Here is a 54,450-nt window from a genome sequence, read left to right on the forward strand (position 1 = left end):
GCGCATCACGACGCTGGTGGTGGGTGGTGGCCTGCTGGGCTGCGCCGTCGGCTACCTGCTGGCGTCGGCGGGTACCGAGGTGCTGCTGGTCGAGAGGAAGCAGCTCAACGCCCAGGCCTCGGGCCAGAACGCCGGCAGCCTGCATTTCCAGCTCGAGTACCGGATGATCGAAAACGGCGAGGCGGCCGCGCGCAAGGCGGCCGAGGCCATTCCGCTGCACCTCGATGCGCAGCGCGCCTGGAGCCGGCTCGAGTCCGAGCTCGGCGCCGAGCTCGGCGTGGTGCAGCACGGCGGCTTCATGGTCGCCGAAACGGCGGAGCAGGTCGAGCGGCTGGGCCGCAAGATCGCGCTGGAACAGGCCGCTGGCCTTTCGACCGAGCTGCTGGACCGCGCCGCATTGCAGGCCCGCGCGCCCTATCTGGGCGAGAACGTCATCGCGGCGGCCTTCTGCGCCGCCGAGGGCAAGGCCGATCCGCGGCGCTGCGCGCTGGCCTACGCCCGCGCCGCGATGCGCCTGGGTGCCCACGTGCATTCGCGGACCGGCGTGCAATCGATGCGCCGCAATGGGCGCGGATGGCACGTGAGCTTCGACGATGGCGGCGTCTGCCAGGCCGAGCACGTGGTCATCGCCGCCGGTGCATGGTCGGGCCGGCTGGCGCAGATGGCGGGCGTCGTGCTGCCGGTCAGTCCCGTGGGCTTGACCATGACGGCCGCCGCGCGCACGGCGCCCTTGATCAAGCACCTGGTCCAGCATGCCGGGCGGCGGCTGTCGATGAAGCAAACGCCCGAAGGCAATATCCTGATCGGCGGCGGCTGGCCGGCCGCCCTGAGGCAATCCGGCGGCATGGTCGACCTCGATCGCCGGCCCGAGCTGCTGCTGCCCTCGCTGGCCGGCAACATGGCCGCGGCGGCTGCGGTCGTGCCCGCCGTCGCTCATCTTCCGGTGCTGCGCGTATGGACCGGCACCACGGCCCTGGTGGCCGACCAGTTGCCCTTGATCGGCGAAGTGCCCAAGGCCGCAGGCCTGTTCATCGCCACGGGCGGGTCGGCCTTCACGCTGGGCCCGACCTACGCGCGCATCCTCGCCGACAAGATCCTCGGCCGGCCCGAGACCTTCGACGTCCGTGCCTACGACCCTCAACGTTTCGGGAGCCTGACCCTTGCCTGATCGCATCCGCATCGATGCCGGCGTGAGCCGGCCCGCGCCGATCCTCATCCACGTCAACGGCGTCGCCACCGCCTGCCATCCGGGCGAGACGGTCGCGACGGCCCTGCTGGCGGCGGGCATCGTCGTCTTCCGCCGCACCGCGAGCGGCGCCGCGCGCGCGCCGGTCTGCAACATGGGCGTGTGCTTCGATTGCCTGGTGACCATCGACGGCCGCCCGGCCGTGCGCAGCTGCATGACGCGCGTGGCCGAGCACATGCACGTCGAGGTGCCGCGCCATGACTGAGACATCCCCATTCGACCTCGTCGTCGTTGGCGCCGGTCCCGCCGGCCTGTCGGCCGCGCTGACGGCGGCCGAGCATGGCTTGCGCGTGGTGGTCGTCGACGAACAGCATGACCTCGGCGGGCAGATCTTCCGCCAGCCGCCGCGCAGCTTCGGCGCGCCGCCTTCGAGCGCGTTCAAGAGCTATGCCTTCGGCGAGCCCCTGATCGCGCGCGCGCGCCGTTCGACGGCGATCGAATGGCGGCTCGGGGCGACGGCCTGGGGCGTGTTCCGCACGCCCGACGGCGTCCACGTGCGCCTGGCGATCTCGCAGGCCGACGAGACCGAAGTGCTCGAAGGCCGCTCCCTGCTGATCGCCACCGGGGCCTACGACCTGTCGGTGGCCTTTCCGGGCTGGACCCTGCCCGGCGTGATGTCGGCAGGCGGCATCCAGACGCTGGCCAAGAGCCAGTTCCTGCGCGCCGGCAAGCGCTTCGTGCTCGCGGGTTCGCATCCGCTGCTGCTGCTGGTGGCCGATCTGCTGGTGCAGGCCGGCGGCGAGGTGCTCGAGGTCGCCATCGCACGCCCCAAGCCTGCCGCGAGCGAACTGTTGGCCGGCTGGCCGGCCGTCCCTGGCCACGTCCGCCTGCTGGCCCAGACCGCGGCCGCACTGCGCAACCTGCAGCGGCATGGCGTCCCGGTCCGCTTCGGCACCCTGGTGCTGCGCGCCGAGGGCGAGGAGGCCGTGCAGCGGGTGACCCTGTGCGATGCAGACTCCGAGTGGCAGGCACGCCCCGGCACCAAGCGCGTGCTCGAGGCCGATACCCTGGTCGTCGGCTACGGCTTGCTCGCTTCGAGCGAGCTGGCGCGCCAGGCCGGTTGCGCGGTCCGGTGGCGTCCGGCCGACGGCGGCTGGATCGTCGAGCACAACGAAGCCATGCGAACCAGCGTGGATTCGATCTATGTCGCCGGCGAGCCGGCCGGCGTCAACGGTGCCGAGCTGGCTTTTCTCGAAGGGCGGTTGGCGGCGCTGAACATCGTTGTCGCCATCCGCGGTGAGGCGCCCTCGGAGCCACTTGAGAAGGCTCTGCGTGCCACGACCCGCGCCATCGCCCGGGCGCGCCGCTTCACCGAGGTGGTGCTGCGCTTCTTCGAGCCGCGGCTCGATGCGCTGGCGCGACTGGCCACCGACGACACGCTGGTCTGCCGCTGTGAGGAAGTCTCGGCCGGCACCGTGCGCGACTTCCTTGCCGAGAACCCGCACGTGAGCGACGTGAACAGCGTGAAGCTGGCCTGCCGCACCGGCATGGGGTATTGCCAGGGGCGCTACTGCCAGCACACCGTGGCCCATCTGCTGGCGCAGACGCGCCAGACCGAGGTCGCGCAGCTGGGCGTCTTCTCGGCGCAGGCGCCAATCAAGCCGGTCTCGGTGATCGCGCTGGCCCATCTCAAGACATGAGCGCGAGGGCTGCCCCCTGCATGCCCTGGCCCTGGCGGAACAGGCAGGGGGGCGGATCGGCGGCCTAGCGCGGCGAGTTGGCGTCGGCCACGGCCAGCGCGGTCATGTTGACCACGCGGCGCACCGTCGAAGACGCCGTCAGGATGTGGGCCGAGCCCTGCGCACCCATCAGGATCGGGCCCACCGTCACGCCGTTGCCGCCGGTCATCTTGAGCACGTTGAACAGGATGTTGGCGGCGTCGAGGTTGGGGCAGATCAGCAGGTTGGCCTCGCCGGTGAGCGAGGTCTCGGGCAGCGCCTTCAGGCGCACGTCCTCCGACAGCGCGGCGTCGCCGTGCATCTCGCCGTCGCATTCGATGTCGGGCGCCATCTTGGAGAACAGGTCGCGCGCCAGGCGCATCTTGCGCGCCGAGACGCGCTCGGACGAGCCGAAGTTGGAGTGCGACAGGAAAGCCACCTTGGGCGGCAGCCCGAAGCGCCGCACCTCGTCGGCCGCCATCACCGCGATGTTGGCCAGCGTCTCGGCGCTCGGGTCTTCGTGCACGTTGGTGTCGGCGATGAAGAGCGTGTACTTCTCGAGCGTCAGCGCGTTCAGCGTCGCGAAGCCCGGCGCGCCGCGCTTGAGGCCCAGCACCTGGTTCAGGATCTTGAGGTGGCTGTCGAAGCGGCCGACCAGGCCGCACAGCATCGCGTCGGCGTCGCCGAGGTGCAGCATCAGCGAGGCGATGGTGGTGTTGGAGCGCCGCACCATGGCCTTCGAGGCCTCGGGCGTGATGCCGCGCCGGCCCATGATCTGGTGGTAAGCCTCCCAGTAGGTGCGGAAGCGCGGATCGTCCTCGGGGTCGACGCACTCGACCTCCTTGCCCAGGCTGATGTGCAGTCCGGCCTTCTTGATGCGGGCCTCGATCACGGCCGGGCGACCAATCAGGATCGGCTTGGCCAGGCCCTCGTCGACCGCCAGCTGGGCGGCGCGCAGCACGCGGTCGTCCTCGCCCTCGGCGTAGGCCACGCGCTTGGCGGTGGCCAGCTTGGCGGCGCTGAACACCGGGCGCATGAACATGCCGGTCTGGTAGACGAAGCGCGTCAGGTGCTGGCGGTAGGCGTCGAGGTCCTCGATCGGCCGCGCGGCCACGCCCGAGGCCTGCGCCGCCTTGGCGACCGCGGGCGCGATGCGCAGGATCAGCCGCGAGTCGAAGGGCTTGGGGATGATGTAGTCGGGCCCGAAGGCCAGTTCCTGGCCGGCGTAGGCGGTGGCGACCTCCTCGCTGATGTCGGCCTTGGTGAGGCTGGCGATCTCGTGCACGCAGGCCAACTTCATTTCTTCCGTGATCTTGCTCGCGCCGCAGTCGAGGGCGCCGCGGAAGATGTAGGGGAAGCACAGCACGTTGTTGACCTGGTTCGGGTAGTCCGAACGGCCGGTGGCGATGATGCAGTCGGGGCGTACTTCCTTCGCCAGCTCGGGCCGGATCTCGGGCTCGGGGTTGGCCAGCGCCAGGATGATCGGCTGGCGCGCCATGCTCTTGACCATGTCCTGCGTGACCACGCCGGGCGCCGAGCAGCCGAGGAAGACGTCGGCGTTCTTCATGACGTCGGCAAGCGTGCGGTCGCCGCTGTCCTTCTGCGCGTAGCGGGTCTTGGAGTCGTCGAAGCCGCCCGGCCGGCCGATGTAGATCAGGCCCTTGGAGTCGACCGCGTGGATGTTGGCCGGCTTGGCGCCCAGGCCCACCATGACGTCGAGGCAGGCGATCGCCGCGGCGCCAGCGCCCGAGACCGCGATCTTGACCTCCTCGATCTTCTTGCCGACCAGTTCCAGGCCGTTGATCAGCGCCGCCGTCGAGATGATCGCGGTGCCGTGCTGGTCGTCGTGGAAGACCGGGATGTTCATGCGCTCGCGCAGCTTCTTCTCGATATAGAAGCATTCGGGCGCCTTGATGTCCTCGAGGTTGATGCCACCCAGCGTGGGCTCGAGCGCGGCGATGATGTCGACCAGCTTGTCGGGGTCGTTCTCGGCCAGTTCGATGTCGAAGACGTCGATGCCGGCGAACTTCTTGAACAGGCAGCCCTTGCCTTCCATCACCGGCTTGCTGGCCAGCGGGCCGATGTTGCCCAGGCCCAGCACCGCGGTGCCATTGGTGACCACGCCCACCAGGTTGCCGCGCGAGGTGTACTCGGCCGCCAGCGAGGGGTCGGCCTGGATGTCGAGGCAGGGATAGGCCACGCCCGGCGAGTAGGCCAGCGACAGGTCGCGCTGGTTCAGCAGCGGCTTGGTCGGCGAGATCGAGATCTTGCCCTTGACGGGCGAGCGGTGGTATTCCCGTGCGGCATCTCGCAATGCGTCTTCGGCGGGGGAAAGGGTGTTGGCCATCGTTGTCTCCTTGCTGTCTTGGCTCAGGCTAGAGGCTACCCCAAAGTGGCCTGGGCAGGGGCCAGCGCCTCCCCCACCCGCTCGGCCGACCCGAAGGCCAGCGTGAACCCGAGCGCACCGTGCCCGGTATTGAAGATCATGTTGGACGGCGCCCCGTCGAGCCGGCCGATGATCGGCACGCCGGTCGGCGTGGCCGGGCGCATGCCGGTCCAGGGGTGCAGCGCCTCCAGCCGGCCGGCCTGCGGAAACACGGCGCGCGTGGCCTCGGTCAAGGTCTCGATGCGGGCTGCGGGGATGCTGGCGTCATGCCCGACCAGCTCGGCCATGCCGGCGACGCGCAGGCGCGATCCGATGCGCGCGAACACCACCTTGCGGGTGCTGTCGGTCACGCTCACCCGGGGCGCCGCGCCGGCCGCCGGATCGACGTCGACCGTGATGCTGTAGCCCTTGAGCGGGTAGACCGGCAGGTAGGCGCCGAGCTGCCGACCCAGCCGGTGCGAGGCGGTGCCCAGCGCCATCACGAAGGCATCGGCCTCGATGTCGCCGGCGGCGGTCTGCACCGCGGCCACCCGGCCGCCGCGCGCGTCGAAACCGGAGATCTCGCTGTCGAGCACGAAGCGCACGCCGCGAGCGCTCAGCGCCCGCACGAGTTCCGTGCAGACCTTGAGGCAGTCGGCCGCGCATTCGCTGGGCGTGTGGATCGCGCCGGCGATCTGCGTGCGATAGCCGGCCAGCGCGGGCTCGATGGCGATGCACTCGTCGGCCGTGACCAGGCGCTGCCGGCTGCCCATCGCGCGCTGCAGTTCGAGCTGCCGCTGGGCGCCCGCCAGCGATGCCGCGCCGGGATAGAGCACCAGCTTGCCGGTGGCCGAGAAATCGCAATCGGGCGCGACGTCGGCGCGCATGGCCTCGAAGGCCGCTCGGCTCTGCGCCGCCAGCGCCAGCAGGCGGGCGGTGCTCTCGTGCGAGGTGCGGGCATTGCAGGCCGCCAGGAAGGCCAGGGCCCAGCGCCATTGCAGCGGGTCGAGCTGCGGGCGCAGCTTGAGCGGCGAAGAAGGCGAGAGCAGCAGCTTGGGCAGTTGCTTCCAGATCGACGGGTCGGCCAGCGGCTGCACGTAGGAGTAGCTCAGCTGTGCGCCATTGCCGCCGCTCGCCCCGGCGCCGGGCGTGGCGCGGTCGATCACGCTGACCTGGAAACCCTGGCGATTCAGTTGCCAGGCGGTCGCCAGGCCGACGATGCCGGCCCCCAGCACGCAGACGTGCATGACGATTTCCTCTCGCAGTTCCTTGGAGGGCTCGACTCTAGGCCTGCGGCGCCGTGCCGGGAAATGCCAAAAGCGCCGTAGCCCATAGCCAAAGCGCATGGCATGGCCGCCCCATAACTTTTGGTCATGGGCGGCGGCGCAAAAGGAATTGTGATCGGCGGCCGATTGATTCCTACACTCGCTGACCTTCAACCCGCCGAAAGGGCTCGCATGAAATTCTCCGCATCGTTGGCAGCGGTTCTGCTCGCCGCCGCCACCACGGGCGCCCAAGCCGCCGACACCCTGGCCAAGATCGCCGAGAGCGGCAAGATCACGCTGGCCTACCGCGAATCGTCCGTGCCCTTCAGCTACCTCGACGGTCCGAACAAGCCGATCGGCTTCTCGGTCGAACTGTCCAATGCGGTGGTCGATGCGGTCAGGAAGAAGCTCAACAAGCCCAAGCTCGAAGTGGCGCTGATGCCGGTGACTTCGCAGAACCGGATCCCGCTGATCGCCAACGGCACCATCGACCTGGAATGCGGCTCGACCACCAACAACACGGCCCGCGCCAAGGATGTCAGCTTCGCGGTCAACCACTTCTACACCGGCACCCGGCTGCTGGTGAAGAAGTCCTCGAAGATCAAGAATTACGCGGACCTGGCGAAGAAGACCGTGGCCAGCACCACCGGCACCACCAATGCGCTGGTCATGCGCAAGTACAACGCCGAGAAGAACCTCGACATGGACCTGGTGCTCGGCAAGGACCACGCCGATGCCTTCCTGCTGGTCGAGAGCGACCGCGCGGTGGCCTTCGCGATGGACGACATCCTGCTGTTCGGCCTGATCGCCAATGCCAAGAACCCGGCCGACTTCGAGGTCGTCGGCGACGCCCTGCAGGTCGAGCCCTATGCCTGCATGCTGGCCAAGGACGACCCGGCCTTCAAGAAGCTGGTGGACGACACCTTCACCGGCCTCATGAAGAGCGGCGAATTCGAGAAGATGTACACGAAGTGGTTCCTGCAGCCGATTCCGCCCCGCGGCGTGCCGCTCAACCTGCCGATGAGCCCGCAGCTGCGCGAGAACATCCAGGCGCCGAACGACAAGCCGGCGACCTGAACGCGAAAAGGCGGCACCCCATGCGCACGCCGCAGACAGTCGGCATCCTCGGCGGCATGGGCCCGGCGGCGGGGGCCGACTTCGTGCGCCTGTTCGTCGAGGCCTGCGCGGTGCTGCTGCGGGCGCGCGGCCAGGCGGTGGACGACCAGGCGTTCCCCGAGCACTGGCTGGCCCAGGTGCCGGTGCCCGACCGCAGCGGCGCGCTCGAATCGGCGGCGCTGGGCGCGCACCAGCCGCTCGAGCCGATGCTGCAGGCACTGGGCCGGCTGGCGGCGCTGGGCAGCCGCGCCGTGGCCATCGCCTGCAACACGGCGCATGCCTGGCACGGGACGCTGCAGGCGCGATTTCCGCAGATCGAGGTGCTGCACGTGGCGCGTGAAGTGTCGGCCAGCCTGGCGGCCCGAGGCGTGCGCAGCGCCGCGCTGATGGCCACCGAAGGCACCTACCGGGTCGGTCTCTACGAGCAGGCGATGGCGAGTGCCGGCATCGCCTGCCACCTGCCGCTGGACGACGAGCGGCGGCTGCTCATGCGCGGTATCTATGACGGCGTCAAGGCCGGCAACCTGGCGCTGGCCCGGTCCTGTTTCAGCCAGGTGGCGTTGCGGTTGGCGCAACGCCACGGGCCGGTCGCCATCGTCATGGGCTGCACCGAGATTCCGCTCGGGCTCCAAGGCGCGGCGGAGCTCCAGGGCTTGGACTTGCTGGATCCGGCCCAGGTGCTGGCGTCGGCGCTGGCATCGCGTGCATACCTGGATTCAAAAGGTGCCGGGCCTTTCTGGCGGCAGGGACCAGGGCATTCCCCTTGACACGGTTGATAAGATGAAAGCTGCCCTGGCCCTAGGCCGACGGAGTGGCCTGGCCGCTTCCGTCAGCCGCGTTCCGCCGAAAGCCGTCCGATGGACGGCTTTCGTTTTTCCTTATTGCGCGAAGCCGTCATGAATTTGTTTGCCATCATCGCCGCGACCCTGGTCGCCGGCATCGGAAGTGTCTGGATCGCCGCGCTGCTGCTGCGCGTGGGCGTGCGCAGCGATGCCGGCGGCGTCAATCCACAGCATCTGCTGAGCCTCGCTGCCGGCGCCTTGCTGGCGACTGCCTTCATGCACCTGCTGCCCGAGGCCTTCGAGAGCCGGATCGAACCGGGCGTGCTGTTCGGCGTGCTGCTGTTCGGACTGGTCTTCTTCTTCCTGCTCGACAAGGCGGAGTTGTGGCACCACGGGCATGAGCACCACCACGGGCACGAGGAAGGCCATGACCACCCGCACGCGCACGACGATGCGCACGATCATTCGCACGGCCACGCCCATTCCCCGCGAGGCGGCGGCGGCTGGGCAGTGCTGACCGGCGACAGCGTGCACTGCTTCGGCGACGGCATCCTGATCGCCTCGGCCTTCGTGGCCGACCTGCGCCTGGGGATGGTGGCCGCGATCGCGGTGCTGGCGCACGAAGTGCCGCACCACATCGGCGACCTGGTGGTGCTGCGGCAGAGCTCATCCAACCAGCGCGCGGCACTGGTCAAGGTGTCGCTGGCCGGCACCATGACCGCCCTTGGCGGCCTGGCCGGCTGGTGGCTGGTCGACCAGTTGCACGGCTGGCTGCCGTACTTCCTGGTGCTGGCGGCCAGCAGCTTCGTCTACGTCGCACTGGCCGACCTGATTCCCCAATTGCAGAAGCGCCTGCCCGCACGCCAGACCGCGCTGCAGATCGTCTGGCTGGTGGCCGGCATCCTGCTGGTCACGCTGGTGAGCCGATTGGCCCACGGCGACCACGACCATGCGCACGAGGACGCCGACCATGAGGCTGCGGGCCACACGCATTGAATGGACACCTGGCACGCTTTCTGACAAGCTTTCTTGCCCCTTCGCCGAAAAGGCTGATTCGGCCGAAGGCGCATACTGGGGTGCATCATGCGAAGCAGCATTCAAGGAGCCCGATCATGACCAGCGCCGACCTTCCTCCGCGGTCCGGAGAGGCCCCGGACGAACCCGAGATCGACGAAGCCGATGACGCCTTGCCCGAAGAGGAAGACGAATTCGAAGCGTCCGAGGCAGAGGCCACGGACGAGCTCTCCGACGAGACCGGCATCGACCTCACGGACGCCAGCGAACTCGACGCCGACAACGTGCCGGCCGACGAGGAATTCGACCGGGTGATCCAGGCACCGGACTAGTTGCTCGCCCCCAGGTTGTCCCGCACTTCGTGTCGGGACGCCCACCCCCTGCCGGGGGCAACACCAGCGGCCCGGCGAAGCCGGTTCCGCGGTGGGATTGTTGCTCGCCCCCAGGTTGGGCTCACTGCGTGTAGCCCGCCCACCCCCTACCGGGGGCAACACCAGCGGCCCGGCGAAGCCGGTTCCGCGGTGTTTCACCAACGGGGCCGGGCTGCGCCGGCCCTTTCGGTCGGGGTCAGTCTTCCAGGGTGAAGCCGACCTTCAGCGTGACTTGCCAGTGGCCGACCTTGCCGTCGACCACGTGGCCGCGGGTCTCGGTGACCTGGAACCACTGGATGTTGCGCACCGACTCGCTGGCCTTGGCGATGGCACGGCGCACGGCATCGTCGCTGCTGGTCGGCGAGGAGCCGGTGAGTTCGAGAAGCTTGTAGACGTGATCCGACATGGGAGTCTCCTTTTTTGAGGAATGCCATGGTGGCACGTCTGGGGCGGTCTGTGGGGGCTCCCTATACTTCCCGCGCATGCGCAACCTTGAACTCGGGACAGTCGGCATTGCCAGGGCCTTCTCGGTATTTTCCACGCTGCTGGCAGCCGCCCTGCTGGCCGGCTGCTATGCACCGGTGCGGCTGATGCCCACGCCGGTGAGCTTCAGCAACGGCGACATCGATCCCTTCGAGAAGATCGGCGAGAAGCTGAAGACCACCGACGTGCCCGTGTTCTACGCCACCAACCGGCTGGCGCTGATCGAGCATCCCGAGCCGGTTCACACCATCGTGCCCACCGACGACCTGCGCATGGGCGTGGCGCACGTCCGCGTCGGCGACGAGACCCTCGACTGGGAAACCCTGCACCGGCTGTCCACCAGCGCCGATCCCGACGAGCGCCCGATCGTCCAGATGGAGCGGCTCGAACAGAAGGCCATGCTGCGGTCGAACGAGGAAGTGAAGAACTCGCCCGATGCCAAGGCCTTCTTCGCGATGGTGAACAAGGCGCTGGCCGCGAGCCCCAACAGCGAGCTGCTGATCTACGTGCACGGCTCCAACAACACGGTGCCGCGCGCCGCGGCCCAGGCGGCGCAGTTCCGGCATTTCACCGGGCGGCGCATGGTGGTGCTGGTCTTCATGTGGCCCTCGGCGGGATCGATCCTGCGCTATCTGACGGACGTCAACAACGCGGCCAGCACGGTCGAGCCCTTCGCACGGATGGTCGAGCTGCTGGCCGAGAACACCACGGCGACGAAGATCGACGTGCTCGCCTACAGCGCCGGCGCACAGGTGCTGAGCCCGGCACTGGCGCACCTGGGCACGCCGCGTCCCGGCGAATCGCGCGCCCAACTGCAGCAGCGGCTTCGGCTGGGTCAGATCTACTTCGCGGCGCCCGACATCGACACCCGCCGCTTCGTGAACGAGCTGGGCGGCTACATCGACATCATCGAACGCGTGAGCATCGCGGCCAACCTCAATGATTCGGTGCTTCGCTTCGCGGCCATCGTCGGCCGCGCCTCGCGGGCGGGCCGCCCCGACATGACCGAACTGGACGAGGCGCAGACCCGCTTCCTGGTCGAGGCCTCGCGCAAGCTGCGCTTCGACCTGATCCGGGTCGACCCGAAGGACATACCGAACCTGCCGGAGAGTTCGCACGCCTTCTGGTACGACGACCCATGGGTCAGCGGGGATATCGTGGCGCAGTTCCTGCTGAACGCGGCACCGCCCCGACGCGGACTCGACGAGCAGCTGACGCCGGGCGGTGCGCGCTACTGGCGCTTCCCGGCCGACTTCTACGACCGGATCTATCGCCTCTTCAGCCGCTAGTCAGGCCGGCGCCGGGCCGCCCCAAGGCGGCCTGCAGCCCCCTCGGGGGGCAGCGAGCACACGAAGTGAGGGAGCGTGGGGGCCCAGGCCGGCGCCGGGCCGCCCCAAGGCGGCCTGCAGCCCCCTCGGGGGGCAGCGAGCACACGAAGTGAGGGAGCGTGGGGGCCAGCCTACGGCTTCGGGCTGCCGCTGTACTTCGTGACGCTGTCGGCTGTGACCTGGTAGCCGCTGACGCCCATCATCGAGTCGTTGCGCACGGTCTGCAGCTTGCCCGTGACCCACACGGTGTCCATGGCGCGGAATTTCGCGCCCTGCTTCGGCCGCACGTGCAGGATCTGGTTGGCGGGCGGCGGCGGCGTGTGGATGCAGGCGCCGAAGTAGGGCACCAGCAGAAACTCGGTGACCTCGCCCTTGCTCTCCTCGAGCGGCACGATGAAGCCGGGGATCTTCACCTCGACGCCATTGAGCGCCGGGTTGGTCGGCGCGTTGTTCGAGACTTCCTGCAGCTTCATGAGCATCTCGTTGGCGCGCGGGTCGCTGTCGTCGAGCTTGCTCAGGTCCATGCCCTTGAGCTCCTTCATCGGATCCCAGTCCTTGGGCACCAGTTCTTCCCAGCTGATGAGCCTGGGCTGGCCCGGCACCGCCTTGGCTTCCGCGGCCTTGCCGCCGAGCGGCTGGGTCGGCGAGGTCGCCTGCGGCGCGGGGCCGGCGGCGAGCGCGCTGCCGGCGACGACCAGCGCGAGCAGCGCGAAGAGAAGAGGATGCGTCATGTTTTCAGTCGGTTGGGACAGGGCAAAAACTGCTGCGTAGTTTCTTGATCTGTCCCGCAATCTCAGTCAGTTGGGTACAGAGCAAAAACTGCTGCGCAGCTTCTTGATCTGTCCCGCAATCTCAGTCAGTTGAGGACAGAGCAAAAACTGCTGCGCAGTTTCTTGATCTGTCCCGCAATGTAATCAGATTCTCGGGGAAAGTCCGTCGGCGAGCGAGAGCCGGTAGGCCCGGATGCCCGGCAGCAGGCCGGCCAGCCAGCCCGCCGCGACCAGGCTCGCGAGCAGCAGCCATTCGTTGAGTGTAGGTTCGGACAGCCGTAACGCCAGTCCGAAATGCGTTTGCAGCCAGGGCGACAGGAAGGCGATGCCGAGCGCCGTCGCCACGATGCCGAGCGCCACGCCCAGCAGCGTCACGAGGGCGCCCTCGAGTGCCAGCAGTGCGAGCACATGGCGCAAGCTGGCGCCCACTGCCCGCAGCACCGCCAGTTCGCGGCGCCGCTCGTTGAGGCCCGCCATCACCACCGACACCAGCCCGGCCAGGCTCACCAGCGCGACCAGCGCCGACATCAGCAGCAGCGCGTTCTCGCCGATGCCGACCACGCTCCACAATTCGTCGAGCGCTACGCCCGGCAGGATCGCCATCAGCGGCTCGCCGGCATAGGTCGAGACCCCGCGCTGGACCGCGAACACCGCGGCCCGGTTCTTCAGGCCGACCAGCACCGCGGTCACGTTCTTCGGCGTCAGGTCGAACTTGCGCACCTGCTCGGCCGGGATCTTGAGGCCGGGCATCGGCGCGCCGCCCATCCATTCGAGATGGATCGCCTCCATCGCCTCGAGCCCGATGTGCACCGTGCGGTCGACCGGCGTGCCGGTGCGCGCGAGCACGCCGACCACCGTGAAGGGCTTGTCGGCATGCTCGGAGACGTTGAGCTCGCCGCTGCCGTGCGCCAGCGTGATCTTCTGGCCGACGTGGTAGCCCAGCGCGTCGGCCACTTCGGCCCCGACCACGGCGTCGAACAGTTCGGCGAAGGGCTTGCCTTCGCGCAGCTGCAGGGGCTGGCGGTTGCCGTAGCGGAAATGATCGAAGTAGCCGGGCGTGGTCGCCAGCACCGAGAAGCCGCGGTGCGAGTCGCCCAGCGACAGCGGCACCACCCAGGCCACGCCCGGGTGCGCGGCCAGCGCCTGCACGCTCTTCCACTGCATGTTGTTGGTGGCGGCGCCGATGCGAAACACCGAATACAGCAGCAGCTGCGTCGAGCCGGTGCGGGCGCCGACGATCAGGTCGGTGCCCGACACGGACGAGGCGAAGTTCTCGCGCAGCTCGGTGCGGATGCGCTCGACGCCGAGCAGCAGGAAGGTGGACAGGGCGATCGACAGCACGGTGAGCGCGAGCGTGAAGCGCCGGTTCCAGGCGCTGCGCCAGGCGATCTGAAAGAGCGCGCTCATGAAGGCCCCCACGCTCGGCACTTCGTGTTCTCGCTGCCCCTTGAGGGGGCGCCAGCTTGCTTGGGGCGGCCCGGCGCTGCGCTCATAAGGCAACCTCCGTGCTGTGCACTGCGGTGCGAGCTTGCTTGGGGCGGCCCGGCGCTGCGCTCATGCGAGCGCCCCGGACCGATTGATCTCCGGCAGCAGCACATGGCGCGAGAAGCGCTCGGCGATGCGCTGGTCGTGGCTCACGAAGACCAGGGCGCTGCGGTTTGCCTCGCAGGCCGCCAGCAGGACGTCGAGGAAGGCCTCGCGGCGGTCCTCGTCGAGCGCCGAGGTGGGCTCGTCGGCGATCACGACCTCGGGGTGGCCGATCAGCGCGCGTGCCGCGGCCACGCGCTGCTGCTGGCCGACCGACAGCCGCATCGCCTGGCGCGGCCACAGGCTGCGCTCGAGGCCCATGCGGTCGAGCAGTTCGCGGGCCTGCGCGGGTGCCGAGCCGTCGCGCGCGGCCTGTGCCATGCGCCGGCCCGAGAAGCGGCAGGGCAGCAGCACGTTGTCGAGCACGCTGAGGTAGGGCAGCAGGTTGAACTGCTGGAAGATGTAGCCCACGTGGGCGACCCGGGTCCGATCGCGCGCCGCGCCCGAGAGCGCGGCCCAGTCGTGACCGAGCAGCCGGACTTGGCCGGCGTCGGCGATCAGCACGCCGGCCAGCAGCGACAGCAGCGTGCTCTTGCCGCAGCCGCTCGGGCCATGCAGGAACACGGCCTCGCCGGCGGCGACCTCGAAGCGCTCGATGTCGATGCAGGGCCGGTGGGCGCCGGGCCAGCCGAAGCGCAGCGCCGCTGCCGAGAGGACGAAGCTCACAGCCGGATCACTTGCTCCAGGCCAGCCGTGTGGCCGGCCGCTTCAGCGAGCGCTTGAACTGGCCCTGCGGCGCGGCGATCTGGGCCTCGATCTGGCGTGTGCCCTTGAAGGCATTGAAGAGATCGACGTCGATGAACTTGGCGGCCGCCGTGTTGGTGCAGTTGAAGGCGAAGCTGCCGTCGAGGTCGGCATGGCCTTCGGCGGCGCCTTCTTCGCTCTTGCCCAGGCCCAGCGCGGTGGAGCGCAGCGTCACCGGGCCGAGCTTGCAGTTCGCGGCCGGGTCGATCTTGAACAGCTGGTCGGCGGCGCGCAGTTGCGTGATCGCGTCTTCGGCGGTCTTCTTCTCGGCGTCGGTGCGCGGCGCGCGCTCGAAGCCGACGAAGTTGTCGAGCGGGGATTCCATCGCGATCACGATGGTCGGGCCGTCGACCACGATGTCGAGCTTGATCTGGCCGTGCACGTGGGCGGCTTGATTCTGGGCCGATGCGGCGAAAGGTGTGGCCAGGAGGGCCGTCAGGGCGAAGGTGGCGAAGGGTCGTCGCGACAGGATCATGCTTGGGCGCCTTGCCGGGTCGGCAGCCCCGGCGTATTGCTCCACTCGCTCCAGCTGCCGGCATAGAGCGCGGTCGGCCCGAGGCCCGCGATCTGCATGGCGAGCAGGTTGGGCACGGCGCTGACGCCGCTGCCGCACTGGTGGACGACCGTCGCGGGATCCCGGCCCGCCAGCAGGCTTTCGAACTCGGCGCGCAACTGCGCGGCCGGCTTGAACTTGCCGTCGGGACCGAGGTTCTCGGTGAAGGGCCGGTTCAGGGCCCCCGGGATGTGACCCGCGATCGGGTCCAGAGGTTCCACTTCGCCGCGATATCTTGCGGCGGCGCGGGCGTCGATCAGCGTCTGGCCGGCCTGCTCGAGCCGTGCCGCCACCGTCCGCGTGTCGACCAGCCGCAGCAGCGGCTCGCCGGCCACGAAGTTCGACTGGAAGTGCGTCGGCTCCTCGCGGTCCGTCACTTCGCCGTCGGCCGCTTCCCAGGCCTGCAGGCCGCCGTCGAGCACGGCCACGGCCTCGTGGCCGATCCACTTCAGCATCCACCAGAGGCGGCCGCAGTAGTTGGCGCCGTTGCGGTCGTACACCACCGCCTGCATGCCGTTGGCGAAGCCGACGCTCGACAGCCAGGCGGCGAAGCGCTCGCGGCTGGGCAGCGGATGGCGCCCGCCCGAGGCCGGCGGGCCGTCGTCGCGCGCCACCACCACGCCATGCGCGCCGGGCACGCCGTGTTTCGCGCTGAGGTCGGTGTCGAGATTGGCATACACGGCGCCCGGGATGTGGGCCGCGCGGTACAGCTGCGGGCCGGCGTCGGGCTTCGTCAGGTCGAAGCTGCAGTCGAACACCATCGTCGACGTGGCGCTGCCGGCCAACGAGGTCTTCAGTTGCTCGGCGGAAATCAAGGTCGTGTACATGGGAGCTCCCTTCAGTGTTCCTCTGCTGGCGCCTTGGGCAGCGAGCGCTGGCGCAGCACGGTGGCGGCGATGCCGCTGCAGACGATCAGCGCCATGCCGGCCCAGCCCGTGCCGTCGATGCGATCGCCGAACAGCAGCACACTGTAGATCGCCGCAAAGACGATGCCGGAGTATTGGAGATTGGCGACCAGCAGCGTGCCGCTTTCGGTCTTGGCGCTGGCGTAGGCGCGCGTCATGCAGAGCTGGCCCAGCGCCGCCAGCAGGCCGACCGGCAGCAGCCACAGCGCGTGGCCCCAGGTCCATTCGGCCCAGGGCGTCGCCCCGCCCGCGAGCGTGCCCAGGCCGCCCGCAACCGCCGAGCCGACCGCGAAATAGAACACCGTGCGCGCCTCGGGCTCGCCGAGCCGCGACAGCGCCACCACCTGCATGTAGGCGAAGGCCGCCGTGAGCCCCGACAGCAGGCCCATGAGCCCGGCGAAGCCCTGGTTGTCGCCGACCGTCGGCTTGAGCATCAGCACCACGCCGCCGAAGCCGGCCAGCACGGTCAGCACCAGCGGGCCCTGCAGCGGCGGCCGCGGCATCTTGCCGTCGCGGCCCGGCACCGGCACCCAGGCCAGCAGGGCGCCGCCGACCAGGAAGGCCGCGATCCAGACGCTGCTCATGTAGTTGAGCGTCATCGCGGTGGCCAGCGGCATGTGGGCGATGGCGAAGAACCAGGCCCCCAGCGAAACCACGCCGATCAGGCTGCGCCAGGCATGCATGCCGGGGTAGCTGGTGCCCAGCGTGACGCCGCGGCTGCGTGCCAGCAGCCACAGGAAGACGATGCCGATCAGGCCGCGGTAGAAGACCAGTTCGGCGCTGGAAAACCAGGACGAGGCGAACTTCACGCACACGCCCATGGTGGCGAAGATCAGTGCGCCCAGCACCATCCAGAGCGCTTGCATCAGACGCCTGGGGGTGAGCTCATTTCCCGGCGGTACCACTCGTGGAACTGCTGCATGCCATCTTCCATCGGGCTCTGGTAGGGGCCGCTTTCGTCGTCGCCGCGCAGCATCAGCGCGCGGCGGCCGGCGTCCATGCGCTCGGCGATCTCGTCGTCTTCGACGCAGGTCTCCATGTAGGCCGCCTGCTGGGCCTCGACGAACTCGCGCTCGAAGGCGACGATTTCTTCGGGATAGAAGAACTCGACCATGTTGAGCGTCTTCTGGGGGCCGACCGGATGCAGGGTCGAGACCGTGAGCACGTGCGGATACCACTCGACCATCACGTGCGGGTAGTAGCTGAGCCAGATGGCGCCGTACTTCGGTGGCCGGCCCTCGCGGTACTTGAGCAGCTGTTCCTGCCAGCGCTGGTAGACCGGGCTGCCGGCGCGGCCCAGCCGGTTGGCCACGCCCACGGTCTGGACCGAGAAATGATGGCCGAACTCCCAGCGCAGGTCGTCGCAGGTGACGAAGCTGCCCAGGCCCGGATGGAACGGGCCGACGTGGTAGTCCTCGAGGTAGACCTCGATGAAGGTCTTCCAGTTGTAGTTGCACGCGTGCAGCTCGACGCGGTCGAAGGCGTAGCCTTCGAAATCGAGGTCGAGGCGCGGGCCGAGCCGGCCCAGGTCGGCCGCCACGTCGCGCCCTTGGCCGCCGGCGTTCTGCTCGAACAGCAGGCCGTTCCATTCGGTCAGCGGGTAGTTGTGCAGATTGAGGCAGGGGTCCTGCTCGAAGTGCGGTGCGCCGATCAGCGTGCCGGTGCTGCGCGGGTCGGCGGCGGCGTAGGTCCAGCGGTGCAGGGGGCAGACGATGTTGCCGCCGGCCTGGGCATCGAGCCGGCCGCGGTCCTGGAGGATCAGCGCCTGGCGATGGCGGCAGACATTGGAGATCAGCTCGACCCCCTTCGGCGTGTGCACCAGGGCGCGGCCCTGCTGTTCCTGCGGCAGGGTGTGGAAGTTGCCCGGCTCGGGCACGGTGAGGCGATGGCCGACGTAGCGCGGTCCGTTGGCGAACAGCGTTTTCAACTCGCGGGCATAGAGCGCCTCGTCGAAGTACGCGGAAACCGGAAGTTGGCTCGCGGCCTGCTGCAGTTGAAGACTTAAATCAGACATGGGTGACCTGACCAAGCTCCCCACAGGGAGAGAGAAATGGAACGGAAGGCTGCCGTCGAGGTGCGAACGGCCCGAAGGAGAGCGCCGGCAGGGCCGGCTTTGGGAGACCGGGATTGTACCCTTGGCAATGCCTCCTTGCCCCCCGCCCTAAAATGGCGGGTTTCACCTCCAACTCCTGAATGCCCAAGGTGCCATCCTCCCCATCGGCCGCCGTGCCTGCCTTGCCCGCCACCGGTGCCCTGCCCGCGAGCTACGAAGCCGGGCTCCAGGAACTCGAACAGCTCGTGACCGAACTCGAATCGGGCCAGTTGCCGCTCGACCAGCTGCTTGGCAGCTACCAGCGCGGCGCCGCGCTGCTGGCCTTCTGCCGCGAGCGGCTGCAGGCGGTCGAGGACCAGATCAAGGTGCTCGACGCCGGCAGCCTCAAGGCCTGGGCCGCGGAATGAGGGGCGCCGATGCCCTGCGCTGGGATGCGGCGCGCCTGGCCGCCTGGAGCGAGCCTCAGCTGGCGCGGGTCGAGGCCGCGCTGTCGCGCTGGGTCGGTGTCGACGCGCCGGCGCAGCTCGGCGACGCCATGCGCTACGCGGTGCTCGACGGCGGCAAGCGGCTGCGGCCCCTGCTGGTGTTCGCGGCCAGCGAGGCGGTCGGCGGCCGCCCCGAGGCGGCCTTGCGCGCCGCCTGTGCGGTCGAACTGATCCACGCCTACTCGCTGGTGCACGACGACCTGCCCTGCATGGACAACGACGTGCTTCGCCGCGGCAAGCCGACGGTGCACGTGAAGTTCGGCGAGGCCGGCGCCCTGCTGGCCGGCGACGCCCTGCAGGCCCTGGCTTTCGAATTGCTCACGCCGGCCGGCGATGCTGTCGCACCGGCGGTCCAGGCCCAACTGTGCCGCCTGCTGGCCGGCGCGGCCGGCAGCCAGGGCATGGCGGGTGGCCAGGCGATCGACCTGGCCAGCGTCGGCGTGGCGCTCGACGAGGCGCAGCTGCGCGAGATGCATCGCCTGAAGACCGGCGCGCTGCTGCAGGGCAGCGTCGAGATGGGGGCGGCCTGCGGCGAAGCGCAGGCGCCGGCGGTGCTGGCGGCGTTGCGCAACTATGGCGCGGCCGTGGGCCTCGCCTTCCAGGTGGTGGACGACATCCTCGACGTCGTCGCCGATTCGGAAACGCTCGGCAAGACCGCGGGCAAGGACGCGGCCAGCGACAAGCCCACCTATGTCTCGCTGCTGGGCCTGGAAAGCGCTCGCGCGCAGGCCCGCGATCTGCTCGCGCAATCGCTGGCCGCGCTCGATCGCAGCACGCTGGCCGATACCGGCGCCTTGCGCGCGCTGGCCCACATGGTCGTGGACCGCGATCGATAACAACAAGACACTCATGGCTCCGCTGCTTCCCACCCTCCACGATCCCTCCGCGCTGCGCCACTTCGACCGCGTGCAGCTCAAGCAACTGGCCGACGAGGTGCGCACCTGCGTGCTCGACAACGTGTCGCGCACCGGCGGCCACCTGAGCTCCAACCTCGGCACGGTCGAGCTGACGGTCGCGCTGCACCATGTCTTCAACACGCCGCACGACCGGCTGGTCTGGGACGTGGGCCACCAGACCTACCCGCACAAGATCCTCACGGGCCGGCGCGAGCGCATGCCGACCCTGCGCCAGCTCGGCGGCATCTCGGGCTTTCCGCAGCGCAGCGAGAGCGAGTACGACACCTTCGGCACCGCCCATTCGTCGACCAGCATCTCGGCCGCGCTCGGCATGGCGATGGCGGCCAAGCAGAAGGGCGAGGACCGCCATTCGGTGGCGATCATCGGCGACGGCGCGCTGACCGCCGGCATGGCCTTCGAGGCGCTCAACAACGCCGGCGTCTGCGACTGCAAGCTGCTGGTGATCCTGAACGACAACGACATGTCGATCAGTCCGCCGGTCGGTGCGCTCAACCGCTACCTGGCGCAACTCATGAGCGGCAACTTCTACGCCGCCGCGAAGAACGTCGGCAAGAGCGTGCTGCGTGCCGCGCCGCCGCTGTTCGAACTCGCCAAGCGCTTCGAGCAGCATGCCAAAGGCATGGTGGTGCCGGCCACGCTGTTCGAGCAGTTCGGCTTCAACTATGTCGGCCCGATCGATGGCCACGACCTCGATTCGCTGATCCCGACCCTCGAAAACCTCAAGCATCTCGACGGTCCGCAGTTCCTGCATGTGGTCACCAAGAAGGGGCAGGGCTACAAGCTGGCCGAGGCCGACCCGGTGGCCTACCACGGGCCGTCCAAGTTCGATCCCGCGGTCGGCTTGGTCAAGCCCGCGACTGCGCCGAAGCAGACCTTCACGCAGGTCTTCGGCCACTGGCTGTGCGACATGGCGGCGCAGGATGGCCGGCTGGTCGGCATCACGCCCGCGATGCGCGAAGGCTCGGGGCTGGTCGAGTTCGAACAGCGCTTTCCCGAGCGCTACTACGACGTCGGCATCGCCGAGCAGCATGCGGTCACCTTCGCGGCCGGCCTGGCCTGCGAGGGGCTCAAGCCGGTGGTGGCGATCTATTCGACCTTCCTGCAGCGCGCCTACGACCAGCTGATCCACGACGTCGCGATCCAGAACCTGCCGGTGGTGTTCGCGCTCGACCGCGCCGGCCTGGTGGGAGCCGACGGTGCCACGCATGCCGGCGCCTACGACATCTCGTTTCTGCGCTGCATACCGAACATGAGCGTGGCCTGTCCGGCCGACGAGGCCGAGTGCCGGCAACTGCTGTCGACCGCCTATGCGCAGAACCATCCGGTGGCGGTGCGTTATCCGCGCGGCGCGGGTGCCGGCGTCACGCCGCCGTTGTCGCTCGAAGGCCTGCCCTACGGCAAGGGAGAGATCCGGCGCGAAGGCCGGCGCATCGCGATCCTGGCCTTCGGCACCTTGCTGTATTCGGCCCTCGCGGCAGCGGAGGCGCTCGACGCCACGGTGCTCAACATGCGCTGGGCCAAGCCGCTCGACGTCGAACTGCTGCTGAAGGTCGCGGGCACGCACGATGCGATCGTCACGCTCGAGGAGGGCGCGGTGATGGGCGGCGCTGGCAGCGCGGTGCTCGAGGCGCTGCAGGCGGCCGGCGTGCAGAAGCCGGTGCTGCAGCTGGGCCTGCCCGACCGCTTCATCGAGCATGGGGATCCGGCCAAGCTGCTGGCCGGGATCGGGCTCAATGCGGCGGGGATCGAGCAGTCGATCCGGGCGCGTTTCTAGCGCTGTTGCTCTTCGGGACAGGACTGCCCACTGGGAAGGGCGCCCGGCACGCGGTGCGGGCCAGTCGACCCCACTGCGCCGGCCCTTCGGGCTCCCTTGCGGTGCTCGCTCCAGGCGGGGTCCACGCGAAACTCGCTTCGCTCAAACACGCGCGGCCCTCTTTCCGCCTGAAGCTGCGCTCCTCAGCGGCGCAGAGGGGATCGCCCGTCCCGCACCGCATACCGGGCTTGGGGGGTGTTCAATCGCCGACGACGTCTCCAACGCCGATGCAGCCCGACCTGTCCGCGGTGGCGGGCGGTATGCCCTGGGCCGGCCGTTGAGGCACCGCCGAGCAGCGCAGCGGTGCGCGGATCAGGGCTCGCGACTGTTTGAGTGGAGCGAAGCGGAGCGAGTTTGAGCGAGACCCCGCGTACCGCGAGCAGCGCAGGGAAGCCGCGAAGCGGCCGGTGACGTCGGCCGGCCCAGGGCATACCGCCCGCCGCCGCCACCAAGCGCCAGTCAACAGAAGTCAGCCCCCCAGATACGCGTCCTGCACCTTCGGGTTGCCCAGCAGCTCACGACCGCTGCCTTCCAGCACGATCTTCCCGGTCTCGATCACATAGGCGCGGTCGGCGATCTTCAGCGCCTGGCGCACGTTCTGCTCGACCAGGAACACGGTCAGGCCGGCCTTGTTGATCTCGCGCAGCGTGCGGAAGATGTCCTGCACGATGATCGGCGCGAGCCCCATCGAGGGCTCGTCGAGCAGCAGCACGCGCGGCTTGGCCATCAGCGCGCGGCCGATCGCCAGCATCTGCTGCTCGCCGCCCGAGAGGTTGCCGGCAAGGCCGTCCGAGCGCTCTTTGAGGCGCGGGAACAGCGCGTAGATGTGGTCAAGGTCGGCGGCGCGCTGGCCCCGGCTGTCGCGCCGGGTGTAGGCGCCGAGCTCGAGGTTCTCGCGCACGGTCAGCGTGGTCAGCGTGGCGCGGCCCTCGGCCACCTGCACCATGCCGGAGGCGACGATCTTGTGCGGCGACAGAGAGCTCAGGTCCTGGCCGCCGAGCAGCACGCGGCCGGCCGCCTTGGCCACCAGGCCCGACAGCGCCAGCAGCGTGGTCGACTTGCCGGCCCCGTTGGCGCCGACCAGCGTGGTAATCTGGCCTTCATGCAGTTCGAAGTCGATGCCCTTGACGGCCTCGATATGGCCGTAGGCGACCTTGAGCCCCTCGACCTTCAGCAGCGGGGAAGAGGACGCGCTCATGCGGATGCTCCCTCGTTGCTCGCTTCGTCTTCCTCGCGCCCCAGGTAGGCCTCGATCACTTGCGGATCGTTGCGGATCTGCTCGGGGCCGCCGCGCGCGATGATGCGGCCGAAGTTCAGCACGGCGATGTGCTCGCACAGGCCCATCACGAAACGCATGTCGTGTTCGATCATGAAAATGGTGTAGCCGCGACCGCTGATGTTGCGGATCTCGTGCATCAGGTCGGTCTTTTCGCTGCTGTTCATGCCGGCCACCGGTTCATCGAGCAGCAGCAGCTTCGGCTCGGTGGCGAGCGCGCGGGCCAGTTCGAGCTTGCGCTGGTCGCCGTACGACAGGTTGTCGGCCGTGTCGTCGGCCTTGTGGTCGAGCTTGACCCACGAGAGCAGCTCGCGCGCACGATCGCGCGCGCGGCGCTCCTCGCTGCGGAACAGGCCCGAGGAAGCCAGCAGGCCGAAGCCGCCGTAGCGCAGCTTGGCGTGCATGCCGACCATCACGTTCTCGAGCAGCGACATCTCCTTGAAGATGCGGATGTTCTGGAAGGTGCGCGCGATGCCGCCGCGCGTGATGTCGTGCGGCTTCATGCCCGCCAGGTCGCGGCCTTCGAAGCGGATCGTGCCGCCCGTGGTCGGCAACAGGCCGGTGGTGAGGTTGAAGACCGTGGTCTTGCCCGCGCCGTTCGGACCGATCAACCCGAAGATGCCGCCCTTCGGCACCTCGAGGTTGACGTCCTGCAGCACCTTGAGGCCGCCGAAATGGCGCGACACGCCGTCGAGCTGGAGCAGAGGCGCGCTCATGCTGCGGCTCCCTTGCGCCCGAACCATTGGCGCAAGCGCGCCGGGTCCCAGATGCCCTTGGGCAGGAACAGCACGATCAGCACCAGGATCACGCCATTGACCACCAGCCTGAAATCGCCGAAGGCGCGCAGCGCCTCTGGCAGGATGGTGAGGATCACGCCGCCGAGCACCGGGCCGGTCAGGCCGTTGATGCCGCCGAGCACGGTCATCGTGAGGATGTCGACGCCGCGGTCGAAGCCGAACTCGTTCGGGCCGATGAAGAAGGTCTGGTGCGCATTGAGCACGCCGGCCAGGCCCGCGATAGCGCCGCCGAGCACGAAGGCCAGCATCTTGTGGGCGCCGACGTCGATGCCCATCAGGCCGGCGGCCGTCTCGTCTTCCTTGATGGCCTCGAAGGCGCGGCCGACCTTGGAGCGGCGCAGCCGCCACAGGCCCAGCAGCACCAGCACCAATGCGAGCCCGACGTGCCACCACTGGGTGACGGGCGGAATGCCGTTCAAGCCCAGCGCACCGCCGGTCAGCGACTCGGCGTTGAGCACCACGATGCGCACCACCTCGCCGAAGGCCAGCGTGGCCATCGCCAGGTAGACGCCCGAGAGCCGCAGCGTCGGCTTGCCGATCACGAAGGCAGTCAGCGCCGGCGCCGCCATGCCGGCCGCGATCGCGACCGGGAAGGGCACGCCGTAGGTCATCGTGAGGATCGCCGAGGTGTAGGCGCCGATGCCCATGAAGGCGGCATTGGCCATGGCCAGCATGCCGCACGAAAGCGTAAGCCAGATCGACAGCGCCAGCAGGGCGTTGGTGCCCAGCGTAAGCACCAGGTTGCTGTAGACCGACCAGAAGTTGTTGAGCGCGTCCATGCTTAGACCTTGCGTTCCTGCATGGAACCGAACAGGCCCTTCGGACGCACCAGAAGCACCAGGAACAGCAGCCCGAAGGCGACCGCGTCGCGCATCGTCGAGCCGATGTAGGCCACCGACAGCACCTCGGCGAAGCCGAGGAACAGGCCGCCCAGCATCGCGCCGCGGATGTCGCCCATGCCGCCGAGGATGATCACCGCGATGCCCTTGTGCAGCATCGGCTGGCCCATCAGCGGGAACACGGCGTTGGAGTAGAGGCCGATCAGCACGCCGGCCAGGCCGCCCAGGGCGGCGGCGGCGAAGGAGGTCAGGAAGAACAGCCCTTCGACGTTGATGCCGAGCAGGTAGGCTGCCTTGGGCGACTCGGCGATCGCGCGCAGGGCGCGGCCGAGCTGGGTGCGCTTGAGCGCCACCATCAGCACCGCCATCAGCACGAAGGACAGCAGGATGATGCCGAGCTCGAGGGCGGTCAGGTGGATGCCGGCCAGGTCGAGCGACTGGCCCGACACCACGCCGGCCGGGAAGCGCACGTTCTCGGCGCCGAAGATGCCCTGGACGCCGTTGTTGAGGATGATCGCGACGCCGATGGTGGCGATCATCGGGATCAGGTGGGGTGCGTTGCGGGCGCGCAGCGGCCGCAGCACCAGGAAGTCGATCAGCAGGCCCAGCAGGCCGCAGAAGACGAAGGCGAACAGCAGTCCGGCCCACAGCGGCAGCTCGAAGCGCGCCATGGCCTGGACGGCGGCATAGGCGCCGACCATGAAGACCGCGCCGTGCGAGAGGTTGATAACGCCGAGCACGCCGAAGATGAGCGTGAAGCCGAGCGCAAAGAGCGCATAGACGCATCCCAGGGAGAGTGCGTTGACGAGTTGCTGTTCAAGCATGGAGTTTCCGTTCCGGAAAAAAGCGGGGCCGGCCAAGCCGGTCCCCGCTGTTCGTGAAACACCGCGGAACTGGCTTTGCCAGGCCGCTGGTGTTGCCCCCGGCAGGGGGGTGCCCGAGCTACACGCAGTGAGCGAGGCTGGGGGGTTACTTGGTGATTACGAACTCAGCGCCTTTGGTCACGCTGACGATGGGGGTCTGCTGGGCGTCGTAGCCGGCCGGCTTGCCTGACTTGTCGGTGGCGCGGCGGAACTGGAAGGCGCCGGTGGCGCCGGTCCACTTGGCACTCGGCAGCGCATCGCGCACGGCGGCGCGGTCGGTCGTCAGGTTGCCGCTGAGCTTGACGCCCTTGAGCGCCTGCGCCGCGATGTACATGGCGTCGTAGGCCTGGGCCGCGAACTGGTCGGGCGCGGTCTTGTACTTGTCGTTGTAGGCCTTGATGAACTTGCTGTTCTCGGGCGTCGCGTTGCTGGACGACCAGGGGCTGCCGACGTACAGGTTGTCGGAGTTGCCCTTGGCGAGATCGAACACCTTGACCGAGTTCATGCCGTTGCCGCCGATGAACGGCACGTTGAGGCCGAGCTGGCGCGCCTGCACCATGATCGGCGCACCTTCGGCGATCAGCGCCGACAGCACGATCGCATCGGCGCCGCTGGCCTTGATCTTGGTCAGCTGGGCCTTGAAGTCGACGTCGCCCTTGGCGAAGGTCTCGGTGGTGGTGACCGGGATCTTCAGGTCGTCGAGCGCCTTCTTGAAGTTGTCGTAGCCGCTCTTGGTGAAGACGTCGTCGTTGCCGTAGAGCACCGCGACCTTCTTGATGCCGGCGTTCTTGACCGCGGTCTTGATGGTCTCGGGCAGCACGTCGGCTTCGGTCACCGAGTTGCGGAACACGTAGTCGCCGATCGAGGTGATGCCGTCGGCGGTGTTGGAGGTGCCGAAGGCCACGGTCTTGGCGGCCTGGGCGATCGGGTCGGCCGCCTGGGCCGAGTTCGACAGCGTGGGGCCGAAGACCATCAGCACCTGGTCCTGGAAGATCAGCTTCTTGAAGACGTTGATCGCTTCTTCCTTCTTGCCCTGTTCGTCGGCGACGACCAGCTCGATCTTGTTGCCGTTGATGCCGCCGGCGGCATTGATCTCGGAGGCCGCGAGCTCGAAGCCGTTGCGGATCGCCACGCCGTACTGGGCTGCACCACCCGACAGGGCTTCGGCCACACCGATCTTCAGGTCGGCAGCCTGGGCGGCGAAGGCCGCGAAAGCCGCCAGGGCGAGCAGCGAAGTCTTGAACGGGAGATGTCTCATTTGGAAGGATCTTTCGGGGGAAGGGTGGGACGGGGTCGGCTATTTTATATAGCTGCGCGTTCAGTGATTCCTACAATCGCGCGTCCCCGTCTTGGGGGCTTTCCAGGAGTTCCGATCGATGCAACGTCGTTTTCTGATCCAGCGGGCCGGCATCGCCGGGGTGCTGGCTGCGGGTGCGGCCCCGGCCGTGCATGCGCAGGCGCTGACGCGCTGGCGGCTGGCATCGAGCTTCGCAAAACCCCAGGACCTGCTGTTCGGCGCCGCCGAGTCCTTGGCCAGGAAGGTCGGCGAGATGACCGGCGGGCGCTTCCAGATCGAGGTTCACGCCGCCGGCGAACTGATGGCGCCGCGGGACGTGCTCGACGGCGTGCAGCGCGGCGCCATCGAGGCCTGCCACACCGCGGGCGCCTTCTTTTTCGACAAGAACGAGGCCTTCGCATTCGCAGGCGCGGTCCCCTTCGGCATGAACGCGCGGCAACTGAACGCCTGGATGACCGAGGGCAATGGCCTCAGGTTGACCCGCGAATTCCATGCCGGCTTCGGCACGGTCAGTTTTCCGTGCGGCAGCGCAGGCGCCCAGCGGCTCGGCTGGTTTGCCCGCGAGATCCGCGACGTGCAGGACTTCAAGGGCTTGAAGCTTCGCTTCGACGGCCTGGCGGGGCGCGTGATCGCGCGCCTGGGCGGCGCGGTGCAGGGGCCGGCGTCGGGCGTCGACATCCGCGAGGCGCTCGCCAAGGGCGGCATCGGCGCGGCCGAAGGCTTGAGCCCTTACGACGACCAGAAGCTCGGGCTGCCCAAGGTGGCGCGCATCTGCCACTACCCCGGTTGGTGGTCCGGTGCGATGCAGCTCGACCTGCTGGTCAACCAGAAGGCCTTCGATGCGCTCACGGCCGATTACAAGGCGATCCTGCAGGCGGCCAGCGCCGCCGTGAATGCCGAGCTGATCGCCCGCTACGACGCTCGCAATCCGGCGGCACTGCGGCAGTTGACCGGCGACGGGGCGCAGATGAAGCCCTTCCCCCGGGCGGTGCTCGATGCCGCCTTCAAGGCGTCGGTGGACCTGTGCCACGAGCTCGACCACAGCAATCCGGCGTGGAAGAAGATTCATGGCGACTACCGTGCCTTCCAGCGCAGCCAGCTCTTCGCCGACCGCTTCACCGAGGCGCCCTTCGACGCCTACCTCCAGGGCGCGAGGCCATGAGCCCGCCCGGCCGGTCGAATGCCATCGATTCACCCGACATGCGCCGGGCCGGCCGCGAACTGCTCTCGCTGGCGCTGATCGACGCCCGCAACCACACGCTGCATCTGCTGTCGCTCTACGAGCAGGCGCTGGGAACCCCGACGCTCGCGGTGCCCCGCGTCGAGGGCATCGATCCGCCGGTCTGGCTGGCCGGGCACATCGGCTGGTTCGCCGAATGGTGGATCGCGCGCAACACGCAGCGCGCCTTCGGCGTCGACTGCCCGGTGCGGCCGACGCGGCTGGCCGCCATCGAGCCGCAGGCCGACGACTGGTGGGATCCGGCCCAATGCGCACCGGCCGATCGGGCGTCACCCGACTTGCCGGACCTGGCGCAGACCAAGGCCTACCTGCTCGACACGCTCGAGAGCACGCTCGAGTTGCTCGAGCACGCGGCCGAGACCGACGCCGGCCTGTACTTCTATCGGCTGGCGTTGTTCCACGAGGATCTGCGCGGCGAGCAATTGCTGGTGATGGCCCAGGCCCTCGGCCTGTCGTTGACCGTCGAGCTGCCGCCGGCCGCGGTGATGCGGCCGCCGCTCTCGCTGCCTGCCGCCAGCTGGGAGCTCGGCCTCCCGGACGCCGGCTTCGCCTTTGCGCAGGAGCGCGGCCTCGAACGCACCCAGGTGCCCGAGTTCGAGATCGATGCGCAGCCCGTGACCTGGGGCCAGTACGTGGAGTTCGTCGACGACGGCGGCTACGACCGGCCCGAATTGTGGCGCCCCGAAGGCCTGGCCTGGCTGGAGCGGCAGGTCGAGGGCCGGCGCGGGCCGCGGTATGTGGAACAGATCGGCGCGGCGCGGCACGGCACCGGCGGCTCGGTGTTGCTGCAGCAGTTCGGGCGCACCGTGCGTGCGGCGGGCAACCGCAGCGCGGTCCATGTCGCCTGGTGGGAGGCCGATGCCTGGGCACGCTGGGCCGGCCGCCGCATCGCGACCGAAGTCGAATGGGAGATCGCCGCCCACACCGCCGCCCGCCGGGGCTTTCGCTGGGCCGACGTGCACGAGTGGACCGCGGGCACGCTGAGGCCCTGGCCGGGTTTTCGTCCTGACCCATGGAGCCAGGGCACCGAGTTCGACCCCGCACCCGCCTTCGGCCAGGCCCGCGTGCTGCGCGGCGCCTCGTTCGCCACGCGGGCCCGGCTGCGCTCGCCGAAGCGCCGCGGCTTTGCGCTGCCAGACCGCGACGACGGCTTCTTCGGCTTCAGGACCTGTGCGCTGTGAGCGCCTTCGACAAGGGGACTCCCATGATGCAAGCAGCGGTGCTCAACGAATTCGGCAAACCCCTGGCGATCGAGGAGGTGCCCGTCCCTCAGCCGCTCACCGGCGAGGTCCTGGTCGAAGTGCTCGCTTGCGGCGTGTGCCATTCGGACCTGCACATCGCGGACGGCGACCTGCCGGGCTTCCGCGCGCTGACCAAGGCACGCGTGATTCCAGGGCACGAGGTGGTCGGCAAGGTCATCGGCCTCGGCAGTGGCGTGACGCTGCTGAAGATCGGCGATCGCATCGGCGTGCCATGGCTCTACCGTGCCTGCGGCCGTTGCGAGCAGTGCCTCGAAGGCAACGAGAACCTGTGCCGCAAGGGTGCGGCCGTGACCGGCATGTCGGTCGATGGCGGCTACGCGCAGTTCATGTGCGCGAACGCCGACTACGCGGTGCGCATCCCCGACGCCTTGAGCGCCGAGCAGGCCGCGCCGCTGCTCTGCGCCGGCGTGACGAGCTATCGCGCGCTGCAGAAGGCGCATGTCGCGGCCGGTCAGCGGGTCGCCGTGCTCGGCGTCGGCGGCCTCGGTCATCTGGCGGTGCAGATCGCGCGTGCGCTGGGCGCCGAAGTCTTCGCGCTCGACGTCAGCGAGGCCAAGCTGGCGCTGGCGCGCGAACTGGGTGCGGACCACGCCCTGAACGCCACCGACCCGCAAGCATTGGCGCTGATCCGCAAGCGCGGTGGCGTGCACGTTGCGGCCGTCACCTCGGCGGCCCATGTCGCCTACGACGCGGCGATGAGCATCCTGCGGCCGGGCGGCACCTTGTGCGTGATCGGACTGCCGGCGGAGCCGTTGCGGTTTTCCGCGCTGGCGCTGGTCGGCAGCGAGGCCCATGTGGTGGGCTCGGCGGTCGGTACCCGCGAGGACCTGCGCGCCGTGCTCGACCTCGCGGCCCGCGGGCTGATCCATTGCCGGGTCGAGTCGAGCCCGCTGTCCGCGATCAACGAGGTCTTCGACGCGATGCGCCGCGGCACGATCCAGGGCCGCGTGGTGCTCGATCCAAGAACCTGAAGGCGCCGGGGCGGGCGGAGCCTGCGCCGGCCTGAACGGCGCGCTCAGCGCTGGCCGCTCGGCAGCAGCAGGTGCTTGGCGCCGATGTGCGCTTCCATCTCGTGCATGTGGGCTTCCGCGTCGACCATGTGCTCGGCCATCAGGCGGCGCACGGCGTCCGGGTCTTCATTGCGGTAGGCCGCCAGCAGCTGGGTGTGATAGTCGACATTGGCTTCGCCAAAGTGGTGATGGTCGAGCGCCTTCTTGTAGACCACGAGGTCGCGCAGCAGGTCATTGAGGAAGCGGCACATGAAAGACAGCACCGGATTGGGGCAGCTTTCGGCCAACAGGGTGTGAAACGCGAGTTCGGCTTCGCGCTGGATGCGCAGTTCGTCTTCCGAGGTGGGCTCGTGGGTGCACAGGCGGATGTTCTCTTCGAGGCGCTCCATCTGCTGCGGCGTCAGCCGGCCGACCACGCTCACGGCCAGTTCGGGCTCCAGCACCTTGCGCAGCTGGTAGATGTGATGCCCGTCGAGGTGATGGAAATGCAGGAAGTTGCGCAGCGGCTCGGAGGCGTGATCGACCGACACCTGCTGCAGGTAGGCGCCGCCGCCCGGCCCGGTCCGGATCGAAATCAGCCCGCGCACCTCCAGCGCCTTCAGCGCCTCGCGCACCGTGCTCTTCGAATAGCCGAAGAGTTCGATCAATTCCTTCTCGTTCGGTAGCCGGTCGCCGGGCTGCTTGCGCTCGGCGACGATCCATCGTTTCACGTCTTCGACGATGACGTCCGAGAGCTTTTGCCGCCTGGGACGGTGTTGGCCCACTGTCATGCACACGCTCCATGCCCATCGGGAGATGCGCACCAGCGCGCGATCTTACTGGTGCTCGGGAAGGCGCTTTCTTGTGGCGGAGGGATGGATGCGGGCACGGTCATTGCTAACGGGTTTTCACTAGCATATTAATCCAATTTATCCGGTTAAATCGCCGCACGCCGCGGAAGCCGTTTCTTCACTTCACACCACGATCGGAGCGCTCAATTGCAACGCAGACAACTTCTTCAACTGGCCGCCCTCTCGGCGGCGCCCGCCTCCCTGCTGGCCGGCCGCGCCGCTTTCGCCCAATCGGCGGACGCCATCCGCTTTGGCTGTCCGGTGCCGATGTCGGGGGCTTTCGCGGCCAACGGCAAGTTCGCCGACCTGGGCATGAAGCTCGCCATCGAACAGTACGGCAGCGTGCTCAGGCGGCCCCTGGCCTACACGGTGTTCGACACCGAAGGCAAGCCGGCGACCGCGGTGCGCAAGGTGCAGGAGGCCTCGCAGCAGCAGGGCGTGCGCTTCTTCGCGGGCGGGATCCTGTCGTCGGAATCGCTGGCGATGGGCAAGGAGGCCGAGAAGGCCGGCGCGCTGTTCATCACCACGGCCGGTGCCGACGAGATCACCGGCAAGGACTGCAACAGCGCCACCTTCCGCTGGTCGGTGCCCACCTTCGGTGCCATCGAGCAAACGGTGCGTCCGCTGGTGGCCGCGCTGCCCAACGCCAAGCGCTGGTACACCATCACGCCGCAGTACGTGTTCGGCGAAGGCCTGCTCGGCGCGGCCAAGGCGATCTTCCAGGAGAAGGGCATCGAGCACGTGGGCAACAGCTACCACTCGCTCAACGAGAAGGAGTTCAGCGGCTACCTCACCAACGCGGCGGCGGCCAAGCCCGACGTGCTGCTGCTGCTCAACTTCGGTGCGCAGTCGTCCGATGCGCTGCGCCAGGCGGTGAGCTTCGGAATGAACAAGAACATGACGATCCTGATGGCCTGGGCCTCGGGGCTGGAGCAGTTCGAGTCACTGGGCGCGGACCTGTGCGACGGCGTCTATTTCGGCGCCCAGTACTGGCATACGGTCGACACGCCGCTCAACCGGGACCTCGTCAAGCGCACCGCCGACAAGCTCAAGATCGTGCCCAACTACAGCCTCGCGGGCTCCTACGTCTGCACCAAGATCCTGCTCGACGGCATCGTCAAGGCCGGCACCGTGGACCCGAAGGCCGTGATCGCAGCACTCGAAGGCATGAAGTTCGACGGCCTCACGGGCAGCGAGGAAATCCGCCAGGCCGATCACCAGGTGATCAAGGACTACTACCTGCTCAAGGGCAAGGCCAAGTCGAAGATGAAGAACCCGGCCGACTTCGTCGACGTGGTCAGCTCGGGCAAGTCGTTCCTTGCGATCGACAAGACCGGCTGCAAACTGGGCTGACCGGCTAACCCCCAGGCTTGCCCACTGCGTGTGGCCGCCCACCCCCTTTCAGGGGGCAACACCTGCGGACCGGCAAAGCCGGTTCCGCGGTGTTCCTGGAAGGGACAGTGCACGCAAGCCCGCCACCACCCACATCTATGACCGTCTACCTGCTCCAGACCCTCAACGGAATCGGCATCGGCATGCTGTATTTCCTGCTGGCCGTTGGCTTGTCCATCGTGTTCGGCCTGCTGCGCTTCGTGAACTTCGCGCACGGGGCTTTCTATCTGCTCGGTGCCTACCTGTGCTTCCAGGCCATGCAGTGGGGCCTGGACTTCTGGGCCGCGCTGGTGCTGGTGCCGCTGTTCGTCGGCGCGCTGGGATGGGCCGCCGAGAAGCTGCTGCTGCGCCGTGTCTATGCCAAGGCGCATGAGTTCCACATCCTCGTGACGGTGGGCCTGGCGCTCGCGGTGCAGGAAATCGTGATCGTGTTGTGGGGGCCGCTCGGCAACAGCGTGCCCACGCCCGACCTGCTGCAGGGCGTGGTCATGTGGGGTGCCTTCGTCTATCCCAAGTACCGGCTCTTCGTGATCGGCTTCACGGCCGTGCTGGCGGTGCTGCTCTGGTGGGTGCTCGAAGGGACACGGCTGGGCAGCGCGGTCCGTGCGGGCAGCGAATCGACCGAGATGGTGTCGCTGCTGGGCATCAACGTGTTCCGCGTGTTCAGCCTGGTGTTCGCGCTGGGTGCGGCGACGGCCGCATTGGCCGGCGTGCTGGCCGCGCCGATCCGCGGCGCCGAGCCCTTCATGGGGGTCGAGGCGCTGGGCGTCGCCTTCGTGGTGGTGGTGATCGGCGGGCTTGGCAGCTTCGGCGGGGCGCTGGTGGGCGGGCTGCTGATCGGCGTGGTGCAAAGCCTCATGAGCACCCTCTGGCCGCCCGGTGCGAGCCTGATGATCTACATCGCGATGGCGGCCGTCCTGCTGCTGCGCCCGCATGGCCTGCTCGGCCGCCGAGGATGAAAACCATGCCGAGAAAAATCACATTCCTGCTGGCGCTGATCGTCGCGCTGGGCCTGCCCCTGGTACTGCGCTCGGGAACTCTAGCGAGCGAGGTCTTGATCTATTCGCTCGCAGCCGTTGGCTGCAACCTGCTGCTGGGCTACACGGGGCTGCTGTCGTTCGGGCAGGGCATCTTCTTCGGTCTGGGCAGCTACACCATCGCGATCCTGCTCACCCGGCTGCAACTGCCGATGCCACTCGCGCTGCTCGCCGCCATCGCCATGGGGGCGCTGGGCGCCGCGGTGGTCGGATGGGTGGCCATCCGCCAGCGCGGCACCTATTTCGTGATGCTCACGTTGGCGTTCGCGCAGATGTTCTACTTCGTGGCCTATACCGCCTCGGGGCTTACCGGCGGCGACAACGGGCTGCTCGACGTGCCGCGCCCTGCGTTCCTGGATACGCCCTGGACGTACTACGCCTTCGTTGCCGTGGTGTTCCTGATCGCGTTCGGATTGCTGCTGCGCGTCTCGGACTCGATCTTCGGCCGCACGCTGCTGGCCATCCGCGACAACGAGGACCGGGCCGCCGCGGTGGGCTACGACCTCCGGCGCTTCAAGCTGCTGGCCTTCGTCATCTCGGGCGCGGTCACGGGCCTGGCGGGCGGGCTGCACGCGATGATGACCGGCATCGCGCCGCTCTCGAATGCCGAATACCACACGAGCGAGATGATCCTGGTCATCACCGTGATCGGCGGCACCGGCAATCTCTTCGCCTCGGTGCTGGGCGCGGCCTTCTATGTGCTGCTGGCCGACTGGCTCTCGACCTTGTGGCCGCGCTGGCTGCTGTTGCTGGGGCTGTTGCTGATCGGCGTGAGCATCGGCATGCAGCGCGGTCTCTGGGGCCTGGGCGAAAGCGCGTGGCGCCGCCTGTTCCGCAGGGCGCCGCAGGTGCCGCCGCCGGAGATCCTGGCCGGACAGGGAGAGAAGGCATGACGCAGACCGCACTGATCGAAGCCGTCGGTGTCACCAAGCACTACGGCAAGTTCGCCGCCCTCGGCGGCGTGGACCTCCGGATCCTGCGCAACACCGTGCATTCGGTGATCGGCCCCAACGGCGCCGGCAAGACCACGCTGTTCCACATGCTCACGGGCACCGGCACCACGACGGGCGGGCGGATCGTGTTCGACGGCCACGACGTGACGCGCGAGCCCGACTACCGCCGGGTGCAGCGCGGGATGGCGCGCTCCTTCCAGGTCACGAGCCTGTTCGCCAGCCTGCCGGTGCGCGAGAACCTGCGGCTCGCGGCGCAGGGCGTGGCGCCGCGCCGGGCGCTCAATTGCTGGCGCGCGCCGGTCGGCGAACTCTCCTGCGCCGACACCGTGGCCGAAGTGCTTCAGCGCATCGGGCTCGAGCGGCTGGCCGACACGCCGGCCAGCGTGCTCTCGCACGGCCAGCAGCGGCGCCTCGAAGTCGGCATGGCGCTGGCGGCGCGGCCCAAGGCGATCTTTCTCGACGAGCCGACATCGGGCATGGGCATCGACGACCTCGACGACATGAAGCAGCTGATCCGCGGCCTGCGCGACGGGCACACCGTGGTGCTGATCGAGCACAACATGAACATCGTGATGGACATCTCCGACACCGTGACCGTGATGCAGCAGGGCCGCGTCCTGGCCGAGGGACTGCCGGGCGACATCCGGGCCGATCCGCGCGTGCGCACGGCCTATCTCGGCAACATGATCACCGGGGGGCGGGCATGAGCGGTACCGGCACCATTTTGGAGGTCGCGAATCTCCACAGCCACTACGGCAAGAGCCACGTGCTGCAAGGCGTCTCGATGACCGTGGGCGAGGCGGAGGTGGTCACGCTGCTGGGCCGCAACGGCGCGGGCAAGTCGACCACCCTGAAGAGCATTGCCGGCGCCGTGACACCCACCCGCGGCAGCGTGCGCTTCCAGGCGGCCGACATCGCGGGCCTCCCGCCGCACCGCATCGCGACCCGCGGCGTCTGCCTGGTGCCCGAGCACCGCGGCATCTTCAAGCTGCTGACCGTGGAGGAGAACCTGCTGCTCGGCCAGCGGCGCGATTCGCCCTGGCAGCTCGAGGACATCTACCGCATCTTTCCGCGGCTGCAGGAGCGGCGCCGCAACGGCGGGGGCCAGCTTTCCGGCGGCGAGCAGCAGATGCTGGCGATCGGGCGCGCGCTGATGAACCACCCGCGCCTGCTGATCCTCGACGAACCGGTGGAAGGCCTCGCGCCGGTGATCGTCGAAGAGATCGTCGCCCAGCTGAAGCTGATCAAGGCCGCCGGCGTGGCGATCCTGCTGGTCGAGCAGAACCTGGAGGTCTGCGTGCAACTGGCCGACCGGCACTACATCCTGGAGCAGGGCGTGATCGTGCACCAGGCCGGCAACTCGGACTTCGTCGCCGACCACGAAGTGAAGGACCGCTACCTGGGCGTCGGTCTCGTCTGAACGCATCCGTCCCGCCTCTTTCTCGCAAAGCCATGACTACATCCCCCGAACTTTCCCCCGTGTCCGGCGCACCGGACATGCGCCATCTGCGCGTCGACGGCCGGCGTCTCTGGAACTCGCTGATGCAGCTCGCCGAGCTCGGCGCCACCGAGAAGGGCGGCGTCTGCCGCATCGCGCTGACCGAGCTCGACCGGCAGGGCCGCGAGCTCTTCGCGCGCTGGGCCCGCGAGGCCGGCTGCGCGCTGCGCGTGGACCAGATCGGCAACATCTTCGCGCGCCGTGCCGGACGCAACAACGCGCTGCCGCCGGTCACGACCGGCAGCCACATCGACACCCAGCCCACGGGCGGCAAGTTCGACGGCAACTACGGCGTGCTCGCGGGGCTCGAGGTGATCCGCAGCCTCAACGATGCGCAGGTCGCCACCGAAGCGCCGCTGGAGGTGGCGGTATGGACCAACGAGGAGGGCTCGCGCTTTGTGCCGGTGATGATGGGCTCGGGCGTCTTCGCCGGCGCCTTCACGCTCGAGCACGCGCTCGCGCAGCGCGACAACGAGGGCATCAGCGTGGCCGATGCGCTGGCCGCCATCGGCTATGCCGGCCCGGCGCCCGCATCGGCGGCCGCATCCCCCGTGGGTGCGTACTTCGAAGCGCACATCGAGCAAGGGCCGGTGCTGGAAGCCAACGAGCGCGTGATCGGCGTGGTGGAAGGCGCGCTCGGGCAGCGCTGGTACGACGTGGTGGTGCAGGGGATGGAAGCGCATGCCGGCCCCACCCCGATGGAACTTCGGCACGACGCCTTGCTGGCGGCCTCCGAGCTGGTGATCGAGGTCAATCGCATCGCGCTCGCGCAGGCGCCGCATGGGCGCGGCACCGTCGGCTGGATCGATGCCTACCCGAATTCGCGCAACGTGATCCCGGGCAGGGTGCGGCTCAGCGTCGACCTGCGCGCGGCCGACGACACCGTGCTGCTGGCCATGGACGCGGCGCTCAGGCAGGCGACGCAGCGCATCGGCGCGCTGCACAAGGTGGACATCGGCGTCGAGCAGGTGGTGTATTTCCCGCCGCAGTCCTTTGCGCCGACGCTGGTCTCGGCCGTGCGCGAAGCCGCGCGGCAGCAGGGCATGAGCTGGATGAACGTGATCAGCGGCGCCGGCCACGACGCGGTGTACCTGGCGCGCGTCTGCCCGGCCGCGATGATCTTCGTGCCTTGTCTCGACGGCATCAGCCACAACGAGATCGAGGACGCGCAGCCCGACCATCTGGAGGCCGGCTGCAATGTGCTGATGCAGGCGATGCTGCAAAGCGCGGGGGTGGTGGCATCGTGAAAATCCTGATCGCCCGGCTCAATCACGAGACCAACACCTTCTCGCCGGTGCCCACGCCGCTGGCCGCTTTCGGGCCCGATGGTCCGAGCTTCGGCGAGCAGGCCTATCGCGACAACAAGGGCATGCGGACCGCGATGTCGGCCTTCATCGACCTCGCCGAGCAGGCGGGGGCGACGCTGGTCACGCCGGTGTCGGCGTCGGCCAACCCGAGCGGGCCGGTCGACGCGCAGGCCTACACCACCTTGTGCCAGCGCATTCTCGATGCCGTGCCGGGTTGCGATGCGATCCTGCTCGACCTGCACGGCGCGATGGTGGCGCAGAACAGCGTGGACGGCGAAGGCGAGCTGCTCGCTCGGCTGCGCGCCGCGGCACCCGGTGTGCCGATCGGCGTGGCGCTCGACCTGCATGCCAACGTGACGGCGGCGATGGTCGGCAATGCGGACGTGATCGTCGGCTTCAAGACCTACCCGCACATCGACATGTACGAAACCGGCGCGCATGCGGGCCGCCTGCTGCTGGACCTGCTCGCCGGGCGGAGCCGGCCCGCGATGCGATGGCACCCGCTCCCGCTGATGGCCCATACGCTGCGCAGCGCCTCCTTCACCGGCGCGATGCAGCGCGCGATCGAAGCGGCGCGCGCAGCCGAAGAGGCCGAATCGCTCGCGGTGTCGATCTTCGCGGGCTTTTCGCTGTCCGACATCGAGGCGCCCTGCATGAGCGTGGTGGTGGTCGATGCGCAGTCGCCCGAGCGCGCCCAGGCCACGGCCGATCGCATCGCGGCGCAGATATGGCGCGAGCGCGAAGCTTTCGTCTACCGCAGCGAAGCGCTGGTGGCATCGATCGCGCGCGCCAAGGAGATCGCGCAGGGCGCGACGCGCCCGGTGCTGCTGCTCGACCATGGCGACAACTGCATGTCCGGCGGCAGCTGCGACACCATGGATGTGCTGCAGGAAGCGCTGGCCCAGGGACTCGACGGCATCGGCGTCGGGCCGCTGTGCGATCCGCAGGCCGTGAGCGAGCTCGTGGCGGCGGGCGAGGGCGCGACGGTGACGGTGGCACTCGGCAACAAGGTGTCGCTGGCAGGCCTCGGCCTCGCGAAGACGCCGCTGCAGCTGACAGGCACGGTGCGCACCATCGGCAACGGCGAGTACGTGATCACCGGTCCCACCTACACTGGCCAGCGTGCCAGCATGGGCCGCACGGTGTTGTTCGACATCGGCGCGGCACGCATCGTCGTCACCGAGCGCACCCAGGAACCCTGGGACATCGGTGTCTTCGAGTGCGCGGGCCTCGATCCGCGCAGCGAGCGTTTTCTGCTGCTCAAGTCGCGCATGTACTGCCGACCGGTGTTCGAGCCGCTGTCCGCCGCGCTGGTCGAGTGCGACAGCCCGGGGGTGACGAGTTCGGACTATGGGCTGTTTCCGTTTTCCAAGGTACGGCGCCCGGTCTTTCCGCTCGATCCCGCTTGAGCGAGCGTCCGGGCCGGGGCTACGCCTTGGCGCGCGAGGGGGCCTTTTTCGGCTTGAAGCTCCACCACGGCAGCAGTGTGCTCAGCGACTCGACCTCGCCGCTGCTGGCGCTCTCGTAGCCCGGCAGCGTGCCGAGCTGGTGCTGCCAGGCGGCGCCGCGCAGCAGCACCAGCAGGGCCTCGATGGCCGGCTGTTCGAGCGCCGACTTGAGGCAGGCGAGGTGGTAGCGCTCCTGTACCAGCGGCACGAAACCCAGGCCGGCACCGAGCGCTGCCGATTCGATCCCGAGCGCGGCATCGGCCTCGCCGGACGCCACCGCCTGCGCCGCCGCCGCGTGCGAAGGTTCGTGCCGCGCATAGCCGTCGATGGCATCGGCCGCCAGCCCGTCGCGCGCCAGCAGTTCGTCGAGCAGCACCCGCGTGCCGGCGCCGATCGGCCGGTTGACGTAGCGCGCCCAGCGCGCCGCCACGTCGGCCAGGCTCTTCAGGCCGAGCGGGTTGCCGGGCGCGACGATCAGGCCCTGGGTGCGGCGCGCGAAGCCGATGATCTTGTGCAGGCCGGGCTTGAGCAGCGGCTTGTAGGTGCGTTGCGCGAGCGAGCCGGACGGCGGCCGCTCGAGGGTGTGGAAACCCGCCATCACGCAGCGGCCCTGGTTCAGCGCGCTGATCGCATCCACGCTGCCGGTGAAGCGGATGTCGAGCTGGAGCCGCGCGGTGGACGCGGCGTGCGCCCGCAGCAGCACCAGGGCATCGTCATGGCTGGCGTGCAGGCTCAGCACGTGCGTGCTGTCGTCGAAGGCGAGCGCGAAGGCACGCTCGAGGTCGGCATGCAGCGCCTCGATCTGCGGCGCCAGCCGGGCCTGGGCCTGGCGTTCGGCCCACAGCAGCTTGTCGCCGAACTCGGACAGCTGGGCCGAGCGGCCCTGGTCGCCGGTCACCAGCGCGCGGCCCAGCGTCTCTTCCCAGCGCTTGAGCTCACCCCAGACGTGGCGGTACGAATAGCCCACGGCCCGCGCCGCGGCCGAGATCGACCCGTGCTCGCGCACCGCGTGCAGCAACTCCATCAGCGGGTTGCGGATCAGCGTGCGGCCCTGGCGGCGCGGTGCGATGGCGTAGGAGAGTTCGATCTGTTGCACGGGAGGCGGGGAAAGGGGCAGGAGCGCCGGGGAGATTATGCAGAGCCTGTTCGTCGCCTATGCAAGCCATTGCATAGGTTGAGGGTGCCGCCTTGTCCATACTGCGGCGCTCCCCGTTCCACGCACGCCATGAACACCTTCGCCGACAGTGCCGCTGCCGCCTGGCACCTCGTCGTCTCCGTCGACCCCATGCTGCTCTCCATCGTCGGGCGCTCGCTGGCGGTCAGCGCGACGGCCTGCCTGCTGGCCTGCGGATTCGGCCTGCTGCTGGGGGCCTGGCTGGCGGTGGCCCGGTTCGCGGGGCGCGGCCTGCTGCTGACCTTGCTCAACACGCTGCTGGCGCTGCCCTCGGTGGTGGTGGGGCTGGTGATCTACCTGCTGCTGTCGCGTTCGGGTCCGTTGGGCTTCCTGGGCTGGCTGTTCTCCTTCAAGGCAATGGTGCTGGCGCAGACCCTCCTCGTGCTGCCGGTGGTCACGGCACTGACGCGGCAGGCGATCGAGGATGCCGACCGCGCCCATGGCGAGCAGCTGCGCTCGCTCGGCGCCGGCAGCTTCGCGCGCGGCCTGCTGCTGGTGGCCGACGAGCGCTACGCGCTGGTCACGGTGGTGATCGCGGCCTTCGGCCGCGCCGTGTCGGAGGTCGGCGCCGTGATGATCGTCGGCGGCAACATCGACGGCTTCACGCGCGTGATGACCACCGCCATCGCGCTGGAGACCAGCAAGGGCGACCTGCCGCTGGCACTGGCACTCGGGCTGCTGCTGCTGGCCGTGGTGCTGCTGCTGAACCTGGCGATCGCGGCCTTGCGCGCCTGGCGCGAACGGGTCGATGGCGGGGCCGCCGATGCCATGCGCAACCGCACGCTGGAGGCGGTGCCGTGAACCGCCGGGCCGTTCCGGCGGTGGGCGCGCCGCTCTTCAGCCTGCACGGGGTCTCGCTGCGCTTCGGCAAGGTGCAGGCGCTGGCCGGCGTCAATCTAGAGATCCTGGCGGGCGAGCGGGTGGCGCTGATCGGCGCCAACGGCAGTGGCAAGAGCAGCCTGCTGCGCTTGCTGCATGGACTGCTGCCGCATTCCTCGGGCGTCTTCATGAGCCGCGTGTCGCCGAATGCGCAGGCCATGCTGTTCCAGCGGCCGCACATGCTGCGCGCCAGCGTCCGCAACAACGTCGCGCTGGCGCTGTGGCTGCAGGGGGCGCCGTGGCGCGGCGCGCAGCGCGAGGCCGAGGTCGCGCTCGGAAGGGTCGGGTTGGTCGAACTCGCCGGCCGCAACGCACGCACGCTGTCGGGCGGCCAGCAGCAGCGCATGGCGCTAGCGCGGGCCTGGGCCCTGCATCCCGACGTGCTGCTGCTCGACGAGCCCACCGCCAGCCTGGACCCGACCGCCAAGCGCGAGGTCGAGGCCCTGATCGCCGAGGCCGCGCAGGGCCGCACGCTGGTCTTCGCGAGCCATAACCTGGGCCAGGTCAAGCGGCTCGCCAGCCGCGTCGTCTACCTCGAGCACGGCAGGGTGGTGGCCGACCTGCCGGTCCATGATTTCTTCCGCGGGCCGCTGCCCGAGGAAGCCCGTCTGTTTGTCAAAGGTGAACTGGTGTGATGTCGTTCAATCTGTCCAGGGGCGTGCGGGCCTCGCTCGGTGCGCTCGTGCTGGCGGCCGGCGCGCTCGCCGCCCGGGCCGAAACCCTCACCATGGCCTCGACGACTTCGACCGAGCAGTCGGGCCTGTTCTCGCACCTGCTGCCGGCCTTCAAGCAGGCGAGCGGGATCGACGTCAAGGTGGTGGCGGTCGGCACCGGGCAGGCGATCGACATGGCCAGGCGAGGCGATGCCGACGTGCTCTTCGTGCACGACACCGCGGCCGAGGAGAAGTTCGTCGCCGAGGGCTTCGCCGCCAAGCGCTTCCCGGTCATGTACAACGACTTCGTGCTGGTCGGCCCCAGGGGCGACCCGGCCGGCGTCAAGGGGCAGGACATCGTGGCGGCGCTGAAGAAGATCGCGGCGGTCAACGCGCCTTTCGTCTCGCGCGGCGACAAGAGCGGCACCGACGCCGCCGAGCGCCGGCTGTGGACTCAGACCGGCATCGGCGAGGCCGGCCAGCCGGTGCCGAGCGACAAGAAGGGCACGGGCTACAAGGAGTGCGGCTGCGGCATGGGCCCGGCGCTCAACATCGCGGCGTCGAGCGGCGCCTATGTGCTGGCCGACCGCGGCACCTGGCTCAGCTTCAAGAACCGCGCCGACCTCGGGGTGCTGGTGGAAGGCGACAAGCGCCTGTTCAACCAGTACGGCGTGATGGTGGTGAGCCCGACCAGGTTCCCGAATCTCAACAGCGCGGGGGCGCAGAAGTTCGTCGACTGGGTGATTTCGCCGGCCGGGCAGTCGACCATCGCGGCCTACAGGATCGGCGGCGAGCAATTGTTCTTTCCGAATGCCAAATAGCTCGCCCCCAGGTTGCCCCGCACTTCGTGTCGGGGCGCCCACCCCCTGCCGGGGGCAACACCAGCGGCCCGGCGAAGCCGGTTCCGCGGTGTTTCAGCAACGGGCCTGGCTGCGCCGGCCGGGGTGAAGCCGGCGGGGTGACGGGGGTCAGGCCTCGGCCGCTTGCAGCAGGGCGTGTAGCGCGGCCACCTGCCGGCGCAGGTCTTCGTTCTCGGCCGTGAGTTCGGCCACGCGTTGCGTCAGCCGTTCGATGGCGTCCGGTTCCTGCGAGGCCTGCGCCTTCTCCGTTTCCGCGCGCGCCGGGCGCTTGGCCTCGCGCACCCGCTTGGCCGCCTGCCTGAGCTCGTCCTTGCCGCCGTGGGCGGCCGCGATCTGCTCTTCGGCCGGCAGGGTCGCCACGGCCGCCGCGGCGTTGATCGAGATCGTGCCGGACTTGATCGCGGCCACCAGCTCGGGCGCTGCCTGCTTCTGGATCTTCTCGATCATCACGACCTGGCTGCTGCTCAGGCGGGCCGCCTTGGCGATCGCTTCGCGGCTGTTGAGGGGCGCGGAAGGAGGCAGCGCGGGATCGACATCGAAGGGCGGATCGTCGGCGTCGTCGGCCGGCGCGGCGGACGCCCGGGCCTGCCGCCCGGCCACGATCTCCTTCTTGCGCAAGGCCAGCACGCCGCGCAGGAAGTCCGAGACGCTGCGTCGGCCCAGGTGCTGGTCGATCATCCAAAGGTGCACGTCTTCGAGCGACTTGAAGCGCGTGTTCTGCACCGTCTGGAACGGCAGGCCGTGCTTCTGGCAGATGCCGTAGCGGTTGTGGCCGTCGACCAGCACGTCGCCCCACAGCACCAGCGCATCGCGGCAGCCCTCGGCGAGGATGCTGCGTTCGAGGGCTTCGTATTCGTCCGGGGTCAACGGGTCGATATAGGATTTCAGGTCTTCGTTGACGACGATGTTCATGCGAGTGGGATTCTGGAAGAGGGGCGGATTCTAGGGTCACCGGTCCATCGGCAGGTAGAGGCTTTCCTTGATCTCTTCCATCACGACGTAGCTGTTCGACTCGGCCGGCACCGGCAGCTTCTTGAGCAGGTCGCCGAGCAGGTTGCGGTAGTCGCTCATGGCGCGCAGGCGGGCCTTGACCAGGTAGTCGAAGCCACCCGACACCAGGTGGCATTCCATGACCTCGGGCACATGCATCAGCTCCTGGCGCACCTTGTCGAAGACGTCGGCCGACTTCGACGACAGCGTGATCTCGACGAACACCAGCAGCGTCTTGCCGAGCGCCTGCGGATCGATGCGCGCGTGGTAGCCGGTGATCACGCCCTCGCGCTCCATGCGCCGCACGCGCTCGGAACACGGCGAGGTCGAGAGGCCGATCTGCTCGGCCAGGTCGGTCATCGAGATGCGGCCCTGGCGCTGGAGGATGTCGAGGATTTTCCGGTCGGTGCGGTCGAGGTCGGTCATTTCACTCCTGGGATGCCGTTTTGGATGGGGCGACAGTTGAATTAGCTGCGAGAGGCTTCAATTTCCGTGGAGTTTACGGCAGGTTGATAAATACCATTGACTCCTTTCCTGCACCGATGGAGTTCTGCGATGAAAGTGATCGTTTTGGGCGGCGGCGTGATCGGCGTGACCACCGCGTACTACCTGGCGCGCGGCGGCGCCGAGGTCACCTTGATCGATCGCCAGGGTGGCCCGGCGCAGGAAACCAGCTTTGCCAATGCCGGCCAGGTGTCGCCCGGCTATTCCACGCCGTGGGCGGCGCCCGGCATTCCGCTCAAGGCCCTGAAGTGGATGTTCCAGAAGCACGCGCCGCTCGCGATCCGGCCCGACGGCTCGTTGTTCCAGCTGCGCTGGATGGCGCAGATGCTGAAGAACTGCTCCCCCGAGCGCTATGCCCTCAACAAGGAGCGCATGATGCGCGTCGCCGAGTACAGCCGCGACTGCCTGCGCGACCTGCGCGCCGAGACCGGCATTCGCTACGAGCAGCGCACCCAGGGCACGCTGCAGCTGTTCCGCACCCAGGCCCAGCTCGACGCCGTGCAGCGCGACCTGGCGGTGCTCGAGGAATGCGGCGTGCCCTACAGCTTGCTCGACCGCAGCCGGCTGGCGACCGTCGAGCCGGCGCTGGCCCGTACCGGCGACCTGCTGGCTGGTGGCCTGCACCTGCCGAACGACGAGACCGGCGACTGCAACCTGTTCACCCAGGGCCTGGCCGCGATCGCCCGCGGGCTCGGCGTCGACTTCCGCTTTCACCAGTCGGTCGATGGGCTGCTCACCGAAGGCGGCCGCATCACCGGCGTGCGCCTCGGCGGCGCCACCAGCGAAGTGCTCACTGCCGACCGCTACGTGCTGGCTTTCGGAAGCTACTCGCGCGAGTTCATCGCGCCGCTCGGGCTCGACATCCCGGTCTATCCGGTCAAGGGCTATTCGCTCACGGTGCCGCTGGTCGATCCCTCGCTGGCGCCGCAGTCCACGGTGCTCGACGAGACCTACAAGGTGGCGGTCACGCGCTTCGACGACCGCATCCGGGTCGGCGGCATGGCCGAGCTCGGCGGCTTCGACCTGCGCCTGAATCCGCGCCGCCGCGAGACGCTGGAGCGCGTCATCACCGACCTGTTCCCGTGCGGCGACCTGCCGCGCGCGACCTTCTGGACCGGCCTGCGGCCGATGACGCCCGACAGCACGCCGATCGTCGGGCCGACGGCCTACGGCAACCTGTTCCTCAACACCGGCCACGGCACGCTCGGCTGGACCATGGCCTGCGGCTCGGGCAAGCTGGTGGCCGACCAGGTGATGGGGCGGCGCCCGGACATCCGCACCGATGGCTTGTCGGTCGAACGCTACAGCACGCCCGATCGGGTGCGGCCCCGCGCGGCCCGGCCGATCGGCGCGGCGACTTGACCTCCGGGGTCATCGACCCGCGGCGGCTTCACGGCGACCATGGATCCGCCCCGCGCTGTTGCGGGTCGTGATCAACGAAAGGATTCGCCATGAACACCGCCACTTCCGATGCCGTCCGCGTGGCCGAGCACTACATCGCCGTCTGGAACGAGACCGATGCCGAGCGTCGGCTGAAGCTGCTCGAAACCCATTGGACCGACGACGCACGCTACGTCGATCCCCTGATGCAGGCCAGGGGCCGCTCGCAGATCAGCGCCCTGGTCGGCGGCGTGCACCAGCGCTATCCGGGCTTTCGCTTCGCGCTCAAGGGCCAGCCCGACGCGCATGGCGACCAGCTGCGCTTCTCGTGGACCCTGGGGCCGAGCGGCGCCGAGGACCTGATCGAGGGCACCGATTTCGCGCGGCTCGAAGCCGGCCGGCTGCAGTCGGTCACCGGCTTCCTGGACAAGGTGCCGGCCGGGGCTTGAGGAGGCTCACGCCGGCACCGGGCCGCTCCCAAGGCGGYCTGCGCCCCCTCGGGGGGCAGCGAGTACACGAAGTGACGAGCGTGGGGGCCTCAGACCGGCGCCGGGCCGCCCCAAGGCGGTCTGCGCCCCCTCGGGGGGCAGCGAGTACACGAAGTGACGAGCGTGGGGGCCTTTCACTCGACGATGGCCACGCCCTTGACCTGCGCGTGCACGGGCAACCCGACCGCGAGCCCGAGCAGGTCGGCCGACTTCCGCGTGATGCGGGCCAGCATCCGCATGCCGCCGACGTCGAGCCCGATCATCCGCTGCGCCGGGCCGTCGTCGGCCAGGTCGGTGATGGTCGCCGGCAGGATGTTGAGCACGCTGGTGCCGGCCTGGGGCTGCAGCGTGAGGCTGACGTCGCGCGCCTGGATGCGCACGCGCACCCGCTGGCCCACGCGGACGCCCCCATGCGGCAGGCTCAGCGTGCCGCCCGCGAAGGCGACCCGGACCAGGCCGTAGGCGGCGTCGACGTCCATGACCACGGCCTCGATCAGGGCGCCGGCGGTATCGCCGTGCGCCATCGGAAGGTCGAGCCGGGTCATCAGTTCGTGGGTCGGGCCGCTGGCAACCACGCGCCCGGCCTCGATCAGCACCAGGTGATCGGCCAGCCGCGCGATTTCGTCGGCTGCGTGGCTCACGTAGAGCACGGGAATGTCCAGTTCGGCGTGCAGGCGCTCGAGGTAGGGCATGAGCTCGCGCTTGCGCTGCAGGTCGAGCGAGGCCAGCGGCTCGTCCATGAGCAGCAGTTTCGGGCTGGTGGCCAGCGCGCGCGCGATGCCGACGCGCTGGCGCTCGCCGCCCGACAGCGTGTCCGGACGCCGCGCGAGCAGCGAGCCGATGCCGAGCAGTTCCACCGCCTGGTCCAGCGCCACGCGGCGCAGCGCCGGCGCCACCCGCTTCATGCCGAATTCGAGATTGCGCCGGACGTCGAGATGCGAGAACAGCCGGCTCTCCTGGAACACGTAGCCCAGCGGCCGCCGGTGGGTGGGCAGGAAGATGGCGCGAGTGCCGGCACGCTCGTCCTGCCAGACCTCGCCATTGATCGAGACAAAGGCGCCTGGCGCGCGCTGCAGCCCGGCAATGGCGCGCAGGCAGGTGGTCTTGCCGCAGCCCGAGGGACCCGAGAGCGCGGTAACGCCGCGTCCCGGCAGTGCCAGCTCGATGTCGAGCGTGAAGGCCGCGTACGCGACCTGGAGCCGCGCGTCGACGCCATGCTGCGTCGTGCCGCTCATCGACGCCGCCCGGTTGGGTTCAGCGCATACAGCGCCAGCAGCACCAGGAACGAGAACACCACCATCCCGGCTGCGAGCCAGTGCGCCTGCGTGTATTCGAGTGCCTCGACATGGTCGTAGATCTGCACCGAGATCACGCGCGTCTTGCCGGGGATGTTGCCGCCGATCATCAGCACCACGCCGAACTCGCCGACCGTGTGGGCGAAACCCATGACGACGGCCGTGAGGTAGCCCGGCCGGGCCAGCGGCAGCACGACGCTGAAGAAGGAGTCCATCGGCGAGGCCCGCAGCGTCGCCGCGGCTTCGAGCGCGGGCTCGCCGATGGTCTCGAAGGCGTTCTGGATCGGCTGCACCACGAAGGGCATCGAATAGATGACCGAGCCGACCACCAGGCCCGCGAAGGTGAAAGGCAGCAGGCCGATGCCGAGCCACTGGGTCAGCTGGCCGATCGGCCCGTGAGGCCCCATCGACACCAGGAAGTAGAAGCCCAGCACCGAGGGCGGCAGCACCAGCGGCAGCGCCACCATCGCGCCGACCGGCCCTTTCCAGGCCGAGCGCGTGCGCGCCAGCCACCAGGCCAGCGGCGTCCCGAGCAGCAGCAGGATCAGCGTCGTGGCCGTCGCCAGTTTCAGCGTGAGGGTGACGGCGCCGAGGTCGGCGGCGGTCGGCATGATGTGCCTCTGCCTTCGGTCAGACTTCGTAGCCGAAGGAGCGGATCACGACCCTGGCGGCGTCCGACTTGAGGTACTCCATCAGCGCGGCGGCCGCGGCATTGTCTTTGGCGCGGTTCAGCCGCACCGCGTCCTGGCGGATCGGGCTGTGCAACTCGGCCGGCACGATCCAGGCCGAACCGCTCTTGAGCTTGCCGCCTTCCCAGACCTGCGACAGCGCGACGAAGCCGAGCTCGGCGTTGCCGGTCGAGATGAAGCTGAAGGTCTGGCCGATGCTCTCGCCCTGCACGAACTTCGGTTCGAGCGCGGCCAGCAGGCCGAGCCGCGTGAGGGTTTCGACCGCGGCCGCGCCGTAAGGCGCCAGCTTGGGTGCCGCCAGCGCGAGGTGGGCGAACTTGCCGCTGCGCAGCACCTCGCCCCTGGCGTCGACCAGATCGGCATTCGCCGACCACAGCACCAGCTTGCCGGTGGCGTAGGCGAAGCGGCTGCCGGCGACGGTGCTGCCTTCCTTGTCGAGGCGGGCCGGGGTCTCGTCATCGGCCGCCAGGAAGACGTCGAAGGGCGCACCGCCCTGGATCTGCGCGTAGAACTTGCCGGTCGCGCCGGACGACAGCACCGCCTTGTGCCCGGTCGCCTTCTCGAAGTCGGCCGCGATCACCTTCATCGGGCCGAAGAAGTTGGCCGCGACCGCGACCTGCACTTCGGCCGCCTGGCCGCAGAGCGAGAAGAAGAGGGCGGCAAGGCCGGCGGCCATCCGGCGGGGCGAAGGTCGAACTTGCATGGCGTTGGGTGGCTGGTGTCAGCGCTATTCATCAAAGGAATAGCGCGAGTGTAGGGCAGCGGCACAATGCCGCCCATGGCATCCCCCCGCTTCGGCGACGCGCTCGGCCACGGCATGAGCGACAAGCGCATCGAGATCCTTCGCGGCATCGGCCGCACCGGCAGCATTTCGCAGGCCGCGCGCGATGCCGGCATCAGCTACAAGGCGGCCTGGCAGGCGGTCGCCACGCTGACCAATCTGGCTGGCGTTGCGCTGGTGGAGCGCGCAGTCGGCGGCGCCGGCGGCGGCGGCGCGTCGCTGACGGCGCACGGGGCGCAGCTGCTCGAACTGGCGGACGCGCTGGAGACCGCGCGACGGGCCGTGCAGACGCGGGCGGAAGCCGCGGGCGCGCTGGGTGCCGGCGCCGGTACGGCCGTGGCGCGGCTGGCGATCCGCACCAGCATGCGCAACCAGTTGCCGGCCACCGTGGAGGCGGTCGAGGCGACGGGCCGGATCGTGCGGGTGCGCATGGCGCTGGGCAGCAGGCAGCGCCTGTCGGCCCGCATCACGCTGGAGAGCGCGGAACTGCTCGGCCTGGCCGAGGGCATGGGGGCGATCGCGCTCTGCAAGGCCACGGCGGTGCGGGTCGAACGGCTGTCGCCCGGGCGTCGCCCCAAGGGCAATCAACTCGGTGGCGTGGTCGCCGGCGTGGCCCGCGGCGCCGACGGCGACGAGATCTCGGTGGCACTCGAAGGCGGCCTGGAACTGGTCGGCTTTGCGCCCAGCGGCAGCGGGTTGCGCGTGCGCCAGCGCGTGATGGCGGCGATCGACGAAGCGGCCGTGGTGGTGGCGCTGCCCGGATGAGTGGCGCTCAGGCGGCGATGCCCAGCCGGGCGAGCTCCTGCCGGATCAGTTCCGCGTTGCCGGGCCGCACCAGCCGCCCGATCTCCTGGCCGTCGCGCATGAAGATCAGCGTCGGCCACAGCTTGACCCTGAACGAGCGGCCCAACGGGCGGCCGCTGCCGTCTTCGATCTTCAGGTGCCGCAGCGCTGGCGCGTCGGCCAGTGCCTCGGTCAGCAGCGGCTGCGCCGCCTTGCAGAAGCCGCACCAGTCGGTGCCGAACTCGACCAGCGTGGGACCCGACAGCGCGTCGACATCGGCGCGCGAAGGCGCCACCGTTGAATAGCTTGAAATCATCACGCGATTCTGCGTGAGCCGAGCGAACGCTGCTCGCAGCTCAGCTGATCAAGCGGCCATTGGAGCTGATGACCGCCACATCCACGAACTGATTGCCTTCGCGGTTGCCGCGGCCGAAATTGATCTTCACGCCACCGAGGTCGTAGCCCTCGATGTGCTCGAGCCCGGCGATCACGCTGGCGCGCGTCGGCGATGGGCCGGCACGGCGCAGGCCTTCGGCCAGCACGCAGGCGTCCATATAGCCCTCGAGGCTGGGCAGCGAGAACTCCTTGTTGCCGCTGGCCAGCATGTCGGTCTGGTAGCGCCGCACGATCTCGTACTTGGTCGCGAAGGGCGAGGGCACGACGATCGCGAAACCCAGTCCGTGCGCCAGGTCGCCCATGGCGCCGAGCGCGCTGGCCGTGATCGACAAGCCGTAGGCGTTGCTCTTGCCGCCGGCCTTGCGCAGCGCGCGCACGAAGGCCGGCGCGGTGCCGGCCAGGCCGATGATGACGATCTGCGGTGCGGCCGCGGCGATCTTCGCGGCGGCCGGATCGACCTCCATGCTGGTCGTGCCCGGCGTGCTCGCGATCACCGCCGGCTCGAGCTTGGCCTTGGTCAGCGCGGCCTTGAAGCCCGCCAGCAGCGACTGGCCGAGCGGATCCTCCGAATAGACGATGCCGATGCGCGATTGGCCGAGTACGGCCGCGGTGGCGATCAGGCGGTCGAGCTCCTGGTCGTAGTTGGCGCGCACCCAGAAGGCGTTCGGCGCCGCCTTCTTGCGCAGCGAGACGGTGCCGGTGTTCGGTCCGACCACGGCCATGCCGGGGACCGCGTCGATGATCTCGGCGGTCTGCCGCGTGCCCAGCGGGTGCACCATGGCCAGCACCGAACTGTCGGCGGCGAAGGCGAGGGCGTTGGACTTGGCGATGTCGGGCTTGAACTGGTCGTCGGCCATCACCAGTTCGACCTTCGTGCCGTTGATGCCGCCGGCGCGGTTCAACGCGTTGATGTAAGCCGACGAGCCCTGGAACAGGCCGATGCCGTTGGCCTTCTCGACGCTGCTGTTGTCGAAGGAGGCGCCGACGCGGATCGCCCGGGCCTGTGCGAACACCGGCAGGCCGAAGCCGGCGGCGACACCGAGACCGGCGGCGCCGGCGATGCGGTTGACGATCTGGCGCCGAGTGGGTTGAGCCGGCAGGGAAAAGCAATGGGCCTCGGATTCGCGCATGGTCAACGTCCAATCAAGCCGCCGGGTTCGGCGCGCAAGTTTTAACAAACGCTGACAATAGCAACAAATTGTAAAAAAGTCACTAGCGCGGACCGCGGCCCAGCTTCCGGTACACCGTGGCGCGGCTGATTCCCAGTGCTCGTGCCGCTTCCGCCACATTGCCGCGGGCATCGTTCACGGCCTTGCGGATCAGCGCCGATTCGAGGTCGCGCAGGCGCGGCGGGCTGGCCGCCGCCGTCGAAGCTGCCACGGATTGCCGGGCCAGCCGGGGTCGGGCCTGCACCCGCAGGCCCGACCAGAGCGGGACCTCGAGCACCGCGTCGCCGCGCCGGGCGGCGTCGAACAGCATCTGCGGCGGCAGTGCGAAGAGATCGTTGCAGTGCAGCGCCGGCCGGCCGCCCAGCGGCTGGTGCAGCATGTGGCGCGCCGCGGCATTGGCGCCGCTCACGTGGCCATTGGGATCGACGCACAGCAGGCCCTCGGTATCGGCGCCTGCGGCGCTGCCCGGCCAGCCGATCTGCAGCAGCAGTTCGCACGGGTGGCTCAGCACCAGGGCATTCTCGATGCTGCGCGCCGACGCCGCCGCGAGGTGGCGCAGCTCGGGCCGCTCGACCACCTGCACGCCGGTCAGGTCCAGCATGCCGATGCAGTCGCCCTGAGGACCGAAGAGCGGGGCGCCAGCGCAGCTGTAGATACTGGTGTCGTCGAAGAAGTGCTCGCCGCGATGCAGCCAGACCGATTCGTGCTCGGCCAGCGCGGCGCCGATCGCCGTGGTGCCGACCGCGCGTTCCGACAGGTCGACGCCGATGCGGGCGATGTCGCGCGCATGCCGGGCCGCCGGGTCGCTGCCCGCGGGCAGGGCGCCGACGTCCACCACGATGCCGTCGGCGTCGGTCAGGATGGCGAAATAGCGCGTGTCGGCGATCGCCCGCGACAGCCGCTCGAGCACCGGCCGCGCCGCCGTCACGAGCGCCCGGTTGCGCTCGGTGGTCCGCCGCATGCCCTGGGCGGACACCGGATCGAAGCTGACGCGTTGTTGCGGCCGGTGGCCGGCGGCCAGGCAGCGCTGCCACGAGCGCACCAGCCACGGCGCGATGCGCGAGGCCGGCGGATCGGTTGCACGCTCTCCCTCGATCCATTCGCGGCGGGCCTGGGCAATGGACAGGGAGCGCTCGGGCGAGGGCGAGGCGGAGTGTTGCGTCATCGTGTGGGACATCGGGCCTGAGGCGGCGCCTGTTCGGGTCTCGCCGGCGGGCAAGCTGTTTCATTTTGAGAATTTCAGGGACAACGCGCAAGCGCCTAGGGTTTTGCCTAGGATGGTGCCCCCTACGCACGGCCAAGATTCAATCCGCCGATTCAGCCATCACCTCTAACGGAGACAGCCACATGCAGGTTCCTTTCACGGTCAACGGCCGCGAGGTCACGGTCGACGCCCCCCCGAACACCTTCCTCGTGCAAGCGATTCGCGAGCATCTCCACCTGACCGGCACGCACGTCGGCTGCGACACCGCGCAGTGCGGCGCCTGCACGGTCCTCGTCAACGGCCGCGCGGTCAAGTCGTGCAACGTGCTGGTCGCGCAAGTGGCCGGCGCCGAAATCACCACCATCGAGGGCGTCGCCCAGCCCGACGGCACCATGCATCCGATGCAGGCCGCCTTCAAGGAATGCCACGGCCTGCAATGCGGCTTCTGCACGCCGGGCATGGTCATGAGCGCCATCGACCTGTGCACCCACCATCCCAAGTCGAGCGAGACCGAGATCCGCGAACTGCTCGACGGCAACCTGTGCCGCTGCACCGGCTACCAGAACATCGTCAAGGCGGTGCAGATGGGTGGCGAGGCGATGTCCGCCGCGCCCGCCAAGACCACGGCCACGGCCTGAGGAGCACACCATGGGCGCACCCGACTTCGCAGGCCTGCCGCACATCGGCGAGGCTTTCAAGCGCAAGGAAGACTACCGCTTCCTGACTGGCGCCGGCCAGTACACCGACGACATCGACCTGGCCAACCAGGCGCACTGCATCTTCGTGCGCTCGCCGCACGCGCATGCGACGATCAAGTCGGTCGACATTTCCGCCGCATCGAAGATGCCCGGCGTGATCGGCATCTTCAGCGGCAAGGACATCGAGGGGAAGATGGGCGGGCTGCCCTGCGGCTGGCTGATCAACAACCCCGACGGCACGCCGATGAAGGAGCCGATGCACCCGATCCTCGCGATCAAGAAGGTGCGCTATGTCGGCGACCATGTCGCGATGGTGGTGGCCGAGACCGTCGAGCAGGCCAGGAACGCGGCCGAGGCGGTGGTGGTCGACTACGACGTGCACCCGGCGCTGGTCAGCGTGGCCGACGCCGCGAAGAAGCAGAGCGGCGTCACCATCCATGACGAGGCGCCCGACAACCAGTGCTACAAGTGGGCGATCGGCGACAAGGCGGCGGTCGACGCCGCTTTCAAGAACGCGGCGCACGTCACCAAGCTCGACTTGGTCAACAACCGGCTGGTCCCCAATGCGCTCGAGCCGCGCGTCGCCATCGGCAGCTACAGCCGCGCGAACGAGGAGTACACGCTCTACGTCTCCAACCAGAACCCGCACGTCGAGCGCCTGCTGATGACGGCCTTCGTGCTCGGCCTGCCCGAGCACAAGGTGCGCGTGATCGCACCCGACGTCGGCGGCGGCTTCGGCTCCAAGATCTATCTCTACGCCGAGGACGTGTGCCTCACCTGGGCCTCGAAGCAGCTCAACCGCAACATCAAGTGGACCGGCGAGCGCTCGGAGTCCTTCCTCTGCGACGCGCATGGCCGCGACCACGTCAGCCACGCCGAGATGGCAATGGATGCGCAGGGCAAGTTCCTCGCGCTGCGCGTGCACACCGATGCCAACCTCGGCGCGTACCTGTCGACCTTCTCGACGGCCATACCGACCATTCTCTACGCCACCCTGCTCGCGGGCCAGTACACGACGCCGCAGGTCTACGTCGAGGTCGACGCCTGGTTCACCAACACCGCGCCGGTCGATGCCTACCGCGGCGCCGGCCGGCCCGAGGCCACCTACCTGCTCGAGCGGCTGGCGTCGCGCTGCGCCTGGGAAATGAACCTGGGCCAGGACGAGATCCGCAAGCGCAACTTCATCACCACCTTCCCCTACCAGACACCGGTGGCGCTGCAGTACGACACGGGCGACTTCCATGCCTGCATGAACAAGGCGCAAGCCCTGGCCGACGTGGCCGGCTTCGCTGCGCGCAAGTCGGCCAGCGAGGCGCGGGGCTTGCTGCGCGGCATCGGCTATTCGAGCTACATCGAGGCCTGCGGCATCGCGCCGTCGAACATCGCGGGTGCGCTCGGCGCGCGCGCCGGCCTGTTCGAGTGCGGCGAGATCCGCGTCCACCCGACCGGCAGCGTGACCGTGTTCACCGGCTCGCACAGCCACGGCCAGGGCCATGAGACCACCTTCGCCCAGGTGGTGGCGGCGCGCCTCGGCATCGCGGTCGAGGCGGTCGACGTGGTGCACGGCGACACCGGCCGCGTGCCCTTCGGCATGGGCACCTACGGCTCGCGCTCGATCTCGGTCGGCGGCGCGGCGATCATGAAGGCGCTCGACAAGATCGAGGCCAAGGCCAAGAAGATCGCGGCCCACCTGATGGAAGCGAGCGATGCCGACATCGAGTTCGCCAACGGCGAGTTCACTGTCAAGGGCACCGACAAGAAGATCCCCTTCGGCCAGGTGGCGCTGACGGCCTACGTGCCGCACAACTACCCGCTCGACAAGCTCGAGCCGGGCCTGAACGAAACCGCGTTCTACGACCCGACCAACTTCACCTTCCCGGGCGGCACCTACATTTGCGAAGTCGAGATCGACAAGCAGACCGGCGAAGTCAAGGTCGACCGCTTCACCGCCGTCGACGACTTCGGCACCATCATCAATCCGATGATCGTCGAAGGGCAGGTGC

54 protein-coding genes and 1 pseudogene (2 of these 55 only partly in view) are annotated in these 54,450 nt (G+C 69.0%); 30 read left to right on the plus strand and 25 right to left on the minus strand.

The window, feature by feature from the left end:
• The 3 genes in view from AC1DYD_RS07575 to AC1DYD_RS07585 are tightly spaced (each overlapping or abutting the next) and all read left to right on the plus strand, a layout consistent with a single transcriptional unit that may run on beyond the window.
• Positions 1–1,168, plus strand: the 3' portion of a protein-coding gene (locus tag AC1DYD_RS07575) for an NAD(P)/FAD-dependent oxidoreductase (protein ID WP_478172135.1). The gene continues 17 nt to the left of window position 1, outside the view; 1,168 of the gene's 1,185 nt are visible here — the last part of the coding sequence; its start codon lies off the left edge, out of view; the stop codon is at positions 1,166–1,168.
• Positions 1,161–1,451, plus strand: coding sequence for a (2Fe-2S)-binding protein (locus AC1DYD_RS07580; protein WP_478169296.1), 291 nt, complete (start codon positions 1,161–1,163; stop codon positions 1,449–1,451). Before AC1DYD_RS07575 ends, AC1DYD_RS07580 begins: the two co-directional genes overlap by 8 nt.
• Complete coding sequence (locus AC1DYD_RS07585; RefSeq protein ID WP_478172136.1) at positions 1,444–2,886, plus strand: FAD-dependent oxidoreductase; 1,443 nt, start codon at positions 1,444–1,446, stop codon at positions 2,884–2,886. The genes AC1DYD_RS07580 and AC1DYD_RS07585 overlap by 8 nt, the downstream gene beginning before the upstream one ends.
• 64 nt (positions 2,887–2,950) lie before the next feature.
• Here AC1DYD_RS07585 and AC1DYD_RS07590 read toward each other — a convergent pair whose 3' ends face one another.
• Complete coding sequence (locus AC1DYD_RS07590; protein WP_478172137.1) at positions 2,951–5,251, minus strand: NADP-dependent malic enzyme; 2,301 nt, start codon at positions 5,249–5,251, stop codon at positions 2,951–2,953.
• Positions 5,252–5,286: 35 nt separating this feature from the next.
• Entirely contained in the window at positions 5,287–6,516 is a 1,230-nt protein-coding gene (locus AC1DYD_RS07595; RefSeq protein ID WP_478172138.1) for a D-amino acid dehydrogenase, read from the minus strand.
• A 210-nt stretch (positions 6,517–6,726) separates the two neighbouring features.
• Between AC1DYD_RS07595 and AC1DYD_RS07600 the strand changes: the two genes are divergently transcribed.
• From AC1DYD_RS07600 to AC1DYD_RS07620, 5 genes and pseudogenes are all read left to right on the plus strand, one after another.
• Positions 6,727–7,611, plus strand: coding sequence for a transporter substrate-binding domain-containing protein (locus AC1DYD_RS07600; protein WP_478172139.1), 885 nt, complete (start codon positions 6,727–6,729; stop codon positions 7,609–7,611).
• 20 nt (positions 7,612–7,631) lie between these two features.
• Positions 7,632–8,417 carry an aspartate/glutamate racemase family protein gene (locus AC1DYD_RS07605; protein ID WP_478172140.1) on the plus strand — a complete coding sequence of 262 codons (786 nt, stop codon included), beginning with the start codon at positions 7,632–7,634 and terminating at the stop codon, positions 8,415–8,417.
• Positions 8,374–8,478 (plus strand): annotated as a pseudogene (locus tag AC1DYD_RS07610) (dienelactone hydrolase family protein); the annotation flags it as partial. The gene AC1DYD_RS07605 and the pseudogene AC1DYD_RS07610, both read left to right, overlap by 44 nt.
• A gap of 68 nt (positions 8,479–8,546) precedes the next feature.
• Complete coding sequence (locus AC1DYD_RS07615; protein ID WP_478172141.1) at positions 8,547–9,428, plus strand: ZIP family metal transporter; 882 nt, start codon at positions 8,547–8,549, stop codon at positions 9,426–9,428.
• A gap of 116 nt (positions 9,429–9,544) precedes the next feature.
• Positions 9,545–9,778 (plus strand): hypothetical protein, encoded by a 234-nt coding sequence (locus tag AC1DYD_RS07620; protein ID WP_478172142.1) that lies wholly within the window; start codon positions 9,545–9,547, stop codon positions 9,776–9,778.
• A gap of 235 nt (positions 9,779–10,013) precedes the next feature.
• On the opposite strand, the gene AC1DYD_RS07625 is transcribed toward AC1DYD_RS07620, so the two are convergent.
• A complete protein-coding gene (locus AC1DYD_RS07625) occupies positions 10,014–10,223 on the minus strand; it encodes a dodecin (protein ID WP_286369278.1) in 210 nt (69 codons plus the stop codon).
• A gap of 76 nt (positions 10,224–10,299) precedes the next feature.
• Between AC1DYD_RS07625 and AC1DYD_RS07630 the strand changes: the two genes are divergently transcribed.
• Positions 10,300–11,589: an alpha/beta hydrolase gene (locus tag AC1DYD_RS07630; protein WP_478172143.1), complete on the plus strand. Its 1,290-nt coding sequence runs from the start codon at positions 10,300–10,302 to the stop codon at positions 11,587–11,589.
• 170 nt (positions 11,590–11,759) lie between these two features.
• Here AC1DYD_RS07630 and AC1DYD_RS07635 read toward each other — a convergent pair whose 3' ends face one another.
• The 7 genes from AC1DYD_RS07635 to AC1DYD_RS07665 form a co-directional block, all read right to left on the minus strand.
• A complete protein-coding gene (locus tag AC1DYD_RS07635; protein WP_478172144.1) occupies positions 11,760–12,359 on the minus strand; it encodes a DUF3299 domain-containing protein in 600 nt (199 codons plus the stop codon).
• A 183-nt stretch (positions 12,360–12,542) separates the two neighbouring features.
• Entirely contained in the window at positions 12,543–13,805 is a 1,263-nt protein-coding gene (locus tag AC1DYD_RS07640; RefSeq protein ID WP_478172145.1) for an ABC transporter permease, read from the minus strand.
• 147 nt (positions 13,806–13,952) lie between these two features.
• On the minus strand, positions 13,953–14,651 hold the full coding sequence (locus AC1DYD_RS07645; RefSeq protein WP_478172146.1) for an ABC transporter ATP-binding protein: 699 nt from the start codon (positions 14,649–14,651) through the stop codon (positions 13,953–13,955).
• Between the two features lie 7 nt (positions 14,652–14,658).
• Positions 14,659–15,204, minus strand: coding sequence for a DUF2796 domain-containing protein (locus AC1DYD_RS07650; RefSeq protein WP_478172147.1), 546 nt, complete (start codon positions 15,202–15,204; stop codon positions 14,659–14,661).
• Entirely contained in the window at positions 15,201–16,109 is a 909-nt protein-coding gene (locus AC1DYD_RS07655; protein WP_478172148.1) for a sulfurtransferase, read from the minus strand. The genes AC1DYD_RS07650 and AC1DYD_RS07655 overlap by 4 nt, the downstream gene beginning before the upstream one ends.
• A gap of 11 nt (positions 16,110–16,120) precedes the next feature.
• Positions 16,121–17,053 (minus strand): DMT family transporter, encoded by a 933-nt coding sequence (locus AC1DYD_RS07660; protein ID WP_478172149.1) that lies wholly within the window; start codon positions 17,051–17,053, stop codon positions 16,121–16,123.
• Positions 17,053–18,201: an aromatic ring-hydroxylating oxygenase subunit alpha gene (locus AC1DYD_RS07665; RefSeq protein ID WP_478172150.1), complete on the minus strand. Its 1,149-nt coding sequence runs from the start codon at positions 18,199–18,201 to the stop codon at positions 17,053–17,055. The genes AC1DYD_RS07660 and AC1DYD_RS07665 overlap by 1 nt, the downstream gene beginning before the upstream one ends.
• Before the next feature lie 179 nt (positions 18,202–18,380).
• On the opposite strand from AC1DYD_RS07665, the gene xseB reads away from it, so the two are divergent.
• The 3 genes from xseB to dxs are packed head-to-tail and all read left to right on the plus strand — an operon-like array spanning position 18,381 to position 21,416.
• The gene (gene xseB / locus AC1DYD_RS07670) at positions 18,381–18,647 is read left to right on the plus strand and encodes an exodeoxyribonuclease VII small subunit (protein ID WP_478172151.1); all 267 of its coding nucleotides are present in this window, start codon (positions 18,381–18,383) and stop codon (positions 18,645–18,647) included.
• Complete coding sequence (locus AC1DYD_RS07675; RefSeq protein ID WP_478172152.1) at positions 18,644–19,561, plus strand: polyprenyl synthetase family protein; 918 nt, start codon at positions 18,644–18,646, stop codon at positions 19,559–19,561. The genes xseB and AC1DYD_RS07675 overlap by 4 nt, the downstream gene beginning before the upstream one ends.
• A 13-nt stretch (positions 19,562–19,574) precedes the next feature.
• Positions 19,575–21,416, plus strand: a complete 1,842-nt coding sequence (gene dxs / locus AC1DYD_RS07680) for a 1-deoxy-D-xylulose-5-phosphate synthase (RefSeq protein ID WP_478172153.1) — start codon at positions 19,575–19,577, stop codon at positions 21,414–21,416.
• 508 nt (positions 21,417–21,924) lie between these two features.
• Here the strand turns inward: dxs and AC1DYD_RS07685 are convergent.
• The 5 genes from AC1DYD_RS07685 to AC1DYD_RS07705 all read right to left on the minus strand — a co-directional run bounded on the left by AC1DYD_RS07685 (position 21,925) and on the right by AC1DYD_RS07705 (position 26,488).
• Positions 21,925–22,653 (minus strand): ABC transporter ATP-binding protein, encoded by a 729-nt coding sequence (locus tag AC1DYD_RS07685; protein ID WP_478172154.1) that lies wholly within the window; start codon positions 22,651–22,653, stop codon positions 21,925–21,927.
• Complete coding sequence (locus AC1DYD_RS07690) at positions 22,650–23,447, minus strand: ABC transporter ATP-binding protein (protein ID WP_478172155.1); 798 nt, start codon at positions 23,445–23,447, stop codon at positions 22,650–22,652. Before AC1DYD_RS07690 ends, AC1DYD_RS07685 begins: the two co-directional genes overlap by 4 nt.
• Positions 23,444–24,307: a branched-chain amino acid ABC transporter permease gene (locus AC1DYD_RS07695; protein ID WP_478172156.1), complete on the minus strand. Its 864-nt coding sequence runs from the start codon at positions 24,305–24,307 to the stop codon at positions 23,444–23,446. The genes AC1DYD_RS07690 and AC1DYD_RS07695 overlap by 4 nt, the downstream gene beginning before the upstream one ends.
• A gap of 2 nt (positions 24,308–24,309) precedes the next feature.
• The gene (locus tag AC1DYD_RS07700) at positions 24,310–25,191 is read right to left on the minus strand and encodes a branched-chain amino acid ABC transporter permease (protein WP_478172157.1); all 882 of its coding nucleotides are present in this window, start codon (positions 25,189–25,191) and stop codon (positions 24,310–24,312) included.
• 145 nt (positions 25,192–25,336) lie between these two features.
• Positions 25,337–26,488, minus strand: coding sequence for an ABC transporter substrate-binding protein (locus tag AC1DYD_RS07705; RefSeq protein WP_478172158.1), 1,152 nt, complete (start codon positions 26,486–26,488; stop codon positions 25,337–25,339).
• Between the two features lie 118 nt (positions 26,489–26,606).
• Between AC1DYD_RS07705 and AC1DYD_RS07710 the strand changes: the two genes are divergently transcribed.
• From AC1DYD_RS07710 to AC1DYD_RS07720, 3 genes are read left to right on the plus strand one after another with little or no spacing between them, the layout of a single operon-like run.
• Entirely contained in the window at positions 26,607–27,689 is a 1,083-nt protein-coding gene (locus AC1DYD_RS07710) for a TRAP transporter substrate-binding protein (protein WP_478172159.1), read from the plus strand.
• On the plus strand, positions 27,686–28,948 hold the full coding sequence (locus tag AC1DYD_RS07715; RefSeq protein WP_478172160.1) for an SUMF1/EgtB/PvdO family nonheme iron enzyme: 1,263 nt from the start codon (positions 27,686–27,688) through the stop codon (positions 28,946–28,948). Before AC1DYD_RS07710 ends, AC1DYD_RS07715 begins: the two co-directional genes overlap by 4 nt.
• Positions 28,949–28,971: 23 nt before the next feature.
• Complete coding sequence (locus tag AC1DYD_RS07720) at positions 28,972–30,000, plus strand: alcohol dehydrogenase catalytic domain-containing protein (protein ID WP_478172161.1); 1,029 nt, start codon at positions 28,972–28,974, stop codon at positions 29,998–30,000.
• Positions 30,001–30,044: 44 nt separating this feature from the next.
• On the opposite strand, the gene AC1DYD_RS07725 is transcribed toward AC1DYD_RS07720, so the two are convergent.
• Positions 30,045–30,809 (minus strand): FadR/GntR family transcriptional regulator, encoded by a 765-nt coding sequence (locus AC1DYD_RS07725; protein ID WP_478172162.1) that lies wholly within the window; start codon positions 30,807–30,809, stop codon positions 30,045–30,047.
• Positions 30,810–31,016: 207 nt separating this feature from the next.
• Between AC1DYD_RS07725 and AC1DYD_RS07730 the strand changes: the two genes are divergently transcribed.
• The 7 genes from AC1DYD_RS07730 to AC1DYD_RS07760 all read left to right on the plus strand — a co-directional run bounded on the left by AC1DYD_RS07730 (position 31,017) and on the right by AC1DYD_RS07760 (position 38,465).
• Positions 31,017–32,222 carry an ABC transporter substrate-binding protein gene (locus AC1DYD_RS07730; protein WP_478172163.1) on the plus strand — a complete coding sequence of 402 codons (1,206 nt, stop codon included), beginning with the start codon at positions 31,017–31,019 and terminating at the stop codon, positions 32,220–32,222.
• A 137-nt stretch (positions 32,223–32,359) separates the two neighbouring features.
• The gene (locus AC1DYD_RS07735; RefSeq protein ID WP_478172164.1) at positions 32,360–33,220 is read left to right on the plus strand and encodes a branched-chain amino acid ABC transporter permease; all 861 of its coding nucleotides are present in this window, start codon (positions 32,360–32,362) and stop codon (positions 33,218–33,220) included.
• 5 nt (positions 33,221–33,225) lie between these two features.
• Positions 33,226–34,191 (plus strand): branched-chain amino acid ABC transporter permease, encoded by a 966-nt coding sequence (locus AC1DYD_RS07740; RefSeq protein ID WP_478172165.1) that lies wholly within the window; start codon positions 33,226–33,228, stop codon positions 34,189–34,191.
• Complete coding sequence (locus tag AC1DYD_RS07745) at positions 34,188–34,958, plus strand: ABC transporter ATP-binding protein (protein ID WP_478172166.1); 771 nt, start codon at positions 34,188–34,190, stop codon at positions 34,956–34,958. The genes AC1DYD_RS07740 and AC1DYD_RS07745 overlap by 4 nt, the downstream gene beginning before the upstream one ends.
• Positions 34,955–35,671: an ABC transporter ATP-binding protein gene (locus AC1DYD_RS07750; protein ID WP_478172167.1), complete on the plus strand. Its 717-nt coding sequence runs from the start codon at positions 34,955–34,957 to the stop codon at positions 35,669–35,671. Before AC1DYD_RS07745 ends, AC1DYD_RS07750 begins: the two co-directional genes overlap by 4 nt.
• 32 nt (positions 35,672–35,703) lie before the next feature.
• Entirely contained in the window at positions 35,704–36,996 is a 1,293-nt protein-coding gene (locus tag AC1DYD_RS07755) for a Zn-dependent hydrolase (RefSeq protein WP_478172168.1), read from the plus strand.
• Positions 36,993–38,465 carry a M81 family metallopeptidase gene (locus AC1DYD_RS07760; RefSeq protein WP_478172169.1) on the plus strand — a complete coding sequence of 491 codons (1,473 nt, stop codon included), beginning with the start codon at positions 36,993–36,995 and terminating at the stop codon, positions 38,463–38,465. The genes AC1DYD_RS07755 and AC1DYD_RS07760 overlap by 4 nt, the downstream gene beginning before the upstream one ends.
• Positions 38,466–38,484: 19 nt before the next feature.
• On the opposite strand, the gene AC1DYD_RS07765 is transcribed toward AC1DYD_RS07760, so the two are convergent.
• Positions 38,485–39,600 carry a substrate-binding domain-containing protein gene (locus AC1DYD_RS07765; RefSeq protein WP_478172170.1) on the minus strand — a complete coding sequence of 372 codons (1,116 nt, stop codon included), beginning with the start codon at positions 39,598–39,600 and terminating at the stop codon, positions 38,485–38,487.
• 129 nt (positions 39,601–39,729) lie between these two features.
• On the opposite strand from AC1DYD_RS07765, the gene AC1DYD_RS07770 reads away from it, so the two are divergent.
• Genes AC1DYD_RS07770 through AC1DYD_RS07780 form a run of 3 tightly spaced genes read left to right on the plus strand, consistent with a single transcriptional unit; the run spans position 39,730 to position 42,031 of the window.
• Positions 39,730–40,479 (plus strand): ABC transporter permease, encoded by a 750-nt coding sequence (locus AC1DYD_RS07770; protein WP_478172171.1) that lies wholly within the window; start codon positions 39,730–39,732, stop codon positions 40,477–40,479.
• Positions 40,476–41,192: an ATP-binding cassette domain-containing protein gene (locus AC1DYD_RS07775; protein WP_478172172.1), complete on the plus strand. Its 717-nt coding sequence runs from the start codon at positions 40,476–40,478 to the stop codon at positions 41,190–41,192. The genes AC1DYD_RS07770 and AC1DYD_RS07775 overlap by 4 nt, the downstream gene beginning before the upstream one ends.
• Positions 41,192–42,031 carry an ABC transporter substrate-binding protein gene (locus AC1DYD_RS07780; protein WP_478172173.1) on the plus strand — a complete coding sequence of 280 codons (840 nt, stop codon included), beginning with the start codon at positions 41,192–41,194 and terminating at the stop codon, positions 42,029–42,031. Before AC1DYD_RS07775 ends, AC1DYD_RS07780 begins: the two co-directional genes overlap by 1 nt.
• Positions 42,032–42,178: 147 nt before the next feature.
• Here the strand turns inward: AC1DYD_RS07780 and AC1DYD_RS07785 are convergent, their stop codons facing one another.
• On the minus strand, positions 42,179–42,982 hold the full coding sequence (locus tag AC1DYD_RS07785; protein ID WP_478172174.1) for a ParB N-terminal domain-containing protein: 804 nt from the start codon (positions 42,980–42,982) through the stop codon (positions 42,179–42,181).
• A 36-nt stretch (positions 42,983–43,018) separates the two neighbouring features.
• Positions 43,019–43,486 carry a winged helix-turn-helix transcriptional regulator gene (locus AC1DYD_RS07790; RefSeq protein WP_478172175.1) on the minus strand — a complete coding sequence of 156 codons (468 nt, stop codon included), beginning with the start codon at positions 43,484–43,486 and terminating at the stop codon, positions 43,019–43,021.
• A 129-nt stretch (positions 43,487–43,615) separates the two neighbouring features.
• Between AC1DYD_RS07790 and AC1DYD_RS07795 the strand changes: the two genes are divergently transcribed.
• Together AC1DYD_RS07795 and AC1DYD_RS07800 are read left to right on the plus strand one after the other, a co-directional pair.
• Complete coding sequence (locus tag AC1DYD_RS07795; protein ID WP_478172176.1) at positions 43,616–44,926, plus strand: D-amino acid dehydrogenase; 1,311 nt, start codon at positions 43,616–43,618, stop codon at positions 44,924–44,926.
• 89 nt (positions 44,927–45,015) lie between these two features.
• Positions 45,016–45,393 carry a nuclear transport factor 2 family protein gene (locus tag AC1DYD_RS07800; protein ID WP_478172177.1) on the plus strand — a complete coding sequence of 126 codons (378 nt, stop codon included), beginning with the start codon at positions 45,016–45,018 and terminating at the stop codon, positions 45,391–45,393.
• A gap of 173 nt (positions 45,394–45,566) precedes the next feature.
• On the opposite strand, the gene modC is transcribed toward AC1DYD_RS07800, so the two are convergent.
• From modC to modA, 3 genes are read right to left on the minus strand one after another with little or no spacing between them, the layout of a single operon-like run.
• Positions 45,567–46,667: a molybdenum ABC transporter ATP-binding protein gene (gene modC, locus AC1DYD_RS07805; RefSeq protein ID WP_478172178.1), complete on the minus strand. Its 1,101-nt coding sequence runs from the start codon at positions 46,665–46,667 to the stop codon at positions 45,567–45,569.
• Positions 46,664–47,341: a molybdate ABC transporter permease subunit gene (gene modB, locus AC1DYD_RS07810; protein WP_478172246.1), complete on the minus strand. Its 678-nt coding sequence runs from the start codon at positions 47,339–47,341 to the stop codon at positions 46,664–46,666. The genes modC and modB overlap by 4 nt, the downstream gene beginning before the upstream one ends.
• 16 nt (positions 47,342–47,357) lie before the next feature.
• Positions 47,358–48,119, minus strand: coding sequence for a molybdate ABC transporter substrate-binding protein (gene modA / locus AC1DYD_RS07815; protein ID WP_478172179.1), 762 nt, complete (start codon positions 48,117–48,119; stop codon positions 47,358–47,360).
• Between the two features lie 75 nt (positions 48,120–48,194).
• Between modA and AC1DYD_RS07820 the strand changes: the two genes are divergently transcribed.
• Entirely contained in the window at positions 48,195–48,962 is a 768-nt protein-coding gene (locus AC1DYD_RS07820) for a TOBE domain-containing protein (RefSeq protein WP_478172180.1), read from the plus strand.
• A 7-nt stretch (positions 48,963–48,969) separates the two neighbouring features.
• Here AC1DYD_RS07820 and AC1DYD_RS07825 read toward each other — a convergent pair whose 3' ends face one another.
• From AC1DYD_RS07825 to AC1DYD_RS07835, 3 genes are all read right to left on the minus strand, one after another.
• On the minus strand, positions 48,970–49,296 hold the full coding sequence (locus tag AC1DYD_RS07825; protein WP_478172181.1) for a thioredoxin family protein: 327 nt from the start codon (positions 49,294–49,296) through the stop codon (positions 48,970–48,972).
• 40 nt (positions 49,297–49,336) lie between these two features.
• Entirely contained in the window at positions 49,337–50,506 is a 1,170-nt protein-coding gene (locus AC1DYD_RS07830; protein WP_478172182.1) for an ABC transporter substrate-binding protein, read from the minus strand.
• Between the two features lie 82 nt (positions 50,507–50,588).
• Complete coding sequence (locus tag AC1DYD_RS07835; RefSeq protein WP_478172183.1) at positions 50,589–51,710, minus strand: helix-turn-helix domain-containing protein; 1,122 nt, start codon at positions 51,708–51,710, stop codon at positions 50,589–50,591.
• A gap of 182 nt (positions 51,711–51,892) precedes the next feature.
• On the opposite strand from AC1DYD_RS07835, the gene AC1DYD_RS07840 reads away from it, so the two are divergent.
• Both AC1DYD_RS07840 and AC1DYD_RS07845 read left to right on the plus strand, forming a co-directional pair.
• Positions 51,893–52,387, plus strand: a complete 495-nt coding sequence (locus AC1DYD_RS07840; RefSeq protein WP_478172184.1) for a (2Fe-2S)-binding protein — start codon at positions 51,893–51,895, stop codon at positions 52,385–52,387.
• Between the two features lie 10 nt (positions 52,388–52,397).
• Positions 52,398–54,450, plus strand: the 5' portion of a protein-coding gene (locus tag AC1DYD_RS07845) for a xanthine dehydrogenase family protein molybdopterin-binding subunit (protein ID WP_478172185.1). 383 nt of this gene lie beyond the right edge of the window; only the first 2,053 of its 2,436 coding nucleotides appear in the window; the start codon lies at positions 52,398–52,400; its stop codon lies beyond the right edge, outside the window.

Source organism: Variovorax sp. P4_B11, from assembly GCF_056402355.1.

What these genes read in the sequence shown, in the direction of transcription:
- AC1DYD_RS07620 (WP_478172142.1), top strand. Translation starts at nt 9,545, where the DNA reads ATGACCAGCGCCGACCTTCCTCCGCGGTCCGGAGAGGCCCCGGACGAA.
- AC1DYD_RS07590 (WP_478172137.1), bottom strand. Translation starts at nt 5,251, where the DNA reads ATGGCCAACACCCTTTCCCCCGCCGAAGACGCATTGCGAGATGCCGCA.
- AC1DYD_RS07795 (WP_478172176.1), top strand. Translation starts at nt 43,616, where the DNA reads ATGAAAGTGATCGTTTTGGGCGGCGGCGTGATCGGCGTGACCACCGCG.
- AC1DYD_RS07840 (WP_478172184.1), top strand. Translation starts at nt 51,893, where the DNA reads ATGCAGGTTCCTTTCACGGTCAACGGCCGCGAGGTCACGGTCGACGCC.
- AC1DYD_RS07715 (WP_478172160.1), top strand. Translation starts at nt 27,686, where the DNA reads ATGAGCCCGCCCGGCCGGTCGAATGCCATCGATTCACCCGACATGCGC.
- AC1DYD_RS07615 (WP_478172141.1), top strand. Translation starts at nt 8,547, where the DNA reads ATGAATTTGTTTGCCATCATCGCCGCGACCCTGGTCGCCGGCATCGGA.
- AC1DYD_RS07655 (WP_478172148.1), bottom strand. Translation starts at nt 16,109, where the DNA reads ATGTACACGACCTTGATTTCCGCCGAGCAACTGAAGACCTCGTTGGCC.
- AC1DYD_RS07625 (WP_286369278.1), bottom strand. Translation starts at nt 10,223, where the DNA reads ATGTCGGATCACGTCTACAAGCTTCTCGAACTCACCGGCTCCTCGCCG.
- AC1DYD_RS07725 (WP_478172162.1), bottom strand. Translation starts at nt 30,809, where the DNA reads ATGACAGTGGGCCAACACCGTCCCAGGCGGCAAAAGCTCTCGGACGTC.
- AC1DYD_RS07640 (WP_478172145.1), bottom strand. Translation starts at nt 13,805, where the DNA reads ATGAGCGCGCTCTTTCAGATCGCCTGGCGCAGCGCCTGGAACCGGCGC.
- AC1DYD_RS07635 (WP_478172144.1), bottom strand. Translation starts at nt 12,359, where the DNA reads ATGACGCATCCTCTTCTCTTCGCGCTGCTCGCGCTGGTCGTCGCCGGC.
- AC1DYD_RS07690 (WP_478172155.1), bottom strand. Translation starts at nt 23,447, where the DNA reads ATGAGCGCGCCTCTGCTCCAGCTCGACGGCGTGTCGCGCCATTTCGGC.
- AC1DYD_RS07595 (WP_478172138.1), bottom strand. Translation starts at nt 6,516, where the DNA reads ATGCACGTCTGCGTGCTGGGGGCCGGCATCGTCGGCCTGGCGACCGCC.
- AC1DYD_RS07660 (WP_478172149.1), bottom strand. Translation starts at nt 17,053, where the DNA reads ATGCAAGCGCTCTGGATGGTGCTGGGCGCACTGATCTTCGCCACCATG.
- dxs (WP_478172153.1), top strand. Translation starts at nt 19,575, where the DNA reads ATGGCTCCGCTGCTTCCCACCCTCCACGATCCCTCCGCGCTGCGCCAC.
- AC1DYD_RS07790 (WP_478172175.1), bottom strand. Translation starts at nt 43,486, where the DNA reads ATGACCGACCTCGACCGCACCGACCGGAAAATCCTCGACATCCTCCAG.
- AC1DYD_RS07605 (WP_478172140.1), top strand. Translation starts at nt 7,632, where the DNA reads ATGCGCACGCCGCAGACAGTCGGCATCCTCGGCGGCATGGGCCCGGCG.
- AC1DYD_RS07825 (WP_478172181.1), bottom strand. Translation starts at nt 49,296, where the DNA reads ATGATTTCAAGCTATTCAACGGTGGCGCCTTCGCGCGCCGATGTCGAC.
- AC1DYD_RS07600 (WP_478172139.1), top strand. Translation starts at nt 6,727, where the DNA reads ATGAAATTCTCCGCATCGTTGGCAGCGGTTCTGCTCGCCGCCGCCACC.
- AC1DYD_RS07705 (WP_478172158.1), bottom strand. Translation starts at nt 26,488, where the DNA reads ATGAGACATCTCCCGTTCAAGACTTCGCTGCTCGCCCTGGCGGCTTTC.
- xseB (WP_478172151.1), top strand. Translation starts at nt 18,381, where the DNA reads ATGCCCAAGGTGCCATCCTCCCCATCGGCCGCCGTGCCTGCCTTGCCC.
- modC (WP_478172178.1), bottom strand. Translation starts at nt 46,667, where the DNA reads ATGAGCGGCACGACGCAGCATGGCGTCGACGCGCGGCTCCAGGTCGCG.
- AC1DYD_RS07745 (WP_478172166.1), top strand. Translation starts at nt 34,188, where the DNA reads ATGACGCAGACCGCACTGATCGAAGCCGTCGGTGTCACCAAGCACTAC.
- AC1DYD_RS07675 (WP_478172152.1), top strand. Translation starts at nt 18,644, where the DNA reads ATGAGGGGCGCCGATGCCCTGCGCTGGGATGCGGCGCGCCTGGCCGCC.
- AC1DYD_RS07695 (WP_478172156.1), bottom strand. Translation starts at nt 24,307, where the DNA reads ATGGACGCGCTCAACAACTTCTGGTCGGTCTACAGCAACCTGGTGCTT.
- AC1DYD_RS07710 (WP_478172159.1), top strand. Translation starts at nt 26,607, where the DNA reads ATGCAACGTCGTTTTCTGATCCAGCGGGCCGGCATCGCCGGGGTGCTG.
- AC1DYD_RS07585 (WP_478172136.1), top strand. Translation starts at nt 1,444, where the DNA reads ATGACTGAGACATCCCCATTCGACCTCGTCGTCGTTGGCGCCGGTCCC.
- AC1DYD_RS07820 (WP_478172180.1), top strand. Translation starts at nt 48,195, where the DNA reads ATGGCATCCCCCCGCTTCGGCGACGCGCTCGGCCACGGCATGAGCGAC.
- AC1DYD_RS07800 (WP_478172177.1), top strand. Translation starts at nt 45,016, where the DNA reads ATGAACACCGCCACTTCCGATGCCGTCCGCGTGGCCGAGCACTACATC.
- AC1DYD_RS07735 (WP_478172164.1), top strand. Translation starts at nt 32,360, where the DNA reads ATGACCGTCTACCTGCTCCAGACCCTCAACGGAATCGGCATCGGCATG.
- AC1DYD_RS07700 (WP_478172157.1), bottom strand. Translation starts at nt 25,191, where the DNA reads ATGCTTGAACAGCAACTCGTCAACGCACTCTCCCTGGGATGCGTCTAT.
- AC1DYD_RS07755 (WP_478172168.1), top strand. Translation starts at nt 35,704, where the DNA reads ATGACTACATCCCCCGAACTTTCCCCCGTGTCCGGCGCACCGGACATG.
- modA (WP_478172179.1), bottom strand. Translation starts at nt 48,119, where the DNA reads ATGCAAGTTCGACCTTCGCCCCGCCGGATGGCCGCCGGCCTTGCCGCC.
- AC1DYD_RS07830 (WP_478172182.1), bottom strand. Translation starts at nt 50,506, where the DNA reads ATGCGCGAATCCGAGGCCCATTGCTTTTCCCTGCCGGCTCAACCCACT.
- AC1DYD_RS07785 (WP_478172174.1), bottom strand. Translation starts at nt 42,982, where the DNA reads ATGAACATCGTCGTCAACGAAGACCTGAAATCCTATATCGACCCGTTG.
- AC1DYD_RS07630 (WP_478172143.1), top strand. Translation starts at nt 10,300, where the DNA reads ATGCGCAACCTTGAACTCGGGACAGTCGGCATTGCCAGGGCCTTCTCG.
- AC1DYD_RS07650 (WP_478172147.1), bottom strand. Translation starts at nt 15,204, where the DNA reads ATGATCCTGTCGCGACGACCCTTCGCCACCTTCGCCCTGACGGCCCTC.
- AC1DYD_RS07780 (WP_478172173.1), top strand. Translation starts at nt 41,192, where the DNA reads ATGTCGTTCAATCTGTCCAGGGGCGTGCGGGCCTCGCTCGGTGCGCTC.
- AC1DYD_RS07835 (WP_478172183.1), bottom strand. Translation starts at nt 51,710, where the DNA reads ATGACGCAACACTCCGCCTCGCCCTCGCCCGAGCGCTCCCTGTCCATT.
- AC1DYD_RS07750 (WP_478172167.1), top strand. Translation starts at nt 34,955, where the DNA reads ATGAGCGGTACCGGCACCATTTTGGAGGTCGCGAATCTCCACAGCCAC.
- AC1DYD_RS07720 (WP_478172161.1), top strand. Translation starts at nt 28,972, where the DNA reads ATGATGCAAGCAGCGGTGCTCAACGAATTCGGCAAACCCCTGGCGATC.
- AC1DYD_RS07770 (WP_478172171.1), top strand. Translation starts at nt 39,730, where the DNA reads ATGAACACCTTCGCCGACAGTGCCGCTGCCGCCTGGCACCTCGTCGTC.
- AC1DYD_RS07740 (WP_478172165.1), top strand. Translation starts at nt 33,226, where the DNA reads ATGCCGAGAAAAATCACATTCCTGCTGGCGCTGATCGTCGCGCTGGGC.
- AC1DYD_RS07665 (WP_478172150.1), bottom strand. Translation starts at nt 18,201, where the DNA reads ATGTCTGATTTAAGTCTTCAACTGCAGCAGGCCGCGAGCCAACTTCCG.
- AC1DYD_RS07685 (WP_478172154.1), bottom strand. Translation starts at nt 22,653, where the DNA reads ATGAGCGCGTCCTCTTCCCCGCTGCTGAAGGTCGAGGGGCTCAAGGTC.